Origin of the sequence: Paraburkholderia sediminicola (assembly GCF_046026855.1) — a bacterium.
Taxonomy (GTDB): Bacteria; Pseudomonadota; Gammaproteobacteria; order Burkholderiales; family Burkholderiaceae; genus Paraburkholderia; species Paraburkholderia sediminicola_A.
The window spans coordinates 1-57,671 of the sequence record NZ_JAQQET010000032.1 but is presented as its reverse complement, the minus strand read 5'-3'; the positions used below and the strand labels follow the sequence as shown (position 1 = coordinate 57,671).

Below are 57,671 nucleotides of genomic sequence, written 5' to 3'. Positions count from 1 at the left end.
CAGCGACTCCGGCATCCGGTCGCCGCGGCGGCTGTCGCTCGCGAGGGAAATCAGCGCGTCGACCATCTGGTCGCGTACAGCCTCGCTCCAGAGATGTGGGTCGGGAAGTGGATCCGGCTTAGGGGGGGTGGTAACGACGGGCGAGGAGTCGCCGAACATGTCGAGCTGCCAGGCAGCCACATGAGTGTTCATGAGATTGCTCCGGTGAGTCCGGCAATCTCAATACCCGTGACCGGGAATGGGATTCCCGGAAAGGGTTGAGGCGTCATCGCCGTGGTACGTCCACGGCGATGACGGGTTAGGCGGGACCCTAGTTGCGGGTTCCTGTCCTGAACGGAATGACAACAGCCGATTTGGCGTATTGCCGCTTCGGTGCCGGCTGCGCAGCGGCCGGTGCAACAGCGGGGTTAGCCGGTGTCACGGTCGCAACAACAGGGGCTGCGGGAACAACGGGCGTTGCGGCTTCCGCGCGCTTCGCTTCCGCTTCTGCAGCTTCAAGCGCCTTGGTCTTTTGCTGGATGGTCTTGCGAAGCCAGTGACCAGCAAGGAACCCCACGAAAATGAACACGACGAGTGACAATGTCGCGAGATAAACCACGAGGCACAGGGCCAGCAGTTTCCACGGCGTCCTTATCGCGTCCTTCAATAGCAGTTTCAGCATTTCTCTCTCCAGAAAAATTAATCGCACAGGGAATGTCCAGACAACGTCTGGAAGGTTTCGATGCTCAAACGAGCAGGGAAAACACCAGCGCGAAGCGCTTTCGTGCGGACCCATGGCAGGTGCTCACGAAAAGGCTCAACGAGGCGAACAGGGGGAATGAGACAGAGGCCGGTGCCCTGTCAGGGGACGGCATTGCGCGATAGCACGAGTCGATGCGTCAACAGACGCGGGGATAGGTCAAGGCTACCGCCGGCATATCACGGCGGCCAACCAAATGCTCACGAAACTCGTGCAGCTTTGGCAGACAGGATGCAGAGCCGCCTCATGAAAGATTGCTTAACCCGAAAGCTATATCGTTTTCCGCATCATTTCGCCTAAGGGCGCACAACACGTTGGACGCATCGCGCTGACTTGACTTTGTAATCGCCCTGGCACACTGGACTGAACATCACAGATGTGGAGTCCACCATGTACGGAATTGCTTTCCTTTTTGCGATCGGGTTTGCCATCTATCGCATCGGCCGCCGACGTCAGGCACCGCTGTCTACGGCCCTACCCCGTCCTGCCACGCGCGCCGAGCTTGCCGGCGATGCTGGCGAAGCGGCTGTCGATGCAGAACTCAGGCGGGTGCTCGCCTGGTTGTGCGCCGAGAACTTCTACCTGCACCGCGGCCCCGTCCTGTTGCACCACGCCCCCGGCACGAGCTACCCGACGGCTGAAGTCGATCACCTCGCCATTACGCCTTTCGGGCTGTTCGTCTTCGAAACGAAGAACTGGACCGGACACATCGAGCCGGGTCCCGATGAGACTTCCCTGGTGCGCGTCGCGGCCAACGGTGAGCGAGAGTTGCGCAAGTCGCCTCTGAAACAGAACCACTCGAAGATGGTGTTTCTGCGAAGCGTCATGCCGGGCATGTGGCCGATCCGCAGTTTTGGCGTCTTCGCCTCTGTCAATTGCACGCTGTCGCCAGCGCTTTCGCCGTCGCTCATGCGCATTGCGGATCTCGCTCACCAGTTGCGTTTATGCAAGACGCATTACGAGTGCCGTGACCAGCGGGAAGTGAACGTCAAAGCAGCCTGGCAGGCAGTGCTGTCCGTAGCCGAGGTGGACCGGGATTCCATCGAAAGACATCGCTCCCGTGTCCGAACTGACCCCGTTATTCGTATGAATATTCCCTAAAGTTACCGATTCAGATGCCGATGGAACGGCATCCTTTTCAGCATAAATTTCTGCATTAGGCGCGAAAGCTATACGTTTTTACGCGTCTTTCGCGCCTTTGAGAGGAAAATCCGGGCGTATTCTTACGATCAAAGGCGGGACAAAGCTCCGCGGTTGATGTTACTAAATGTGTATTTAGAAACCATTCGTAACGCGCGCGACCCGGCCAACGGGAAGTGGTTGCGCCTTTCATTGACCAAATCTGGATCCTAACCATGAGCAATAAAAAAGACCTCACCGCGAAGAGCAACACGCCGTCGGACGACGGCTTTGACCCGACCCGTCTCGAAGGCGCATCAGGCTCGCTTCCCGCCACCGAACCACCGACGCACGTCACACCGACCTTCGGCCACTTCATTCCGACCGAGAGCGAGATGAGCGCAGCGGCCCGCGCGCTGTTTACGGGGGAACTGCCCGACGCGGCTATGCGGACAATCATCCAGGAAAGCGAAGAGGTTGCGCACTCGACCCGCAAGATCCTCCAGGAACATATGCGAATCGGCGCGTGCTACGTCCACATCATGACGACGGTCAGCAACTCGCTGATCAGTAGCCAGGGCGACAGGAAGTCCGTTCGCGACAAGGCCGCTCACCTCGCCTATTCCTACATCCAGCAGGTTCACGGACATGCGAAGTCCTCCGTGAGCACCTACACGCGCATCTACGACAAATTCGCTAGCAACAGCGCCGCTGTGCAGGCGCTGACGCGCGCGGACATGGCGCTGCTGATCCGGCACGACACACCGGACGAACTGGTCGATCTCGTCATTGACGCGAGGACTGGCAACCCGGAAATATCGCCAAAACAGATGAAGGAGTTCGTCGAATCCTACAGAAAAGCTCAGCTGGAAGTCGCCGCTGCGACGAACCGCATTGAGGTAATGAACACGGAACTGGCTAACGCGGGACAGCAGCTCGATCAGGAACAGTCGGAAAACCGGCGACTGCGTGAAGAGGGTGAGCAACTGAAGAAATCCATCGAGCGCGATCGGCGATCGGCCGATGGGATGAAGAACGAACTTGCTAGCCACGGCGAATCCGTCAGCGCGCTTCAGCGCGAACTCTCCGATCGGGAGCGCGAACTCAAAACGCTTCATCAGCAACTCGCTGACGCGCAATCGAAAACGCGCACCGAGCAGGTCGAAGTGCCGAAGATACCCGGGAGCTTCGCGACGATGGAGGATGCCATCGAGGATCAGATCCGCCGCAAACGCGAGGCAACGAACACGCTGGACACAGCAATGGCACAACTCGCAGCTATCGAAACCGCGCTGGCCGAGAAAAATGCCGAGATTGAGGCCAGCCTGCGCGCGGAGAAGAAGGTCAACGAAGTGATCGACAGTTTTGGGACGTTCACGCAGGAGTTCCATACAGCACAGCTGCTCGTCACCGCCGAGGGACATCCTTCACGCTACCAGCCTCTCTTCCAGGGCCTCGCCGATCTCGTCGGCAAATTCCACACGGAGCTTGTCGCGGCCACACGGGCAGCCTGAGCGCGCGGCCGGGGTTGGCCGCGATCGAGAGAAACAGAGAACACACTAATGAACACAAAAGAAAAATATTTGGCCGTCGAGCGGTTACACGTGCCGGAATGGCAAACAGATCAGATCCAGAGCGCCAACTTCGACTTCGTCGAATACATGCGCTGGCTGCTGATGAGTGATGGCCGCTTCAACGAGATCTTCAAGGTCGAGCGCAAGGAGATCGAGCACTTGCGCTTGAACCAATCGTCGCTGCGCAGCTTGCTGAACACCCCATTCCTGATGGTGGCGCCGACCCTCACTACCGTCGAAGACTGGCGTTGCTTTGTCGAGAATACCGCGACGACCGTGGCCGTCGACCGGCTCCGCGACGCGTTGCCGCCGGTCCAGGGTATCGAACTGTTCGCAATCCGCAATCAGAACCAGCGCTTCATGACGCTCGCCAGCAACCTGATCCACACCAGCGTTCTGGCCGCGCCGCTGCTTGGGATCACGCCCGACGTCGCCGATTATCTCGGGTCGCTCCGCGGTAGTCAGATCCGTCTTGCGCTGGGCAGGATCGCCGGTCTGCCGCTGTTCCGCTGGCGCTTCACCAGCACCACCTTCTGGTACGAGTTCACCGCGGACAACCTGACCGACGAGGCGATCGCGCATCAGATCATGCTTACGTCGCCGGCCGACCTCGCGAAACCAAAAAAGGTGCCCGGGTTTGCAGAGTTGCGTCTGGACCGCTGGCAGAAGGAGACATTCGCCTCGGCGATGATGGCTCACGGTCTGCGCGCGTCGACGGCATCGGATGTCTTTACGCTGAATCAGAGCAAGATGCGCGCACGCTTCGTCGAGATTCACGGGAGAAGCTCGACATGCGGCAACCAGACCCGCTCGCTTACATGGTTCGTCGAGAGCTCGGCGCAGCGCCTTCACGCCACGATCTATATCTGGCTGTATCGCAAGGCAATCGCGCGTGGTGCCAATGCCCCCGAGGCACTGATCGCCACGCACGATATCTACGCGCGCCTGTTCAGCAGCATTCCCCTGATATCCGCCGACCGGGCCTACAACCTTACGAGCTCCATCGCAGCCGATACCCGCCTGACGACAGCCCCGTGCCGGTCATGCTCGACGCCATACATCGTATCCAACAGCGATGTGCGCGTCGAAATGCACCACAGCTTCACGTGCCCCGCGTGCGCGCAGGACCTCGGCCCGCGTCGCAGGCGCGTGCGAAAAAGCAAGGACGCCGCCCAATGAATACCGTCACCTCGCAAACCGAACGTGACCTGCCGGCCGGGCTCGTGATATTCACCTCCGATGGCCGCGCACAGTTTGGCTGGCAGAATCCTGAAACCGGCCAGTTCTTCGCAGAAGCGGACGGGTCATGCATCGTCAATGCCGTCGGCGCCGTTGCGTGGGCGAGCGACCGGATGCATTGAGGGCGCACCGATGGAAGATTTCGATTATGTGGTTCGCGAAAGCAACGCGGCCTGGCTCGATGGGCGGGGGGATGGCCGGTTCGAGAGATATGAGAGCTTCTATCAGGGTGTGCGCGCCCAACAAGAGGGCGATTTCGACCTCGAGAAAGCCAACGAGGAGTATGCGGAGACGGCCGGAAAATTGCCGTCCAGGCTATTTTCCATGGCCAACTCCCCGCTATTTGGGCAACTCGCAATTGCCATGCTTGCGATTCTCATTGCATCCCGGGCAGTGCCGGTACTCGCTCAGAAAGTGCCGTACGTAACTGCTGGACTGCTGGCCGCTGCATTCGTAGCATTGCGGGTTTTTCATCGACGCCGGCGAAAGCGCAGATAACTCCATGCATTTCAACGAGAGGAGCGACTGGAACCCGTCAATCGACGGGTTTTTTATTCCATACAAGTCGACACTCAAGAATTACGAATTATTTCCGATATATCTACAATGCCGACGCGCAGGAATTGGACATTTATGCGAAATCGAGCCGGGACACGGCGCAGCGACTTGACTTTGGCGCTGCGTCGGTAGGATGGAATTAAGGTCGAGCACAGGGCACGGCCACTAATAGAAATGCGAGGAATAAGAATGAAGAACCAGAAGATCGCCCTTACGCTTGTGTCGCTCGCTGCGACGATCATGCTTGCCGCATGCGGCGGTGGAGGCGGCGGTGGCAACGGGGGTAATACCACCGGCGCAGCGCCGTCGACACCAGCCAGCAGCCCCGCGACAGGTAACGTCGCAACCCCGCAGTATGTGGCATCAACAGCGCAGTTAGCGGTGTTCACGACTCTCAATCAACAACGGCAGCAATGCGGCTTCCCTGCCCTCACCGAGAACACTGTCTTGGATCAGGCCGCCCAAGCGCACGCTAAATACATGGGTCAAAACGGCGGGAACATCACGGACACAGAAGCTACCGGCAACCCGGGCTTCACTGGAACCACGTATAGCGATCGCGCGGTTCACTTCGGCTTTCCTAACTCCCAGATCGTCTACTCCGGTGGCGCAAGCGCCGGTTATTACACGAATGCAACGCTCACTGAAACCCAATATGGGCAGCAAATCGCGTACGAATGGCTCGGCGGCGTTTATCACATCGCTTTGGGCGTGTGGCCGATCACGCAAATAGGTATCGGCTGGAACGAGATGACCTTCAATGGTTTCCCGGAGATCCAGTCGTCAGCGACGATTGCAAACTTACAACCCATGACTGGCAATTTGCCGCTCACGTTTCCGTGCCAGGGCACGACGGGCGTCGCTTATATGACGGCAGGCGAAACGCCTACGCCCCCCAATACGACATCCGGCACGTTCGGAACTCCGATCGGAGTATCTGGAAATCCGACTGACAATGTCGTGTTGCAATCGGGCACAGTAACGGACAGTTCGGGCAACGTTATCAACCTGCAACTATTGAACGCCGCGACGGATCCAAACAAGTTGCTGCCTGCTTTCGAGGCGGTGGCCTATCCCGGAACTCCGCTGACGCCCAACACGACGTACTCGGTTTCCCTTACAGGAACCATTAACGGAACGGCCTTTTCGCGTAGTTTCAGCTTTACAACTGGCAGCATCGTTGGATAAGCACGTCGCAGGCTGTTCGTTGGTCCGAAACTGTCGCATCAAAGAATGAACGAGCCCGGTGAATCTGAGACCTCACCGGGTTTTTTCAATTTGCAGCCGGGACTAGATGCGTTCTAGTGACCACAAGTGCCGACGTTGTAGTTCACAATTTGACCCCAACTGAGAAATCCGCTGTCTGCGATTCGAACATTGCAAACCAAGAGGGTGTTCAAATGGGTAGTGCCGCACTTATCTACCCACGTGTCTGCAGTGCCCACAAAAAATAGGCCCTTAGTACCAGCAGGAAATTGGGTGTTTCGACTATCCGAAGTCTGGTAGCTGATTGTCCAACCGGCGGGAACGTTGGCCATGCAGCCTGCCGTTGGATCAGGCGGGGCGGCAGGCGTGCAGTTCAAGCCGACCCACGTTGAACCATTCCAAAACGGCCCGGTCTGCACATAACCCGACGGACAACCAGGCGCTGCCTGATAGTTGCACTGCGGCGCCAAATACCCGGAACCAATCCATTGGGCTGCTGCCGCTGTCGTCCACCCAGCGGAACCCGGGCATGTTGGGGCCACCTGCGGCGCGTTAGACAAAAACGTCCCGCATGTTGAATCCTGGTATCCGTAGGAACATGTGACAGGAGCGGCAAATGCACCGCGCCCAGCCAGCAGAATTCCACCCACCAATACGACTCTCAACCACTGTTTCCAGAATCTCATTCCTTCTCCATCAATACGCGCAATAGGTTGATGCGGAAACCTGGCCGGCGATGGGTGCGCCCGTTCCGTCAAGGATGTAGACGATCCAAGGTCCCGTGCCGGCGAACCCGTAATTGACCGTCGCAGTTGTGTTCACGTAGATGCTCCGTGGATTCACAAGGATTTGCGGAGTACCCCCGCTCGCGCAGACCGGCGCAGGAACGCCTTGCTGGCTCTGCACCGTGTAATACCCGTACCCCTGAATCCGGCCACCAATCGGCAGCCAGACGCCGTACTGACACGAGAGCACCTGGCCAGAGCCATCGCTATTGCCCGCGATGCCGGTTCCAGAGCAACCCGTTCCGGCGACCGCCACGTTCCCTACAGTCAACGTTCCAGTGACGACCGCGTTTCCGTGGACGGTCGCGGCGCCACTATCGATCGGTGCTGGCCCGGTGCCATTCTGGTTCTGCACGTACAACGTCGCCGGCGAGCGAACTGAGCTGCTCACCGCCACGTTCGAAGCAGCCACTGTCGGTGCCGCTATCGTCCCGGTCGCATCGATGTTGCCGACGTTATGCAGGTCCACGCCGTTTACGTTCTGACTGCCCGTCCATGTCAGACTACCGTCGCGGCGTATGTACACCGAGTTGCCATCCGATTCGAGAGCGTTGGTCGCGACTATGGCTGCCGCTGGAGTGCCAGGCAGGGGGTTCGGTGTGTTCCATGCGCCGTTCAATCCGTACACGGTCGAAGCGTTCTGAAAAGTCGAATATCCGAACGAATTTCCGCCCGCCTGCGCAATCTGCGACGCTCCGACAACGTCGGGCTGCCCTGCTTTCAACAACGGCTGCGAAGGGTAGAAAAGATAGGCGACATGGCAGTTGCCCGCGGACGCTGCGCAGGTCGCCGGAACCATGGTCATGGTGATCGTGTACGTCCCGCCCCAGAACGGCCCGTTGCGATGTTGCTGCTTCAGATTACCGTTCGTGAAAAGCTGATCAATCGTAGGCGGCGTCAAGGTCGCCGACCCGGACGCTGTGAACTGGGCGAGCAGCGCCGCATAGTTGTCCGTCACCCAGTGAGACAACGCTTCGTTGATGATCGCCTGGTTCTGGCCTTCGATCGTCATCAGCGCCGCACGCTTGTGCGCGACGTCTTCGCGGATGCCCTGAGCGAGCAACAACGCCGACGCTGCCAGAACGATCACCATTTCGATGATGCTGCCGCCCATGTCTATTGGTCCTTAGCTGCGCGTCGTGTACATCGCAATGCTCGCCGTCGCTCCAGCAGACGTGCACGCCGTCGCGCCGGTGCTGCTGCTGAACGCGGTCGTTGGTCCCGAGATCGTCGTGCCGTTGACCGTCACCTGCGTGTACGCGTTCGCGATTGCCGAGACGCTCAGCGCGCAGACCGTCGCCGGCACCGGGTACGTCACGATCATCGCGTCGTTGGTGTTGATCACCGTTCCTGCGGCCGCCGTGACAGCGCCGCCGAACATCCCGGTCACGCCGGCACCTGCGGCAGCGACGCGCGAACCCGCAGAATCGAACGCATGGTTCTGCGAAAGCGTTTTCAGCGTTTCACTGGAGAAATCTGTGTCGTTGGCGGTGGCATCAAGGATTCCCGTATGGAACAACTGGGCCTCGCTCTTGAACTGCGACGCGTGAACGCGATCCATCACGAACTTGCCGCCCGCGTACGCAAGCAGAGCAAGCAGTGCGGCCGCGGCCATCACTGCCGCTCCTTCAATCATCGATAGCTCGCCAGATTGCCTGCGGCGACGACCCAGTTGAAGCAGCGAAACTTTCTTGACGTCGTTGTTCTGAATTTGCATGACTACCTCAATGGGCGTTAAAAGTGGGTGAAGAGGGGACGGTAGATGTATCGAGGCTCGCAGCACCCGTCATCACATAGGAGCCGACACCGATGGCCAGGAAGGCAATGGCCGCAAGCCCCAACAGGACGTAGTGGGTGATCTTTGCGTTACGGCGCACGTTTTCGACGACACGCGATAACGAGTCCCGGCCGAGTTCCTTGATGGCCTGGACGAACTGGTCGCGCCCCGAAGCGTCGGTAATCGTGTCCACGATCGACTCAGAGAAGATCCCGGTGTCCAGCGCTCGCATCGGCTCGTCCGGTGTGGCAGTCAGGCGCCGGCTCATCCGGTTCAAATGCCATTTCAACCACGGGTCAGCAGTCCTGGTCAGACGGTCAAGCGCCGCCCGAAGCGTCATCCCTGAGTCGAAGAGACCCGACAGTGAAACGATCAGTAGCGCCGCACGCAGATCGCGCCGGTTTCGCCACATCAACGGCGCGGCATCGAGCCTGTTGCGCGTCTCGCCGGTCCATCTGTGCAGCGTCGAGAAATACGTGAAGACTGCGCCGATGACGACCGTGCCAGTCAGCCACCAGTATTCGTAGCAGAAGGTGTCGATCGCGTAGAGCACCTGGCCCCCGCCTGGCCATTGGTCCAGGGGCTTCACGTCGAGTACCTGCGGGTAGATCGCTCCGCCGAAAAGCATGCAGAACGTGTACAGATAAATGAGCAGGAACGCGGGATACGCCATTTGCGTCGACGTAGTCCCGGACAGGATGCGTTTCGCGTTCGCCGCCATCTCAGCCAGTTCAAGCCCCCGCACGGCCGCATCCTCCCGTGTGGACGACCCAGCCAGCTCGAGTAGTGCATACTCATCGGACGGGATGAACGGCTTGAGCGCCTGCGCGAAATCGTCGCCCGCCCGCATTCGCCGCGCGACACTCTGGAACACCGGCCAGACGAATGTCTTTCGTTTGCGGTTACGCTCTTCAAGTGTGGTGAGCCGCTCGAGCAACGTCTCCCGGTTTCGCAGGCCCTTGGCCACCACGTCCAGCCGGGTTTCGCGGTAGAAGTTCTCCCGGACCTTCCGGAACCGCCATGTCGCGACACGGGTCCGCTCGTGCGCCGGTAGCATCATGAAGACAGCGTGGATCATTCGACGGATCACGACGGCATCCTCCCGTCACGGTCGGGCATCACGCGGTACTGGGCGAACGAACGCATCGTCTGGTCGATGAACCTCGGATCGATGATGCCGGTCGACGCCTTGTATAACGCGTGTTCGTAGATCGTCTTGCCGCTCATGTCCGGGTCGCCAAATGCGGCAACCCGTTCCCGACGCCACACGTTCTCGGCGCCCCGCCAATCGCGCAGAGCCACCCGGTCCAGAAACTCTGGCGTCGGGCTGTAGAGTTCCATGGCAAGCGTTTGTCCCTTCGTTCCGCCTGCCACCTTCCCGGCTCGCGTGAACAGCCCCTTGAGACGGCAATGCTCGCAGCCGTCCTCGTTGCGACAGGCCATCTTCGACGTGTCGAGGCCAAACTTCACGCTCAGCGTCTCAAGCTGCACCGCCGGCATCACGTCGCGCGCGGGGACTTTACACCTGGGGCACAAAAGTGGAATGAGCTTCTGGTTGCCTACAGCGTTCACGAACTTTTCCGACGACACTTCATCCATCGGGAGCTGAAGGCGCCCCCCAGCCAGGCGCATGAAAGCACCGATCAGGCTGTCAGCATGCAGTGTGGTGCGCACGGGGTGCCCCGTCAGCGCAAGCTCCGCAACAAGTGCCGCAATCGCGTGGTCCCGGATCTCGTTGACCGTCAGATCGTCCGGGTCCATCCGCATGAGCGTGCGGATTACCTCAGCACTCTTGCGGCTGGCATCCTCGTCGGATTCGTCAGGGCGCCGCTGTATTGAGATTTCAGAAAGCCAGGGGTTGGGATATTCCGCAGGCTCGCTTACCGCATACTGTTTGCGCAGATCCCGTGACGACATCAGGTAAGACATCGAGCGCAGCAACGTCGACTTCGCCGATCCTGTCTCCCCCGTCAGGATCGTCACCCCGCCACTGACGTTGCCCAGCGAATCGACGATTTCGAGCTGACTCGCCTCGAGGCCCATCTCCGATGGCATACGCACCCGTACGTTACGGAAATTGCCGTCGAGCAGGCGCAGCGCGACATCGAAGCCGCCGACCAGCGGCGCGCTCTGCCAGCGAAGATTCAGCAGGTCCATCCGGGAGACCATCGGGATCATCGCGGACTGCGGAGTACTCGGCTGGAACGTCTCCCCCGAGTTTGTATTGCGCTGGACAAGATCCTGATAGGCAGCCGACAGCGCGCGCTTCACCAGCACCTTGGGCATCCGGCGGTAGGTGTAAAGATCGCCGTCGACACGGAAGCGCACCTCCACATCGTCATGGAAATCGCGGAATTCCCAGTGCGCGTCACTTGCGTTGAACTCGTGCGCGGCCTCGATCACGTCGCGAAACGTGCCGATGGCCCGGGACGCCTCCGGCACGACGCTGCCCGCCTCGCGCGCCTTCGCCGATGCGTAGATTGCCGCGATCACGTCGACAGTCGCCACCATCTCTTCCCGGATCGCAATATGCGCCCGCTCGAGGTCCTTGACGTACGTTGCGTACAACGCGCCTTCATGGAAGTCGCGGGTGGCGACCACAATCGCGACGCCCGCCTGCATGTCGACCGCTACGAAGTCGCGCCTCGCGGCAGAGGTGATGTGCAGCGTGGCATCCGCGCCGGGTTCACACAGAATCCGCTTGAACGGACCGAGACCTTCGACCGAGATCAGTTGCGGTAGTCCAACTGGCGTGTACAGCACGTCAGACTCAATCAGTGCCTTGACGTCATCGCGTGCCGTGGGCTGCTCTGTCCGCTGAGGCGGCGCCACCGGTGGCTCATTCTCCATAGCTGGAGCGGCCACTGCGGGCTCGTCATCTGCAGGCGCGTCAGGGAGGTTCACGGCCGACGCTTCCGCGCTGCTGCGGGCGGCTTCGGCATGCGTGGTGGCTTCCGCGCCCGACCAAAACTCCCGGGCACCCGACGACGACTTCGGAATGGCCTGCGACGACTCGCCTGCTTCTACCCCCTGGTTCGGCTCTACGTCTGTCACGTCACCATTACGCAAGCGCATACCGAGCGTCATCAGCTGTGGATTCGTGGCCTCGTTCGCCGTCTCAAATCGCGGCTCCGATCCGGGCAGGATCGTCGACGGGGCGGTTTCGGTGAATCCCGCGCGCCAGCCTCTGAAACGGCCAAGCAGACCGCGTGAGGCGGGTTCATCGGATTCCACGTTAGAAAACATGCTCATGTTCTTATCTCCCCGGGGGTACGTAGATCGGTGCTGCCATCGCGGCCGCTGGCGGTAGTGGGCCACCAAGGTCGTTGATAACCTGAAGCGTTGGGCTCATGGGGGAGCCCGGCGCCGCGCCACCCCGGATGGGTTCCGTCCAGACGCGCCTGCCGTCGGCCACCGTTACGAGAAACCCGTCGACTTTCCTCGCGGTCCAGCCGTTCATGAGCTTCGTGCCGAGATGCGCCGGATACACGCCACCGCCCGTTTCGTAAAGCACGTAGCCACCCGTGGCGTCGCTGTACGCCCCGACAAACGTCACCGGTTCCGCGCGCGATGCGGCCGCGCCTGCCCGACCTGGCGGCACAGGTGACGGTGTCGCGGTAGGCGGAGGGTTCTGCGGCAATGGAAGCGGCGTGACCAGATTTGCGGTAGTGCCGGGCTGTCCACCAGCACCGTCGCCGGTGCCCTTCAGTTGGCGCACCACCTTGTCTCGCGACAGCTGGTCAATATCATCCAGCGTGAGATGCGGAGCTTCCGCGCGCGCCACGGCTGAGGTAGCAGCGATGCAGATCGCCGCAACAACGACGACAACGCGTGTGAAGGCGTGGTTAGTCGAGAACATAATATTTACCCTTCGCTGTGAAATGGATGCCAACAGGCTCCTGGATCCGGTACTCGACTTTCAAGCTATCAATCGCCATGTTTGCGGGCAATCGCGCGAGCAGCACCGACTGCCACTTGAAGCCTTCGATCGTCCAGTCGCCCTGGCGCATCAGATGTGCGGGCCTTGGGCCCGTGCCCGACTGGTCCTGAAGAACCGGCTTCGCCGCCTGTAACGTGACGACGTAACCCTGCTTGTCGAGCTCGTACGCTTGTACCGATAGCCTCTGGGGAGGCGTTTGCAGAAGGTTGATCAGCGCCTGCTCGGAAGGCCACGATTTCTGGTCCGCGGAGGACACAGGCGTCACCTTCGGAACCGACGGACCACGCGTCCTTAGATGCAGGCCATCGAGGTCAAAGCTGACAGGCCGCATGGAAGGTGTCGCGTCACGGTCGAAGCCTGCGAATGTGCCGCCCTCGCGGCTATATGTGATCGCGCAGTTGCCCGCAATACCGCAGTCCGCATGGTCGAAGCGCCAACCCGACACGTTTGTCTCGTTGGTGACCAGCGTAGAAAGCAGTGCCGGCGCGAGCAGATTGGCACGCGGCTGCACGGAGGCGAACGTACGCCGAACGGCGTCTGCGTATCTCTCAGCGTAAGTGGGCTCGTGAGGAGGAGGCGGTGGTGGCGGCTGCATCGCATCGTAGACCTTGCTACCAACGGCAAAGATCGCGATCCCGATGATCGTCAGCGGCACCGCGGTCGGAATGGCGATTGGAAGCTTCGCGACACGTCCGGCCTTGCGATCATCGAGCAGTGCCGCGGCTGTGAAGCTCTCGTCAATCGCGCCCACAGATGGGCCTGCACCGAGAACAGCCAGAGCGACGTTCAGACGCTGGCACTCATTGACGATTGCTTCCCGCCGATCCCGTGCCGCCTCGATCTTCAGCACCTCGTCGCTGCGAACGACCCCGCGCACAACGAAGACGAGGTGAACGCGCTCGCCATCCTGCAGCAATACGAGCGCGGCTGGTCGCGATCGCACGCGTACATGTAGCGCGACGCGCGCCGCGCCGGAGTACAGCTTCACGCCACGGATCTCGCCTGATTCCGGTGCCGCGAACCCCGCGATCATTTCCTGCCCGACCTTGAACTCGACGTAATGCGTCGCGCCGAAATCTTCTGCGTAACGGCGGCGCTCACCCTTCGCACCCTTCACCGGATAGGCGCGCCAGTCCAGCCCGAACACCAGTCGGGCTTTCCTGTCTGTCGGCAGCGGACCAGTAATGTGCATGCCCGCGCTCACATCGACGGGACGACTGTCGCCGTCAGCATGATCACCTGGAAGGTGCGCGACTTGTTCCAGCTACCCGTGATACCGGCGATGCCTCCGTTCGTCGTGCTGTCGGCCTGATCAGTGATCGCACCGTAAAGCACGACTGTCTGTCCGTCAGCGAGTGCCACTGTCTGGTCGTCCTTGCTGCCAGTCGTGTGCGCCAGCTGGATCTGCTGCTGCGTTTGCCCCGAGCCGACGCTCGCGCTCGTGAACGGGCCGTTGAGTTTCGAGCTATCGCTCCAGTACGCGAGAATGATCTGGTTGTGGTCGTTCACGGACGGCAGGACGTTCACGAAATCGCCTGTCGTGACGGTTCCCGGCGTCAGACCGGGGACGCCACCGGACGAACCGGTCAGGCTGCCCGCGGAAGCCTGGGTCGAGCGGAGATAGTCATCGCTCTGGAATGACGCGACGGACACCGGCAGGCCGTTCAACGTGAGCTTGGTCAGCGTGTTGTCCTGCACCGTCCTGCCGTAGCTGTTCAGCGCGTTGATAACGGCATTAGTGCCCGAGAGCGGCGCGTTGGGACGCAATACTGACAAGCCGACCGAACCACCGCCAGACGATAGGGAAGTCGGCGACGTGAAGCTGATCGCGTATTTGGCGAGACCACCCTGGATGCTGTTAAAGACGACGTCAGCGTTCAGGCCTGCCTGAGTTCCGCGGTTGAGCGCGATCTGCAGGGTTCGCACACGGATCGCGACCTGGCGGGTCGAGATCGCGTTCTCCTTCGTCAGTAACCGGCCCATCCGGTCCGCAGCTTCCTTGGTGTCATACACCATCACGAGGCGGCTCTGCGGATTGACCGTGATGTTCCCCATCGGCGACTTCAGCTTGTTGAGTTCATCGCTGATCAGCGCCATCTGGTCGAACTCGCCATCGCGGCCGGTCGACGTCACGGCCGAGAATGACCCTGTGTTGCCGCCCGAACTGCCGCCGGTGCCATTGGACTGGTTGCCCGTGGACGTATCCATGCCCTTCGACATGGTGGACCTGATCGAGACCTTGCCGGGGATCGCTGCGATCTGGAACATGCGCGTCACGAAACGCGACACGTTGATCGTAGAGCCGTCGAACGACCAGTCAAGGCCGAGGTCCTCGCTCATGTTGCGCATGTAGTTACCGACGTTGCCGGTGAACGGTTGCGTATACACGGGTTCTTCATACGTCTTGCCGGTCGAAACGTTGGCGACTGAACCTTTGCCATCACCCGACGATCCACGTGGCACCAGCGAGTCGCGCGGAATGAAGACGTCAGGGCTCAGGTGGACCGGATAGCCGGTGGCGCTCGACACAAGCGTGGCGATGTTCCTGATTTTGAGGTTCGCCGGGAGCGTGACATTCTTTTCGCGGAACACAGCCGGCAGAGTCGCCTCGTATGCGACCGGCACGAGACGGTCACCGAGGAACGCGCTCGGCACGTCCTCAACGAGCGGCATCGATTCGGGGCCATTGCCCATCGCCTCAACCACTGCCCGGTGTGCCGCGTCGTATGAGCGGTTCACATCGTCCTGTGTGACAGCGCAGCCCGCCAACGCGAGTGCGGACACGCTCGCCGTGAGAACTTTGAGATGTGCGTAACGGATCATGTTCAGTCCTGGCAATTCGCCGCACGCGCGAGGACGCGGATGACGTTGTTGGTGTGGCGGCAGATTCGCGTCGGCGTGCGCATGTGGTTCGTCGCCTTCATGACCTGCGTGAGCACAGACGTGAAATCCCCGCTGAACTTCGCGTTGAATTCAAGCGGCAGGTCGTCGTCGATCTTCCAGGCGAGTTGCCAGCCCTGGGTCTGCAGCCACCGGTCGAGCGCGTTACGCAGGTTCACGTCCTGAGGCGTGACGCTCAATGTCAGGTCGCCCGCAGATGCCGAAGGCATTCCGGGTAACACGACCGGCGCAACCGCGAGCGACACCCCAGCCCTACCCGGCGGGGATTCACTTGCTAGCTCACCAACCAGTGGCGCGACGACCAGCGCGCCCTGCGGCGTAGGCGACGACGACAGAAGTTGCCAACCTTCACCAGCAGATGTCATCGGCTTCGGTTCGTGCGCGCTCGATGCACCGAATGAGCAGGTACCGAATCCGGAAATCGCGAGTGCGGCCAGAATCTGCATGACAATCCGCGAGCGGCGTTGGGTTTGAACGGTCAGGTTCGTGTACATGGTTTAGTTGCCTTGACGCTGCAGACGTCGGTAGATGGCGTTCGCGTAGATCATCTGTTTCTGCGTCGACACAGCGTTGTAGGCACCGACTGCTTTCCAGGTCGCGCCGAACTGCCTGACGTTTGATGCAAGAATCCAGGTCCCGACGTATGCGTTCACACACGCGTTGAAGAGGTGATCGCGGCGGATTCCGTAGCGCGCCAGTTTCGGGAGCCATGAACTGTTGATCTGCATAAGGCCAATGTCTTCAGTACCATTGCTGTTGATATGCACAGCATCAGGGCGCATTCCTGACTCATGCTGGGCGATTGCACTGACAAGCCGGGCACTGATGTGGCGATATGCAGCCGCGTCGTCAATGCAGTCAGCCCGGCATGCCCCGACGCAAAACCCGATCGGCAACGCGACGACAAACTGAAGCGCCCATCCTTTCATGGCTTCGCACTCCCCATTTCACCCAGCGCCGTTGTCGTCGTGAGCGAAACCGCGTTGGGGACCGCCGGCCGCTCGACGTACTTCACGTCGTGCCGGCGCGTCACGTTCACCGTGTTCCCGTCGGCCGTGACGATGAACTGCGCGGCAGTGCCCTTGAACCGGTAGAAACGCCCCTTCTGCTCACCCGTTCCCAGGTGACGCACGTCCGCTACCGTGACCTGGACGACAGAGTCAGCAAACTTGAAGTACGTCTCCCCATCCTTGTCGAACACCGCCTCAAGACGCGCCGGGCTCGCTGCGTCGAAGTCGTAGACGGTGGCTGCCGTGCGCTCCACCTCGACACTCGAAGCGCCGTTCGACGCGACGAAGTGCGGTGCCCGTTCGATCGTCATGACGTTGGCCGCGTCGTCCCAGTTCGGGCGAAGCGATCGACCGTCCACGCTCCTGAACGTGAGATCCTTCGACGGTTTCACTTCAAAGCGGATCTGCGTGTGCGTGTCGTCGCCATCCCGGATCGCCTGAGCGCCAAAATTCTGCGCGAGGAGCGATGGCTGAGCCGCAGTTGTCGCGACAGTCGCGACCGTCGCGACAGCCAGCGTCGCCGCGCCCTGCTCGCCTGCTGCGTAATTAAGAGCGGCAGACTTTGGCGCCTCGCGGCGCAGGCGGACATGACGCGCACCAAAATCGACATCGGCGTACAGTCCCGATTGCGCCATCAGCTGGTCCAGGGCCTGCAGCCAGTTTTCGCCCTGGCGAGTCGCAAAGCCCGCCTGGTTGTTGAGGTCCACATCCTTCTGCGCAGACCCGGTCCACCCTTGCGGCACGAGCGCCTTGACGAGATTGGCGACCGGCATCGTCGCCTTGAGGTCGCGCACCGGTTCGAGACCGCCGTGCGGACCGATCAGAATGAGCCGGTTGGTAAATCCATCGAAAGTAGCCGGCTGATCATCGCGCAGCGAAGCGAGTGCACCCGAGCCCCCGATGAAGTGGTTTGCACGGGTCCAGCGCGCAACTGCACTGCGACCCGCAACCTTGTAGCTGATCGTCTCCGGGGTGCCATCGACCACAACATAAGGCCCTTCACTATGGCCTCCGTCAGCGGTGATAACCTGCCCTGCCCGAGGCTGGATATAGGTCTTGCTGCCGTCGTTAAAGATCAGCGCAGGCCGTTCCGTAATACCACCCATGATCTCGTAGTCGAAATCGAACGGATCGGTGTTGGCGGCACGCACTGACTGCCCGGTCAGAAGGCAGATGCATGCGATGGCGAGAGGAGAGACGATGCGCATCAAAGGCCCGCTTCGATCTGGTTGAGGTGACGCACGAAGCGCAAGAGGTATCGCTGACCCGGCGCCGGGTTCGCGCTGTGGTAGTAAGCGATCGCCTTCGCGACCGAATGGGTCTTGCGATAGTTCTCGTTGAGAATGTCCTCGGCGACGCGGATATTGGTCGCCGGTGCCAGCGCGTCCCATGGCGACGCAAAGCGCTGCCTGTAATAGCCCCAGTTCACCTGCATGATGCCGACATCGAAGTCGCTACGACCGGCATTGATCAGACTCTGGATTGCCTGATACGCGTCCTCGCGCGTGCGGAAAAACAGGCCGCGACCCGCGACGTTCAGGGTCCAGGGCCACGCACGCCCGTTCAGGCCCGACTCGTTCAGTGCGATTCCTGCAAGTACTTTCGCGTCGACACTCGTGCGCATCAAATCGAACGGCGTTCGCGCGCTGGCGCACGCCCAGCCGCCTCTCCCTTCGGTCATCGCCGCCTGCGCTTCGTCGTCCAGTCGGGCGGGCTGTAGCCAGCCCTTTTCAACGAGGAGGCGTTCGAGCGCAACTGTGCGCGAATCGATCGACACGGTCATGCCCGTCTGCGAATTGCTCGTCACCACCTGCCCAACCAGTGGGGTCGCCCACGACGTGAACGCATCGAGGCCGCAGTAGAAAACCGGCTTGCCGTCGAGTGACGCGAGCTCGCGTGCGCCGTCGCCGGCGAGCACGTAGTTCACCGGGCTGATTACCGCAGCGATGGTGGCAGCCTGTGTCGAACTGGCCGTAACCGCAGCGACGGCCAGTGCGAGACTCGCGAGCAGGTGCTTAATCACGGTACGGCTCCAGATGGATCTCGCGATTCACCTTGATCATGAAACGCTTGCCCCAATCAGTTGTGATCGTCGGTGGAATGTTCTGGTAGCGATTCATGAGCGACTGCGTGGTCGTTGCGGCCACCTGCCCTGCCGTACTTCCGACCTGGGTTACGCCGAGCGGACCCGTCGTCGTTGACGAATCGCCGCCGTCGAACTTCCGGATGAGAATGGCTGTCAGGAACGACGTACCGTAAATCTTGAGGAAGTGGTTATTGACGTCGCCGGAGAATCCCGCCCACCCGTTCGTATCGGCACCCTGTGCGCCGTAGAGCGGTACCTGTTTGCCATTGGGCAAACGCAGTTCTGTGGCCGCGACCAGAATGCTTTCCTGACCGGGCTGGATATCGCTCGCATAAGGCGCTGTAATAGTCGAACCTTTGGGGATCATCAGGCAGTCGCCGCGAATGCTGTCGTACACGTCCTCGTCGACGATGAGCGCTGCTGTACCGGGACGATCCGAATTCAGCGCCTCGATCGTCAGCACCGGAATGTGATGCGGAGGCGAAAGCGTGCACCCGCGCGCCTGGCCAACGAAGCCTGCGCTGAGAAATCCCTCCCCCGATGCCGATTGCGCCTTTGCATCGTTGAGGAACTGGTTATCCCGGCTCTGCGACGACGGCTGTGCCGCCGGCGCGCCGAGTTTGCCCGCGAGCGCCGCAGCCTGCGCATTGGCTGCGCCCATCGCCGCCTGTTGCGCCGCCGCCTGCTGCAAAGCCATCTGTTGAGGTGTCATCAGCCCCGTTTGGGCGAGCACAGACGACTGCCCCTGATCCTTGAGTTTTACGCCGGGCCGGAAGATCGGCGCCGCGTAGATCGCGTCCTCCTTCGCGTCCGCCGATAGCTTCGACACCTTCTGATCGTTCACGAAGCCGTCCATGGTCAGGGATGGCTTCGACGGATCAGTCGCGGGTGGTGCGGACGCCGCACGTGCCTGGGCTGCTGCGCGGCGTGCAGCGGCCTGCTGGTCCGCAATGATCTTGTCGACGTCTTCGGTGTTGTGACTTCTATCGACGACTTCGGCCGCCTTGGACGCCTTGAGCAGGCGCGCTTCTTCGGCCGCATCATTGCTTGCCTTGACCTGGTAATAGAAGCCGATCGCACCGATCGCGACGGCGGCGATAGCGCCAACGCCGAGCAGTGCATTACGCGGCGATTTACCTTTGACGATCGCGGCTTGATCTGACGTCGGCTGTCCGTTCTGGTTTGCCATGGCTGCGCTCAGAAACCGAAGATGCCGCGGCGACCGCGAGTCACCTTCACTTGGTCGTTGCCGGCCCGCAAGACGATCTCACTTGCCATCTGCTGGACAACCAGGTACGGCCCACGACGGATGAAGTTCGGGCTCACGTTATCGCCATGATCCTTCACGACCGGCACGGCGAAAGGTGCGTCCGGTGGCAAACGCAGCCACACAAAACGGCCGTCATCGAAAACAGTCTCCGGCTTGAACGGTGCCGAGCCGGACACGGTGTAGTCGAAATTGAGTTTGTCCGGTGACACACCGATCGGGCCCGAATCGGTCGTGGACCGCCCTGCTCCGTCGTCGCCGGCGAGCGAACCTGATCCGCCGTCACGCTCCTGGCGAGCGCGCACTTTCGCCATCAACGACTGCGGATAACGGAATCGGACCGTCTGATAGAAGAGTCCACCGAGCGGCGACGAAACGAGCGTCATGTCGTACTCGCGCTGGTTCGTGGTGAGGTGCATCGTGTTCACGAGGCCCGGTTTCGTCGGCTTGACGAAGACATGGTTGGCGCCGTCCGTGTCCACGACCCACTGGATCGAATCGCCAAGCGCCGGGTCCGCGACAAGCGACTCGCCTGGCGCGAGCTCGATCGTCGTCGTCTTCAGCGGCGCAGTCATCACCTTGAAGATCTGGTCGCGGCTGTATGGGAACACGGCCATGCGCGCGTCCCCCGGCATCGTCAGCGGATCGGTTCCGCTGTTGTACGGATTGACCGGGCTCATCGGATCGCCGAGCAGATTCGCGATTTCCTGCGACGAGGCCGAGGGCAGCGCGCCGGGTTTCGCCGCGAACGTCGGCAGGCAGGTCAGCACGCATGCGATCGTGCCGACCAGCGAAGTCAGTCGATGGTGTGGGCGCGTCATGACGTTTTCTGCAGATTGGTGAACGGATAGAAGATGCCGTACGGGTTGGCCGTCAAGGCGTCCTCGGCGGCAGGCGGCACGATCTGGTAGCGCCAGGTCAGCGCGTACTTCTGGACGACCGGCTTCGAGGTCGGGCTGTCGGTCGTACTCGTGGTGAATTCAACGATCGCCGTTGAGTCTTCGAGCAAAGACACATTCGTCACCTTTACTTCACGCACCAGCTTCGGGTTGGTGGTGATCGCCTGGAACGGCGCATCCTCTTTCAGCCAGGCACCGAACTGGTTGCGTGCGTTGCCCACCATCTGAGCCTTGACCGCATTGATGTTGCGGGCCATGCGGGAGTTCTCGAGGCTGTCGGTCAATACCGGCTCGATCGTGAACCAGCGCTCGACCGAATCTTTCATCGAGGTTCGCAGCGCCTGGTCTTCCGGCTTATACGCAGCGAGCTGCGTCAGGACCGGGTGACCGGCGACGTCAGACGAGACGCCGTAGGCCTTCACTACAGACGGCGGCGGCTGCCGGGTCCAGACAGCGCCACCCGCAATGAACGCGAGTACGAAACACAACATCTTCCAGTGGTTCGCCTCGACGCGCAGCCGCGTGCCGCGGTCGAAAATGACCAACTCCGGGTCCTCTTCCGAGTACACGCCGGGAGCGGTTGCAAGCGCGATCTGTTTTTTGCTTCTGAAGAAACGCATGACGGACTATCCAATTGGGCCGACTCAATTGGAGCAGTGCCGACGACAAGGCCGTCATGCAAAAGAGATGTGATTTTCGAGCGCTTTCCCGAGATGTATTAAGTTGGATTCCCTTGCGGCCGGTGCGCGTAATCAGTTGGACGCCCTTAGCCGAAATGATCCACAAACTTACCCAGCTTTTCAGCTAATGTGCCGTTCGGCTATTTGATAAAACGTATCATCGCCTGCCTAAAGGCTTGCACACTTTGCACAGCACTGCCCGACGCCGAAGCCACCGATTCTTCAGCGAATCACCAATAGGTACGCGTGGAATCGGATTGAGAACAGATCGTCGAGTGCGTGCAACTGATTACGCGCTGCATTGCTCTTACTGTAACAATACGTGGAGCCACGCACTTCTTTTGCGCTTATACAGCAACAAACAAGTGAAGGCGTTGCGCCCGCATCCAGACACCTGGTTGGCGCAGTCGGATAACTGGTGCGGTGCGCTTGACTTGACGTCCGCGCACGGTAGGTTCGTCTACAACATCCGGCCCGACGCCTTCGAAAGTGAAACAGGACAATGGACTCAAATAGCGAACTCGAGCGCCACACAGCGATGATTAAGCATGCGAGGTTGCGAGCAGACTCCGCATCCACTGTCACGCTCAGGCGATTCTACAAACATCTCTTGCAGGTTATGGCACTCACAGACTTCGCTTGCTGCTGACCTGGGAATTTCCGCGGCTTAGGTGTCTAGAGCCCGTGCGGCCGCAAGGTTACCGGCCGAGGTCATTCAGACTCTTGAAAGCGGGGGTGGTAGTGGCATTACTGTGCGCAAGGCCCGGACTATTGAGCTACTTATCATAGTACTCGGGGTTGCTGTGGTGCGGGAGAACGCTCGATTGCTGCGTCAGAGTTCGCAGCTAGACCGTGGACGCTTTTGTGTCGGCCGTAATCGGTGCGCGCAAAGACGGTGGAACATCGCTAATACGATTGGTAGCAGACGAACGGGCCATGCACATTCGTATCGAATCGCCAGAAATTCGGCAGCTGTTCCCGCACATCGCTCAGCTTGAAGGGTTCCTTAGCACCGCCGTCCGGGCTCTGCTGGCAACGAGGTAGTTTCACGGTTTCGCACAAGGCAACCCTTCACTTCGGGGAGGAACGTACGCGCCGAGGATAAAGGCGCCCGTTGAGAATCCTAGTACGGCGTCCGCTACTGTTCAATGTACACGCATATCACCGTAATGGGCGCTTCGCTCTACATCTTGATGTCAAATGCTGACGGTAGTTTATTTTGCGAATCACGCGACTCTTAAGACCCTTGGGTTGTTCAACTTCCGCATCGGCATGCCTGGCGCAACTACCTACACAATACGACTGCAGTTGAACTACAGCCCTCCCTTTGGTTTTCACCCGGTCAGGGGCGCGCTCGGGCCACCTTAGGTTTGTTGCGCAGATACACGAAATGGTAGAACGCGAAGGAAAGGTCCGGATGGGTGAGCACGTCTGCTTCGCCAATGGTCGCTATGTTGAACTTGAGACGCTTGATTGCCAGCTTGCCAGAGGGAGATGCTATGTAGGCGCGCATGAAATCTTTCCTCGCGCGTGTGTCAGCTTGGTCGAAGGCTTCGCGACCAGTACGGACCTCGTCGGCCAGTCTCTGCTTGGCTTCTTCCTCACGAGCTACACTGTTCGCTTCAACGGCGATTCTCGTGTTGGCTCTGGCATTCACCTTTGCCTGGTCTTCCGTAGCTTTCTGGGCCAATACCGTTTTCATCCGGCGCTCAGCCTCTGAAAGCTTGTAGCCTTCAGTGATGGCCTTCATCAAATAGCCCGCAGGACTTTTTGTCACCTTCGCGTCATCAATCTTCGCGCGCGTATATTCGATTGCATCAAGGATGCGTTCATCCGACCAGATGGCGCGGTTTTGTGAGATAACATTAAACTGTTTTTCGGTGAAACCAAATTCGGTTTTCAACGTAGTGTAGGTTTCCTTCAACCCAATCAAGCTTGCGCGGACGGTGTCGGCCCCTTCCTTCCTGGAAAGTCTGAAGCGTATCCGGTCAATCTTTTTGGACTTCGGGCTCTCGGTACGTGTCTCGTAGCTCAGTTCAATGTCAGAGACCTCGTTGATCTGCCTTACCGCAGGCTCGAGGCTGTCCCGCTTGAAATACTTGAATACTGTAGCGCTAGAGCCCGCTTTGCCTGGCCAGTTTCTGATCAAGTCAATTTCGAACCAATCCGTGATGCCAGCCGTCACGTATGCAATGACGTGGTCATAAATTGCACGTGCGTAAGTGAGGGTGAAGGCCGACGTGATACGAAGGCTCAACCAGTGCGACTTCTCGGGGTCCTTGATATGGCGGATGAGTGGTTGCGGGACTTCAAATGTTATGCGTCCCTTGTCGATACCCACAATACCGAGCAACTGGACGGACACCCATTTTTCGTTTTCAGAGGAGGTGCTACCCTGCGGGGCCGCTGATACTTGGATGAGTGCCTTTTGTGCTTCGGATACAACAGATCTAAGATGCTTGTAGTTGTAGCTGTCGTAACGCATAAGCCACCTGAAGTAGCTTAACTCGACGTCGTAGTATTTCGGCGTGGTTGGCTCCTGCGCCACGATGAAGTGCGCTGCATCCAACAGGCGACGTGCTGTGACTCCGACATCCGTCACATCAACGAATACGTTATTTCGTTGATAGCCGATTTCCTTGGTTGACTTGTGGATCGGCGTATCAGTGGCCAACATCTCCTCAAACAATTCGAGCGACATTTGGCGCGATGTAGCGCGTGTCGATACGTCAGTTGACATCGTGGCCCTCTTTTCTTGGTTGTTAGCCGCGGAAAACTGTAACACGCGTAGGTGAGGTGTCAAAACAAAAAGTCTCACCATCAAGCAAGGCAGTTCAACAATTAGACTCACCCACCTTGGCAATCAAGTGCATCAACAATTTGGCTCACCATAGGTTATGCGAATGATCGGTATCTAATCTTGGCTGTGTTGGTTTAGTTTTTTTAGAATCTTAGAAACAACAAACTCACTAACATACAGAGGCAATCAGAGTCTATCTAAAACAATGACTTAAGACTGCTAAGGTGAGTGATTTTGTGCCAGAGGTGAGGCGTTTTGTAGGGCTACGTGAATGAAATTCCTCTATGAGAGTGAATTGTTTACCCGCACAGGGTGAGACCTCCTGTTGCCGCCGGTATCATGGTGAGATGAATTGTTGAGACCTTCGGTGATACGGACAACGCCTTACCTGGCGGGGTTCCTCTGAGCGACCTGTGAAGACGGTTTGGGGTTTTGTCGGCGCAGGTGAGCAAATTTTTTATGGCCGGCGCCACGTTCGGTTGAATCCAAGGAAAACGGTTTACTGGTCCATAGTTAGGATGTATCGAGGCGGCTCCCACTTTGCCAACACGACGGTGAGGACTGAGGCGGGCTGCCGAATCGAGCTCCCATATCCGCAAGGTGAGAGATTTTGTTGAATAGCCACCGATGTCGCTAACTCCCGGTGATCGAAGATGTGGGGCGAGTCGCGAGGCGAATGATGGTGAGGAATATTGTGGGGGCGCCTTGTTGTACGAAACGGTTCTCATGGACTCCAAGACCAATTGTGTCCTATATATGTTTGGAATCAGACGCGCTGACCTCGCTTCGTTCTGCATGCAACAAAACTTCTCACCCACCTTCTGGACGGGGCATCCTCCCAGCTCAACAATTTCCCTCACCATGAACTATCTAAGCGGATTGATAAAACACGCTTAATCGATGGAAGCTCATCTCACATTGCGAAATGCACAAATGCATTTGGTTCAAAAAAAGCCACTCAATGCCGCTTTCTAAGAACCAAGGTTAAGTTAGTGGGTACTGTTTTGTATTTTTCTAGTATTCTACGCTTTGTCTCGATTTCAGATTAAACCTTAAAAACCATGTCTAAAGCAGAATTTCCGGCAATTACGCGAAGAGTGACCCTAAGTGAACTTGCGGGTTTCGCGGAGACGCTTAACACGCTCACGGAAGACTTGCGTAACAGTATCCTGACGCCGAAACCGCGAAAATCGGCTCCATCATTCACTACGGCCGAGGTCGCGGAGCTTTGTGGACTGGACCGCACGAAGATTCACTACCAAGCTACAAGGGAGGGAAGCACGTTGCCGGCAGGTGAGGCATCGGGTACTGGTCGTAGCCGCCATTTCACACTTGCCGAAACGCGGACTTACGTGCAACAGCTGTCCGAAATATACCAGTCGCCGCTGGTCACGGGGTCGCGCGACGCGGATGGGAAGGTCATCCTCGTGGCGAACTTCAAAGGCGGTTCGACCAAAACAACGACGTCTATGTGTCTTGCGCAGGGATTGTCGCTCCGCGGCCGGAGGGTGCTCGCCATTGACCTGGATCCGCAGGCATCACTTTCCGAACTTTGCGGGCTGTATGCAGAGAAGGAGGTTGATGAGGACTCGACGGTCTTGCCGTTTATCTACGACCAGACCATCGAAGGCGGACTGTCATCATTCGTTAAGCAGACTTACTGGGACGGTTTGGACGTCATCGCAGCACACCCTTCACTGTTCAGTGCCGAGTTCTATATCCCATCAATGCTCAAGACGAAACCCAGCTTTCAATTCTGGGCAATCCTGCGGGAAGGTCTCGCGCCGCTTCGCAGCCAGTACGACTACATCATCCTCGATACGGCGCCTTCACTGTCCTACCTGACGCTCAATGCGCTGATGGCTGCGGATTCGATGGTTATGCCGCTGGTTCCAGAAAGCCTCGACTTCATCAGTTCAGTGTCGTTCTGGGGGCTGTTCTCTGACATCGCGCGTAATTTCATGGAGAAGGAGGCCAACAAGGCCTACGACTTCATCTCTGTCATCCTTTCAAAGGTCGATAACAGCCCGACTTCGTCGGCATCGGTGGTTCGTCCTTGGACTCAACGCGCATATGGCGATTGGTTGTCGCCGACCGAAATTCCGGCGAGCTCGGCTATGAGTAGCGGCGCGCTTGCATTGTCGACGGTGTTTGACCTGAGTAAGAAGGACGCTAGCTCGAAAACTGTCGAGCGGGTTCGTCATCCACTTAGGGAATACTGCAAGTGGATTGATGACATGTATGTCGAACAGTGGAGGCTCGGCAAATGAATATCCGTGCTCGAATGGCCGAGCAGACCGCCAATCTGCGGGCTGCTTCAGATATCCCGAAGGACGAAGTTGCCGCCGCGAGGCCAACAAACGATAAACCGAAGACCGGGCCGGGAATGGCGGCCGCATTGGCTGCGGCCAATATTAAGATTCAGGAGTTGGAGACACGTGGCGCGCAATCCGTGGTGCCAGTGTCAGAGATAGTGCCGAACCCGTGGCAACCGCGGAGGGTTTTCAACGACGCGAAACTATCAGAACTCGCAGAGTCGATTCGCGAAGTCGGGCTGCTACAACCAATTGTTGTCCGGCGAGCGGAGTCTGCTTATCAAATTGTTGCGGGCGAGCGGCGTTGGCGCGCACACAAACTGGTGGGACTTGAGGAAATCAAAGTCCTCGTTATTGATTGCACGGACCAGGATATGGCCGTGCTGGCGCTAGTAGAAAACATCGGCCGTGATGACCTGGCTGACTATGAGATTTCCATCGCCATTCGGCGTACCGAAAAAGAATTTCCGAATCGCACACGTTTGGCCGAAGCCGTCGGCATGAGTCGGCGAGGGCTATACAGATATCTCGCATTCGACAGCTTGCCCGCGTTTATCACGAACGACCTCGATATCAATCCGACGCTAATTGGTGGCAATGCCGCCGATGCGATTGCGAATGTCATCAAGAAGCATGGGGAGAATGCTGTTGCTGCTGCCCGCGAGCTTTGGCAGGATGTCGTATCGGGAAACTTGGATCAAGGTAAGTATGCGCCGGCGATCGCTGCCTTGCTCGGCCGCCGCGCGTCAAGCACAACGGCTCGCGAGCGTTCAATTGAGAAGTTCTTTGCGGGAAATACTCACGCAGGCAGCATTACCAAGGACGTGAACAGTTTCACCGTAAAAATCAAAACGGGCGTCCTTTCAGATGTACAGGAGACCCGGATTCGCCAGGTCATCAGCGAGCTGTTTAACGGCGACCCTCTTAAGTGAGGGCATCACCAATGGATTTGGAGCCCGCCTCGATGCGGGCTTTTTTTGCCTGCCAGAATCGGTGTGTATACGGATGCGCATTCAGATGCGCTTCAACGCTTGGCTCCCCGAATTGTCGGCCACACTTCACGGAGCGGGGAGCGCGTGGCGGTCGCACGAGAGCGTGGTACTAGGAGCCCTGCTTGTGTGGCAAACTGCGTCGACTGACCGGTCGCAGGTACAGAGCCAATGCGAAGTTACCGCCCCCAACGGTCGGCCGATGAAAGAGTGTGCTACTAGGCACACTTTTCGGCGGAGCTTGCAGGGCCGACCTGGGATCGGCTGATCAGCCGCAGATTGACCGCATCCACACAAAATTACTCGTCCCACTCCCCCCCAGCGGTGAGCCGATGAGAGAGTGTGCTACTAGGCACACTCTTCGGAGGAGGACTGCTCGCAGTGCGACCCAAGTCGGCTGTCTAGCGCAAAGCCGCCCTAGGCCAGATATAAACCTAATGTCCGGTCGCACCGTCATTCACATCTAGTGCTTTGAGGGATCGGAATCGCTCGAATTCAGGTGTCATGCGTCGGCTTTTGTCAACATGTCGACTAAAGTTGTCTGAACACGTTCGCGGTGCTGTGCGCGCTGGATTCACTTCGTTTGAAACTCTCTCAATCGCGCCTACAGACTAAATGTGTGCGGGAATGAGTGCTGGAATACCTGTTTAGCGGGATCCGGTCGTTTTCACCGGGGTGGTCCATCCAAGTGAGCTCCGGGTTGTCACTTAATCACTCAGAAACGCGATGCCGCGCATCGAATGCCCGTCTCGGACTTCTACAGCATACTTTCTGTTCGATCCCCCATTATCAATGAGGCAGCAACCGCCAACGACTCGCGGTGAACGCGGCACGGAGCGTTTGTGTCGCATAACGTTGGGATTTGAGCGTCACGCTATCGGTTGCAAAAGATCGCGAGCGCGCTGAGGTGCGTTCAGCCGGCGGAACGACGAGAGATTGACAGGACAGTTCGAGTAAGGCCCTGTACGATTCAGTCGTGGACAAGGGAAGAATTCGTCGACTTGCCCCGGACCTTGAAGGGCAAAAGAAGAAAACGCTCCCGATATCTTGTGTAGACACGCAACATCTTTGGCTGTTCACCGTCGCTGTATGGGATACGCGCGTACCGCTGCAAAACCGCATCTCAGCGGTATAAGCGAAAACGCAGAGAACAACCCACGCTAGAGGCTCTAGAACGCGTGCTGCAGTTTGCCATGTGCTCAACGTGTACCAGCGGGTCAGCGAGATTGACGTGGTCGACTGCCTCAGCCCCGATCTTTTCCTCGAACTGCTGAAGACACGCACCGATGCATCCGGCCCCATCCAACACAAATACATGGCACAGCGCCGCGAAGTACCGCTGAGTTGGTTGTAAAAGGCCGCCAGTTCGGCGAGTGTTCAGATTCCCTCTGCCCCAACTGCATGGAGATCGGACGCCGGAACTACACACCGACGGCGGGGATTCCCCTTAGGGCGAGCCGTGGCCGACGCTGCAACTCGGCCCGCCATTTTCAGGCAGGCCACTGTCGCCGGACGCCTTCGCGAAGCCTTCAGATGGTCGGTGACAATGGACCCAGCCATGCCTAATCGCAATTCGACTAGGGCGGCTTGCGAGCGTGTGGCTTGAATCAATTCATCCCGGCGGAGGATAGTTGCTGTCGCTGTCGTCGGTGAAGTAAGGCCGCGCGATGGTCTGCGCCGGAACTCGCAGCGCGAGCCGGCGCAACGATGCGGGGGCGTTTTGGGTCTAGAGCCGCAATCGAGAAATGGATTGAGTATGGTTCATCAAGGCCACCACCCGTTACTGGGACGTGGTCGAGCCGGCTGACGCGTGCAAACGGCCTTCGTGGCGTTCGGAACAGCGTGACGACGGTCATCTCAATCGTCCACGACATAAGATACTGACCTCCCCGAAGGGGGCAAACAGGTGCTGGCAGCAATCAGCTGCTCAGAGGAGTATCTTTGCAGCCACCATTGCGTCGCGGCAATGATCGTCCCCTGAGTGTGGTTCCTTGACCGTCAGTCGGATAGGATTGTTGTCCTTTCTGTCGAATTAGCGACTTACCCGCCAGCGGTCAATGCGCTTCGCCCCGTCTGAAGAGCATGAGGTTCTGTCCCTGTCGTAACTCAGTAAAGCTGTGAAGGCGGATGACATCCGCCGCTCGCGGATTCCTGAAAGCTCTTCTGACGAAGGTCCCACTAGGCGAGTGCTCGCCGGGGCTCCTATCTAGAACGAGTGTCATAGAGATCCGACCTTGGGCTTCTGGGTACTCCTCAGGTTGGCATTTGCATTTTCTTTAATCCTTCGATGACAGCAACAGCCATGCGTCATGATCTATGAATGGTCCTCGCGTGACTTGTGACGAAAACTTCTCTGTCATCGGCTAGCCCGATCGCGGCTGCGGGTCCAAGTCCAGTGGACCGAAAAGAAATTATGATGTGACCCTATTTAATAATGCTGGTTGAGCAAGGACTGACTCGTCACATTGAGACTTCTACTCACACTTGGAAGAAATGAACACGTTGCCTCTCGATTATCGAATGGGAATGTCTGAAATCATTCGGAATGACAGTGTCGGTCGAATCGAGCTTGCGTGAAACATCGACAATCAAGCTGGAGAACTCGGGAAAGCCAACGCTGATCGGGGAAGGCGGGCACTTTGTGACCCCATTTGTCTTAATGTTTCACGGCGAAGATAGCTGCGGTGATATGAGGTCAGGCAGAAACCGTTGACTTCGGAAGGAGATACGCCAAACCGAGTGATGCGTATCAAATGCTACGTGTTTCGTAGTAAATGTACGGGTATATAAAAAAAATATCTCTTTGACCGCCTGCCGCGAAACGATCTGTGTTTTGCGAGCAACCCATCCGGCCAGCAAAGACAGTAAGCAGTTTGATCTGCCGCCGGCTCGAGTGCATCGTTGTACGCCTCGCAGTCACTGTACCCGTTCTAGTTGGCACGGCGCTACACCGCAAACGAGCAGCACCGTGCCCCGTGAGTTCAGGAGATCGCCCCGCGAATCCTCAACACTAGTCGTAGTCGATTGCATCGGTTGGAGCCGACGGGTTGATCGGGATCGCCAATGACCTCAAGCAGTTTGGCAAAGAACGGGCCTTCGAGGTGGTGCGGCTTGTGTTTACTCTGCGCATGATAGCTGCTCATCCTAGGATAGTTGAGAGTAAGCAGCCGCCGCGCATGCTCGATCGCGCGGGTCTAGCGGATCCGCAACGTTTCGTAGATCAACGCCCCCAGGACTCTGTAATGCGGACATTGGACCGCGAGCTTGTAGAGCGCCTCGGGCACCGGCGTGGCGGTCCGACTGCTGCCGGTGACTTGAGGATAAAGCGACGGACCAATCGGACGCACTATCTCAAAAAACATGCTCCCTCTCGCGAAAACGACAGGGTTAAAAGACCTCACCAGTACCGATGGAAAGCGTCGTCGGAGCACTGGCGCACCCATTGCTTCAGGCACACTGTGCGTCGATGATGATGTTCTGTGGGCCACCTGATCATCATTTGTTTGCCGCGGACAAATACTCTATTGCATCGAGTGTCGTCATTCAAATTCCGGTGCGCCGTGCCGCTATATTCAGCGACCTCATATTCGACAAGCTCCACTAGTTCGTCGAGCGTCACATAAAGACGCAGGTTGGCCTTCGCCTCAGCGAGCGCGCGGCGAACACAGTCCGGATAAGCGCCCGCACGGCCCGGCACGCACGAGTACAAATGGCTGGAAATCGTAGCGAAGAGACGTTCGTCGCATGACCGTTCATCGGAGCCGTGAATCGGCCCCGCATCGGCGAGACAGCCTATCGCCTTCAAGGTATCATTCGCGAGGCGGCTTCGCGTCGCAGGGGAGAATCCATTCTCAGCTAACGAACGCGAGCTCCGACAACTGTTACGACTCAAAGCCGTCTGAGGGGGTGTTGCTGAGCTTGAAAGGGTGAGCGTGATGCGGTACCAGCGCTTTCTCGATCATGTTCACGTCGTACCGACTTTATTCGCGGGCCACCACGAGGTGATAGGCGAGCACCGTGCGCGTCCACACATTGAAAATCACCAGCATCCACACACGCCTCCATTTCAACCTCGTGTTTTAAAACCTGTCTGGTCGTGCACGACGACATCTCTGCAGACATTTAACGGGTGAACATCAAACTCCTATTAGATAGGGAGATGTTGTCGCGGGACTTCCTACGTCGTCGTCTCTGTACGGCAACCCCTGGAGGTTCGGGGCACCCGCACGAACGTGCAGTAGCGCCGAAATTGCGCAGCATTTCTGTATTCAGTTGCCGCGCTCACTACATACCGGCACTGGACGGGACCTAAGCGAACATACTCGACGACCCTCACGTAGCCGACCAGTGCTGAGAACCCGAACGGCCGTCCAGATGTGGTGATAAGGCGTGTTCAGCCGACCATACATCTGGAGGTGGTCGACACCAGTGGACTGCTCGACCTATGCTTGAGCGATTCGCCGCGAGCGGCAGCGTTCAAGCGTCTGCATCGGCGCGCGGTGTCTCATGATCGAATTCGGTAAATGCAACTGTTGATCACGCCGTGAGATCAATTGCGTGAAACTCCGGTTTCCATCGGTGAGAAACTCTATAGTGTTCACTATCGGTTAAAACTTCGCGCAAGTACGTCCGGTTGGAAAATATTCTGGTTCGAGTATATCGAAGGATGGGTCACCTTCTCGGAGTGCACGCGCTAAAGAGCGTCCAACGGCAAAGTTCGGTGAGGGTGCTAGGTCGCGACGAGTGCATGGTCCGCTCGCGGGCACAAATTGGACGTTCGACCAGCGATTGACGCCCCGTCCAACCGTGTGCAACACACCGCCCTTGCGAGCGTCGTCGATCAGAAACGGGATCTGCACGCTGCGCGGATTAAGACCTGTACCGCTGCCGTAGATGTTGCTTGGACAGATCACCACAGCGCGCACACCTTCCTCGGACGCGGCGAGTACCCGCAGTTCAATGTCACGACGGGGTTGCTTGACGGGCTCGACGACCATCGGCGTGTCTTCGTCGAAGATCGCTTCCGAAACGCTATTGCCCAGCGCGTCATCGCCGATCACACTCGATCCGCTCGTGCGCAGCAGTGACTTGCCGGAGTCGCGCAGACCCTCGATAACGGCTTCGATCGCCGACCGGTGGTCGCTGTCGGCAGCGTGAATTACGCCGTCCGATTGCTGGGCTTCGCGCGTCAGCAGACTGCTGTCTTCGAGGCTGCCGATCACAGGCTCGATGCCTAGCGCCTTCAATGATTCGGCTTTGCTTGCGTCGCGGATCAATCCGCGAACGCTATGGCCTGCGGCGAGCAGGCGGCGGGCGACAGTGCCGCCAACGAAACCGCTTGCCCCGGTTACAAAAATGTTCACGATCTGTTCCTTTAGAAGACTTGATTAGATAGCTTAGTTAGCGGTCGAAGCCGGCAGCAGGGTGGTCTGGTGCGCGACAAGCCGCCATGTTTTCCGCTCGCGTCGCCAGACCACCATGAAGAGCGAACGGAGACTCCGTTCGGTTCCCCGTACGGTCGCTTCCATTTTCACGACGCCGCTTGCGATAAACGATTCATCACCCAAGGGTATTACTGTCTCAATGCGGCTATTGGCGCTTCGGTAGATCACCGCTCCCGCCCGGACGGCGTCGAGGTAGGCCGTCTTGTCGTCCTTCAGTCCGCTTGAATGCACGAATTGCAGATCGTCGGAGATAAGATCGGTTAGCGCGTCAACATCGGCATTCAGCAGTAGCTGCCATCGTGTGTCTTCGAGCTTGCGCGCGAGATCGAAGAAATCTGATCCGGTTGTCATCATGAGTTCCTGTTCGGGCATTGGTTTTACCAATGCATTTTCAGTACAACGGGAAAAGAGGTCGTTGTTTCCAGCGAGGCAAGGAGTCCGCGTCCTCTCCATGTTGCAAAAGTAACTGCTTCTCACGCTTGAATTAAGTAGGGTAGAGTTCCCGATAGAGTGGACAATGTGTCCGCACAATGGATGTCGCGAGACTATGGATAGCGTTGCACTTAATGTTTTTGTTCAGGCTGCCGAGACACGTAGTTTTGTTGCTGCCGGCCGCAACCTTGGTATTTCCGCTTCCGGCGTGGGTAAAAGCGTGACGCGTCTCGAGCAGAGTCTCGGTGTCCGGTTGTTTCATCGAAGCACACGCAGCGTCACGTTGACCGCCGAGGGCGAGATTTTTGTCGAGCGCGCACGCCGCATTCTGCGCGGAGTTCGATGCGGCGCAAGCCGAGTTGTCTGAGGCATCGGCAGTTCCCAAAGGGCGGTTGCGCATCGGCTTGGCGACGATTGGCGCCCCCTTTCTGCCCGTGCTTGTCGAGTTTCAGCGGCGTTATCCCGAGATCGAACTTGATCTCGACTTTGACAACCGCAAAGTCGACGTGATCGAGGAGGGCTACGACGCGGTCGTGCGTAGCGGCGACGTCGCTGACTCCCGATTGACCTCGCGGCGATTGGGCTCTTTCCGGATGCTGCTGGTCGGCGCGCCGGACTACTTCGAGCGCCGCGGCAAGCCGGCCCGCCCCGAGCAACTCGCCGAAGATGCCTGCATTCAGTTCCGCATGCCAAACACCGGCAAACTGCAGGTCTGGCAACTGCGGTACGATGCCGACGAATCCGAGGCGCGATTTGCCGCTGCAGTGACATGCAATACAAACGAGGCACGCCTGTGCTTCGCCTTGGAAGGTCTCGGCATTGCATACATATCAGACTTCACGGTGCGCGATGCCCTCAACGACGGCAGACTGATAACGGTTCTGGACGAGTACACGACCGACCACAACACCTTCCAACTGTTGTGGCCGTCCGGTAGACATATCACGCCTAAGCTGCGGGCATTCATCGATTTCATTAGTGAACACGTACCGCCGGAAAAGACGCGTCTATAGCCGGTGACCCCGTACGTGCCGTGTGGGTTGCCCGACATGCGTGTTTCCCGGCGTAGATCGTCCAGCGATCTACCAGATCGAATCGCCGCGGATCACTGCATCGACCGCCGTCAATAAAAATGGTCTGCCCGGTCATATGGCCGTTCTTTTCGCTGATGAGCCATGCAAGGAATTCGGCCGCTGCCACAGGTTCATACGGGCGGCCGAGTGGCATGGGGGCGGCGCTCACGGCGCCAACGGCTATCTCATCAACCAGTTCGTTGATTCTCGGGCGAATAGGCGCACAGATGGCTACGGCGGCACGCTGATCTATGTGGGCAAAGTACACTTTGGGGCGAGCCGAGGCCGCCCTGCGCAATGGCTAAGCTGGTGAGTGCGTTCATTACGAAGTCGATTGACCGAATCTTGTTGGGCGCACTCGGCAAATCCAGTGGTTGGTGTTCGATCATGACGCCGTGACGGCGCCGCGCGACTAACCCTGCCTGATGTGCGCCAGCTCAACCAGACGCACTGTCAACGCTTCATTCTCCTAGTCCGCCGTCGCTCATAGTGCAACACGCTGCGAGAAAGCCTAACAAGCTGACAGGCGCGGCGCTCAGAGATGTAGGCCGTCTCCCGTATCGCCGCCGCTGCTTCGCGTTTGGCTTGTGGGCTAAGGGTTCTCCTTTGGCGACAACTTTCAACGCATCCATGTCGAGCGGGGCTTCGACCGGTAGCCACTTCAGCCGCGCATTCTCGGCCTCAAGTCCCTTCCGTCGGCTCGCTTCCGACGTTTCCATGCCGCCGAACTTCGTGTGCCGGGAACAACGCGTCACTGGGGCCGTGCTTCGTGTGCAGTTCCTTGACTGGCTTATCGATCTCGATGGATTTTCCACGCGACGACGGACATCTCTTGATTTGGAAGTGAATGCTCTCTAATTTATGTAAATGGTCAAATTAATTCACCGAGCCACGGAAGTCCGTGGGCCGGGACGTCCCCGGGAGTTCGTGCTCGAAGATGTGTTGGACAAGGCTATCGGCGTGTTCAGCGAGTTCGGGTATCACGCCACCTCGCTGGGCAGGCTCACCACGGCGATCGGTATCACTGAAGGCAGCTTGTACAAGGCGTTCAGCGACAAGCGGGCCGTTTTTCTTGCGGCATTTGAGCGTTATGTTGAGCTGCGCAACAATCGCCTGGTCGAAGAACTGGCGCGCGCAGACAGTGGAAGGGAGCGGGTGAGAGCAATTCTCAACGTTTACGCGGGGTACAGCCATGGCAGTCTGGGGCGGCGTGGCTGTCTTGTGGTCGGCAGTGCGGTGGATTTGTCGAGCTCGGATCAGGACATGGCAAAGCGCGTACGTATCGTCCTGGATGGACACGAGGGGCGCCTTGTGGATGCGATCCGACAGGGCCAAGTAGATGGTTCCATCTCTATGGGAATAGAGGCCGAGTCCGCTGGACGTCTCTTGCTTTGTGTGGTGCAGGGCATGCGGGTGTTGGGAAAGACAGGCCGGTCGCACGACGAAATGCTGGAAATCGCTGAAAGTGCGTTGCGGCTGCTCGATTGATCATTTTGGCTAATTTGGGAGTAAATGCTCCCTATTGTGGGTCCGAAAACCATGAGCAAGACTTTTATTGCAACATCGTCACATCAGAGGCTATCACGCGGGATTGTCCTAATTCTCGCCGCAGCAAGTGCCTTCATCACCGTGAACATGTATTACGCGCAACCCCTGGTGGGTGTGATCGGATCGTCGCTTGCGCTGTCGGCAGCAACGGCTGGTCTTGCCGTGACGCTAACCCAACTCGGATACGCTCTGGGCTTGCTGTTGATCGTTCCGCTCGGTGATCTCTTCGAGAATCGCCGCCTGATCCTACTGCTCGTAAGCTGCTGTGTGATTTCGCTGCTCGTTGCCGGTGTGTCGCGGCACGCAACGCCGTTTCTCGCTGCTTCACTGGCTATTGGATTGTCGTCAGTCGCGATGCGGATTCTCTTTCCGTATGCGTCGCTTCTGCCCGCTGAAACCGAGCGGGGCCGCGTCATCGGGTTCATGACCAGCGGCCAGATGCTCGGCATCATGCTCGCACGCCCGGTCGCGAGCGTCGTAGCACACGCGGCCTCGTGGCACACGATATTTGTGCTTTCCGCAGGCTGCCTATTTGTCACTGGAAGTGTGTTTTGGCGCGTATTACCCCGTTGGGTTCCGGAGGTATCCCTCGGCTACTGCCGTATGCTCGGGTCGATGGTTGGTCTCGCGATCACAACGCGCGTGCTGCAACGTCGCGCGTTCTATCACGCTGGGCTATTTGCTTCGTTTTCCCTGTCCTGGACAGTTGTGCCGTTGCTTCTTGCGGGGCCCCACTACCGTTTGTCCCAGATCGGAATCGCGTGGTTCTCACTGGTCGGTGCAGCTGGCGTAGTTGCGGCTCCGATCGCAGGTAACGTGGCGGACCGCGGCTGGACACGTCAGGGGACAACCATTGCGATCGCGCTCGTCGGCATCAGTTACCCGTTGACATGGTGGGGTTCACGCAACACGGCGGACGGACTCCTGTGTTTCGCCGCCGCCGGTGTGCTGCTTGGAGTGGGTGTGACCCTCAACGTCGTGCTCGGACAGCGCGCGATCTTCGAGTTGGGAGCCGAGCATCGAAGCAAGCTGAATGGCCTTTTCATGACGGCATTCTATTTGAGCGGTGCGGCGGGATCTGCCATCGGCACGTGGGCTTATGCGCGAGGTGGTTGGTCACTCGCTTCGGCATTCGGGGTAGCGATGCCGTTGATCGCTGCGATCGGTTTGGTGGGTGAGTTTCGTATATCGCATGGCGGCCACGCCGAGATCGATGCAGCATCAGGATCATCCCGTGAGAGAAGATCGATTCACTAATGCAAATACTGAGGTAAGGAGTTTCCATGAAGGACGAGATTGTCCGGATGTCCCTGGCGGAAATAGCTCCACCTTTTGCGTTTCCCGCATTCTGGACCGAATTTCGCCACAGTACCGCCACCGTCAACGGTATTCGTCTGCATTTCGTCGAGGGCGGCCACGGCGCGCCGATTCTGTTGCTACCCGGATGGCCACAAAGCTGGTACGCGTGGCGATATGTGATGCCGATGCTCACGCGGGCCGGGCGACGCGTGATCGCTATTGATCCTAGAGGCATGGGTGATTCGGATCGGCCGGCGTTCGGCTACGATATGGGGACCATTGCGGCGGATGTCCACGGATTGGTTGAGGCATTGGGCCTGTGCTCGGACGGTCCGATCGATGTCGTGGGACATGACATCGGCACGTGGATTGGTTATGCCTATGCGGCCGAATGGCCGGAAGACGTGAAGCGACTTGTTGTGTTCGACGCGGCGCTACCGGGCATTTCACCGCCGCCTGATGCAGGGATCATATCGGAGGAAGCGAACGTGAAAACCTGGCACTTCACTTTCAATCGATTGGCAGACTTGCCCGAAATTCTGCTCCGCGGACGTGAACGCGAATTCCTGACGTGGCTGTTCCGCGTCAAAGCGGAGCGGCCCTGGGTTATCACGTCCACGGATCTCGATGAGTATGTGCGAGTGAATTCGGCGCCCGGAGCGTTGCGGGCTTCGCTGTCGTACTATCGGCACGCGCTCAGTCCTCAAGGTCTGGAGCACAGCAGGCAGCGCGCCGAACGGAAGCTCGGCATGCCGGTACTAGCGTTTCGCGCGGAGTCCGGCGTGGGGAAGATGCTGTTTGACACGATGAGTCTCATGGCGGATGACGTTCGCGGTGGCGTGTTCGATGCGTGCGGGCACTATATGCCGGAGGAGGCGCCGCGGGATGTTGCCGATCAGATTCTGGCGTTTACTAATAGCTGATTGGTCGCAGTGATGTAGGGCCAGAACTCGATCGGAAGCGTAGTCTTGCCTGTGATGGCGTGGTTAGCGATGTTCTCGAAACAAGGCCAAACATTGAAAAGCTCGTCGTTGTCGTGTGTCGTAGCGTTCCTCATTCACCGTCAGTCGCGGTGGGTAATAGCCCGGCTTGTTGGAGTTGGCGCAGCTTGGAGTAGAAGGTTGTGCGAGAGATGCCTAGTTGCTTGGAGGCGGTTGAGATATTGCCGTCGTGCTCGTGCAGAGTCCGCCGCACGGCCAGGAGCATCTGTTCGTTAAGGTTGCCGGAGACGGCGTCGGCGACGGGCGGAGAGGGTTGCTGCGACCGAGGTAGCGGTGGACGGGGTACGGTACGGTTCAGTGGCGCTCGTACCGGCTGCACCCAGAGGTGGCTGCCGTCGGCTTGGACAATGCGTCGGGCGGGACGCCCAAGTTGCAGTAATCCCCGCTGCTGGGCCTGCGACGCGTGAACGAAGAGTTGCCGTAGATCGACCCTTGGAAGGGGGCCGATTGACGGCAGCGCGAGTAGCCGCCGCGCCTCGAGGCTGGCGGCACATACTTGGCCGTCGTCATTCACTGCCAGGACACCAGCCAGTGGCGTCGGCAACCAGCGTGGATCATGCTGGACGCGTAGGAGGTGACAGTGGCGCATCGCGGAGGCGAAGAGGCGCTGCTGCGCGGATAGCACAGCGAGTCGGAAATGCTCGCGCAGTACGTAAGCATTACGTTGTCCCTTGCCCGTGATGTCGAGCGCGCCGATTACCTCGCCGTCAAGACCGAACAGGGGCATGGCGAGGCAGAAGATGCATGCAAATGCTTCGAGGTAGTGCTGGTTGCCGGTGACAATGACTTCCGCGCTGTCGTGCATGGCGCAGCCTGGAGCGGTCGTGCCCACGTGCGACTCATGAATGCGTCGGCCTGCGGCGATGGGCTGAAGTATGCTGTCGCGGCTTGAGGGGTTGTGGCGCGCGTGAACGATCACTCCTTCGGGGTTAACGCAGAAAATGGTCCAGTCGGTGCCTCCGAAGGCGCTCCACAGCGGTTCGATTTCCTGTTCCACGCACTGGCGCAGGCGCCGGTCGGCCGGAGTGTACTGCAAGCAGGACAGGGTCTGGTCATATTGCGGTGCCTGCCAAGGGCGCAGTCCACTGTCGCGTGAGCGCTGCCAAGATTGGGCCACGAGCGGTGGCAGCAACGCCGCAGGCAGCTCTCCGCCATCGAAAAAGCGAGTACGGGCCGTCTGCAGGGACCGCTGAATGGTTGTCGACGAATTGGCTTCTTGTTTCATCGGTGGGGAAGCAACGTGAGAGTTCGATGTATGACGCACTGAGCGGGCTTGAGTGTAATGCCCTCGGTGCAACCTTCTGCTACGTCGTTGAATCGGTTGACCAGATCGATTGCACCGCTGCCCATGTTTCTTGGAGATCGATCCCCGTCGGACATCCGCGCGAAATAATGCTTCGTCGCTCATCGTGCATTCCTCTTTGCGTGTTTTCGCACCAGATACCGGTGGAGCTCACTGTTGCGGATATATGCACTTTCCGCAACACACAAACGCTGGTTCAAGAACTTGGCATTGCGCTCCATGTACAGTACAACGACCGACAGAACAACACTAGTCGTGATGAAGCATTCGAGCTTGTCTCGATGTGTATGACGAGAACCGAATGTGCGAGCAGGATTTAACGATACCCCGAAACGGCGACCTACGAAATGTTGCCGTGTCCGGTGCCACTGATACCGTGTCAGCGACGAACCGATCGATCAGGTGTCGCAGCAATTCCCGGACCTTGACAGCAATCGCAGACTCCTCAGGCGCTGTCAAGGCGCCTTTGCGTCGCTTCTTTCGATTTCAGGAGGTCGCGTCTTTTATCAGCCAGCCGCCGTCGATCTTGACGTCGGAGCCGGTCATGTATCGAGATTCGTCCGACGCCAGATAGAGAATGAGGCTCGCGATGTCGCTCGGCGTGCCGCGCTCGCCAAAAGGTACCTCACCAACCATCGAGGCCTCCACTTGCTCTTCGCTGATCTCACCCACGTCCGCGAGCTCTTTGATGATGTTATCAGTCATTCGGGTCTTGATTAGACCTGGATGAATCGAGTTGACACGCACCTTGGCGCCATTTCGCGCACCGACTAATGCCATGGTCTTGGCGAGATGTTGAACACCCGCTTTGCTTACGCCGTATGGCGCTGCGGACATCGCTGCCATGTAGGATACGATCGAGGATAGAAGAATGATCGATCCAGACTTTTTGGCAAGCATGGCAGGCATGACCGCTTTGCACCCGTAAAACGTCCCGGTCAGATTGATGGCGATCACACGTTCCCAAAGATCGGGGGACGTATCGAGTACGTCGACCTTGAGATCACCCTCAATACCGGCGCATTGCACCAGTATGTCAATTCCGCCATACCTTTTCACGACATCGTCAACCAGCGTTTCCCACGCAGCATGGTCTGTTACATTCAATCGATAGAAGGCACCGCCTACTTCATCTGCCAATGTCTTCCCCCCAACCTCATCGAGGTCAGTTATGACTACAGTTGCGCCTTCGCGAGCAAGCAGTCGTGCTGTCTCGCTCCCGATGCCACCAGTACCGCCCGTGATTATGGCTACCTTGTTCTGTGCACGCATAGGATTTTCCTTTTTGAGTTTACGGAAACCAACTTAATTAAGAGGCCGACGATATACAGGAAAACAACCAAATTGACCTAATGTGGATGGAAGATTCAGCTATGAGACTAAGTCTCATAGCATCCTGATGATGTCGATATAGCTGCTGCACTTAGCTCAGATGATGCCGTTCCGCCAGTTTGTACACCGGCGTGGACAACCCTTCGAGGCGTCCTTTGAGTTGCAACGCCAGATACAGCGAGTAGTGCCGCGACTGGTGTAGGTTGCCACCATGGAACCACAGGTTTTGCTGCTGAGTTGGCTTCCACATATTGCGTAGTTCGCCTTCCCATGGCCCCGGATCCTTGGTGGTTCCTGATCCGTAGCCCCAACACTTTCCGACCTTATCGGCCACTTCTTGAGAGATCAACTGTGCTGCCCAAGCTGTCATCGAACTGAAGCCGGTGGCATAGATGATTAGGTCAGCCGGCAGTTTGGTGCCGTCGTCCAGGACCACGCCATCGTCTTCGATGTGATCCACGCCTGAACCGCTGTGCAGTTTGATTTTGCCGTCGGCGATCAGGTCCGAAGCGCCGACATCGATGTAGTAGCCGGAAGCGCGACGCAGATACTTCAGGAACACGCCTGATTCGTCTTCACCGAAATCGAGCAGGAAGCCTGCTTGCTCCAAACGATCGTAGAAGTGCTTGTCGCGCCGCCGGACTTCGTTGAAGGCCTCGCGATGGATCTCGGGCAGCACTCGGTACGGGATTGAGGCGAACGTCAGGTCGGCCTTTTCAGTGCTGACACCCGCCTCTACAGCACTCTCCGAGTACAGCGGTTGCATTACCACGTTCATCAGCGTCTCCGAGCGAACGATGGAGGTGGCAGAGCGCTGAACCATGGTCACATCAGTTCCGTTCTCATATAGATCGGCACAAATGTCGTGGGCTGAGTTATTGCTGCCGATCACCACCGCACGCTTGCCGCGCCAGGCGTCGCCCCCCGGATGCTGGCTGGAATGGTGCTGCTGGCCAGAGAAATTTTCGGAGCCAGGATACTTAGGCACGTTGGGCATGCCAGCGTTGCCCGTGGCCAGGACCAGGTGGGTCGGATGCAGCGTATGGTGCCGACCTTCGCGGCTCACTTCGACGTCCCAGCGTTGCTTGACCTCATCGAAACCGGCCTTGATGCCGCGAGTCGAATACCAAGTATTGAGTTCCATTACCTTGGCATACATCTCCAGCCAATCGCCGATCTGATCCTTCGGAGTGAACACCGGCCAATGTTCGGGAAAAGGGATATAGGGCATATGGTCGTACCAGACCGGGTCGTGCAGACACAGCGACTTGTAACGGCTGCGCCACTGGTCACCTGCGCGCGCGGTCTGGTCGACGATCAGGGCTGGCACGTCCATGCGCTTGAGCCGTGCACCCAGCGCCAGCCCGCTCTGACCACCACCGACGATCAACACGTAAGGCTGCTCGGTGATGCCCAGCGCTGCCTGTTCGTCTTGGCTGCGCTCCAGCCAGCTACGTTTGTCTACGAAGTCGTGACCGTGCTGTGCACCCAGTGGGCGGGTACGGCCGCGCTTTTCCTCGAAGCCTTTGAGCTCTTGCGCTGCGGTCAGTAGCGTCCAGCCCTTGCCATCCCGGAGTCGAATATGTCCCTTGCCGCGGAACTGCGTAGTCTCGAAGCTTAACCAACCTTCGATTAACCCATTGTTCTCAGTGGCATTGCCTTCCAGTTTCCATTCTCGCGGCTGCGCATGCTCCAATGTGCTCCGAAGCAAGTCGGTAATCTCGCTGTGCCCTTCGGACGTGGTCAGATTCCAACCGAAGGCTAGAATGTCTCGCCAGAAACCTGTCTCGTGAAACAAACTCGTGGCCGTTGCGATGTCACGCGTGGTAAGCGCGCGATCGAAGGCCGTCAGCCACTCAGCCAGGGTCTGAGTGTGGATGTCTTGTGATCGTGAGCATGTGGCAAGCTCGAAATTCATTGCAGCTCCTCTCGGGAAGTCATGGCAGAAAATACTGAAACTGCGAATCCAATCGTCGACGCTAGACGTGGCGTCGTAACACGGGGACGCTCTTGGCGAACCCGAAATTTATGCCAGTGACGTGTGTACGAGTCACCTATCGTGGTGTGGGTTCATAGCGGATAAGCCGGCGCTTCACCTTTGACAGTCACCCATTGCCACCGGGTAAACTCCTCCCAGTTGGCCGGGCCACCGATACTGGTACCGTTGCCAGATGCCCCGACTCCACCGAACGGGTTGATCACGTCGTCGTTGACGGTTTGGTCGTTAATGTGCAGCAGTCCTGTCCGTAGCCGATCACCCAGTTGGAGTGCGCGCCCCACGTCGTTGGAGACGATTGCCGCAGATAGTCCGTAGTCTGTATCGTTGGCCAAGGCAATCGCATCCTCGTCGTGCTCGAACGGAACGATCACTGCTACCGGCGCGAAAATCTCTTCGTGAAATGCAGGGTTATCGGGTTTTACGCCGCTAAGCACAGTCGGTTCGAAGAACAACCCGTTGTAGCTACCGCCTGTCTCGACTGTGGCGCCGGCGGCCTTTGCCGCAGCCACAATCCGTGCGGCGTGGTCGCGTTGGGAAACGTCGATTAGCGGACCGAGCGCGACATTGCCCTTGGCTGGATCGCCGACCGTCAGACCTCTGGCCTTGGCGACGAGTTTCTCGAGGAAACGCTCATAGATTCCGCGTTGCACCAGTACGCGACCGGTGGACATGCAGATCTGCCCTTGGTGGAGGTATACGCCCCAAGCGGTATTGGCGATCGCAAGATCCAGTTTGGCATCGTCAAGTACGATCAACGAATTCTTGCCGCCCAATTCCAGCGATACCTTCTTGAGGTGTTTGCCAGCCGCCTCGCCGACCTTACGTCCCGCCGAAGTGGACCCGGTGAATTGGATCATCGCGATGTTGGGATCGCAGGTCAGCGCGGCGCCCGCAGCCTCGTCGCCAGGCAACACGTGCAGCAGACCGGCGGGCAGCCCAGCCTGCTCGAACAGCCGAGCGATCACGAATCCGCCTGACACCGCAGTGCGCGGATCGGGCTTGAGTACTACCGCATTACCCAGCGCTAGCGCCGGTGCCACGGCTCGAATTGCAAGGTACAGCGGGAAGTTGAAGGGCGCAATTACGCCAACCACGCCGAGCGGGCGTCGCCGAGCCAACGACAGACGGCCCGATGCGGAGGGTAATACCTCGCCGATGCTGTGCGAGGGTAGCGCCGAAGCCTCATGTAATGCCTTGGCACTAATCGACGCCTCGAAGGTGGCTTTGAGCTGGACAGAACCACTCTCACGCATAATCCACCCGACGATCTCATCGGCATGTCGTTCGGCCAACTGCGCAACGTTGCGCAGTACTTGCGCCCGTTGTTCATATGGTGTTGCTGCCCAGGTTTGCTGGGCTTGCGCAGCAAAGAGAGCCGATCTTGCCACCATCTCGGCGTCGGCGAGACCGATGCGTCCGATGTGCTCACCCGTGGCAGGTTCCACCACGTCTGCCACCACTTTGGAGTCCTGCCATTGACCCGTGAACAGTTTGCCAGTCCAAATGTCTGGAGCGAGGAGAGGTGAAGATGACGGTAGATTCATATAGTTTCCTAATATTTTTTCGATTCCGCGTAACATTGCACAGCCTTGCCGTAGCGGTTGCATGCCATTGAGTTGTGTGGACATGGTCTTGGCATCGTAGGAATCTGATTGCCCTAATCGCTATAGGGAGTTTCCATTCCCCCGCGTGACACGCATTCAGATGGGGTTCGCGTCCAAGAGGTGTTCATTTTCTGAACGAGCTGCGTCTGCATGTACGGCTAGAAAAATGCGTGCCGTGGTCGATAAGTTTTGGTAAATGCGGAGAATGGATTCGAAGAAAGTAGCTGCCACGTACGACTGCCTTCGTACATCCGAACGGCAGTGCCTGCGGCGGATCGCTCGATGGGGGTGGCTGATATAGGAGGTATATCGCAGGCCGGTAGACAGGAACCGCTTCTGGTAATGTCCTGCTGCATTGCAGTTGGGGCGCGAGGCGGGGACATCAGCGATGCGGACGATGAAGCTGGATTCTGGGTTCGCTCAGCTATCGAATTGGAAGGGGCGGAATGTCCGCAGTCGATTCCTGTCTTGCGATGCATGATTTGATCGGGCTGCATATGGAAAATGGTGCGATAACGTCGCATGTGATAACTGTCGAAACGACGGCGCCGTGTTTGCTCATTGGTGAACGAATGGATGAGCTTTTTGACAAACTGATGCATCAGCCCGATGCGACAATTCGCTTCTTCGGGATATGGTCGCCGCCTCTAATGGAGATTTGGCCGATCAAGCGGTCCGGAGATCAAATGCTACGTAAGCGCTCCTCTTGTTCACGAGGAATCGCTTTGCCAGTCGACGCACAAATACAATCAGGTGGTTGCCGGCGGCGTCCTTCTGCTCGTGGCTATGAAGTTGATGATCGCATTAGTCAGGTTTGCGGCTGCATTGCGATGTGGCGAGTGTCCCCCATGTGCCAGTGTCAACAATTGCGAGGCTGGCACTAAGCGAGCTATGATTTCGATCTGAGCCATCGAGCCTTAATGGTCGTCGCGGGCCTGTATGGCGAGCAGTGGGCAGCGTATGGCGGATAGTTTGCCAACGATATTCCACCCCCGAAACGCGGGATCGAGCCAAATATTGCTCCGTCCATAAAATGCCGAGTCAACGTCATCGCGATAGCTGGTTAGCTCCGCCCGTAGGTTCGCGGTTTCAAATGGGATTCTCGTCTGGGAGATGCTTTCGACGGAGGTATCTTCCACAAACACGTGCGGCGCAATGCCGATTGCACCGGCAAGAGCGTGTGGGAGGGCGCTCGCGTATAGCAGAGTGATCGACCCACCGTCGCTGTGGCCGATGAGCCACATTCTCTCGCGTTCGATAGGGGGATGCCCGGGACATCGAGAAGCGCGGGCAGCACACACGTGCTTGCGTAGACATGAAATTGACAGGCCATTTGACGTGATGTGGACGTTGTGTTGAACGCCCATAGCCAGGGCGTTAATAGACCAGGTCGCGCACGCCGAGCAGATCGCACATCGTCTGTGGCAGTCACAACGCAATCGAAATGAGTCCTTCCTGCAAGAAGATAGCGATCGGCGCGTCAATCGCGTGAGTATTGAGCCAGCGGTATTCGATACGCAGTGGTCCGCGGGGAGGTGTGCCGGGTAGTACAGCAGATTCGTCATCAGCTCGCGAACAGTGATTGATGTGGACGTTGTCGCAGGATTGCGCATTGGTGTCCTTTATGGTTGTTCGCGCAGTTTGAAGCGCTGAATCTTGCCGGTAGCGGTCTCGGGCAGGTCATCGGCCTGGTCCCACAGACCTCACGACGGAAAATTGAACGCGTTGATGAAGAGCGCGACGCCGTGTGTCGGCGTACGCACGTGCTGCACGTTGAACGATTGATCCTTGCTCAACGGGACCGAACTGCCGTCGCGTAGCGCGTGGACATCGCTGAGCGATGTGCCGAGTTTCGCGTAATACGATAGCGTGAAAATGCCGCCGTCGATATCGACCGCTGAATCGATAGTATTTGGCTGATAGCTACCCCCTAAGTGATGCGTGCTTCTATGATGATGCTGAAGCATTTAGTTTTGGGGGGGCTTGCGTGAGTGGCATATTTAGTAACAACGATGGTCACTGATAGACCTGGCTGAATGCCTATTTTATGTGCCGAAATGAGATAAAATTTGCCGAAAGATGACTGGGCGATCCGAGGATCGGGCGAGTGTGTGGGGCAATGACTATTCCGGGCTGTAGATGAACGAAGGCGGGCACGAATACCAAGCTGGAGTTTCGTGCCTGCGGTTCGTTGGGATTCTGCTTAGATCGTGCGCCCGCCATCGACGGGAATCTCTATGCCAGTCAGAAAGGCAGCGCCGTCTGAAGCGAGGAAGACTGCGACCTGCGCGACATCGTCAGGCTCTGAGAGCCGTCCGAGCGGGATCGTGGCAATGAACCTAGCCCGGTTGTCGGGCGTGTCGGGTGCGCCAAGGAAGTTCTCCAGCATGGCGGTCGCACCGATCACAGGACAAATAGCATTGACACGTATGCCATCTGCAGCAAGTTCTACTGCCATGGCCTTCGACAGCAGGTTGACCGCGCCCTTCGATGCGTTGTACCAAGTTGTCCCGGGGCGTGGCCTGATACCTGCAGTAGATCCGATATTCAGGAGCACGCCGGAACGTCGTTCGCGCATGAGCGGGATAACTGCTTGGGCCATGTAGTAAATGGACTTCACGTTGACGGCGAAAATGCGATCGAACGTCTCCTCGTCGACTTCGAGCATCGGACGGCTCTTATAAGCAAGTCCGGCATTATTGACGACGATATCGGGTACACCAAAAATCTCCACGCAATGCCGGACGGCCGCAGCCACGTCGGCAGCGTTGGCGACATCGCAGCGGATCGCATTCGCACGATCGCCAAGTGTTGCCGCCAAGTCTGATGCAGCTTCTGCATTAATGTCAGCGAGTAGGACGCATGCGCCTTGTTCAACGTAACGCCTTGCAATTTGTGCACCGAAACCACTCGCAGCACCCGTCACAATAGCGATCTTGCCGTCTAGTAGTGTCATGCCTGTCTCCGATTGTTAAAACGATTGAAGAAACTCGCTCGATCCAGCGCATCGATGTGCACGTGACGTTAGCGAGATCGATGCTCGTATGATCGTCACAATCAGACAATCTGTCAATTTATCGGTGCGAAGTGACACGAGCTGCCTGGCGACCACCGCGGAGCACGGCTCTTCGAAGGTCGGTATCGATTTCGCGGACGGTGCCTTACATCGGCGCTTTAAAGCTCGCCAGCGGCTTCTACCTGACTACTCGTCCACTATCGGCGACATCGATGGCGGAGGAGGGGAATCACTGAATTGCAATACTATTGACGGATTGTATTACGGGAATATAATTGGTGATGGCGAAACGGTGGCGTGCCTATGTGCCCACCGTCCCGACTGATCCCGACCACTCAAAGGAGACAGGTCCCGCGGCGTTTGTCTTTACGGCATTGCGTGCGTGCGACTATTACGATGAAACAACCCCAACGAATCGGATTCGTAGGCCTCGGCATGATGGGCGCGCCAATGGTGCGGTGCCTCGCGCGCACGGGCTTCGATGTGTTTGTCGCGGACGCCGACGTGGCACGCGTCGCGTTGCTCGCGAGCGAGCAACGCATTACGGCGCTCAGTGTCGCGAGTGCCGAGCAGGTTGCATCGCTCGATGTACTTATTACTATGTTGCCGAACTCCGCCATCGTCGAGCGTGTCTTGCTGGGCGAGGGCGGCAAGCAGAATGATGGTTGGGCGGGCCGCTTGACCCGTGGTGCAGTGGTGATAGATATGAGCTCGTCCGAGCCCGCACGCTCACGGGACCTTGCCGCAATGCTAGCCCAGGCAGGGCTCGGTTACCTCGACGCCCCCGTTTCCGGGGGTGTCAAACGTGCGATCGAAGGTAAGTTGGCGATTCTTGTCGGTGGTGCAATCGAAACGCTTGAACGTTGTCGTACCCTGTTCAATGCCATGGGCAGCAGCGTGTTGCATATTGGAGCAGCGGGTACAGGCCACGCGGCCAAAGCGCTGAATAACTATGTGTCTGCGGCTGGGCTCGCCGCGACCGTCGAGGCGTTGCACGTCGCGCAGCGTTTCGGTATTGATCCGTCGATCATGACCGACGTTTTGAATGCATCATCCGGTCGCAGCAATACCTCGGAGAACAAGGTGAAACAGTTCATGCTGAACGGCACGTTTGCCTCCGGCTTTGCGCTGCAACTAATGAACAAGGATCTGAAGATCGCGCATGCATTGGCGGATTCGGTTGACTATCCGATGCGGTTAGGGGATATCTGCGTCTCACTCTGGAATGATGCGGCCACTGTTTCGACACCTACGACCGATCACACCGAAATGTATCGCCTGCTTGGAAGGAACTCGTGACTCATGGCTGATGTGGCATACCCTGCTTCAAATCACACCGCGCAGTTCTACATCGATGGCCAGTGGGTCGAGGCTGTTGAACCGACCTGGTTGGAAATGGTAGACCCGGCTACTGAACGTACCATTGGGCGGCTCGCACTTGGCAATTCAGATGACGTCGCCTTCGCCGTCGCAGCCGCGCGCCGTGCGTTCCCGGCATGGGCGGGAACGTCAGTTGTCGAACGCATTACCTTGCTTAAGCGCATTGTCTCGCTTTATGAGGCTCGCGTTGAAATGTTCGCCGAAGCCATGCGACTAGAGATGGGCGCCCCGATCACCTTCGCGCGCCATGGACAAGCCGCGCGCGGCCCCGCGCATCTGAAAACTCTGATCGATGTACTCGAGGAGTTTCAGTTCGAGACGACGCGCGGTGGCACACGGGTCGTTCTGGAGCCGATTGGTGTATGCGGGCTTATTACGCCGTGGAACTGGCCGGTCAACCAGATTGTCGTGAAAATCGCGCCGGCGTTGGCGGCGGGTTGCACGATGGTACTCAAGCCGAGTGAGTACTCTCCGCTCAGCGCGCTGTTGTTCGCTCAAGTGCTGCATGATGCAGGGGTACCGCCCGGTGTGTTCAATCTTGTGAACGGCGATGGTCCCGGCGTGGGTGCTGCTATTGCGAGTCATCCCGATATCGACATGGTGTCCTTCACGGGCTCGACGCACGCGGGTGTGCTCGTCGCGAAACTAGCTGCTGATTCGGTAAAGCGTGTTGCGCAGGAATTGGGCGGCAAGTCGGCCAACATCCTGCTCGACGATGTCGATCTCACGGGCGCCGTCACGCGTGGAGTGGCCGGCTGCTTTACGAACTCGGGGCAATCGTGCTCGATACCCACGCGCATGCTCGTGCCGCGCGCCTTGATGGACGAAGCGGCACACCTCGCGCAGCGTGCCGCCGCCACTTACCGTGTTGGCCCGACTGATGATCCCGCGACGCAGCTTGGCCCGCTCGTGAACCGTAACCAGTTCGAGCGGGTGCAGGCACTGATTCGGCACGGTATCGATGAAGGTGGACGTCTCGTGGTGGGTGGAGTGGGGCGGCCCGCTGGCATCGAAGCAGGTTTCTATGTGAAGCCTACCGTGTTTGCCGACGTCACGCCTGATATGACCATTGCGCGCGAGGAAATCTTCGGCCCGGTGCTTGCGATGATGCCGTATGACAGTGAGGAAGAGGCGATTGCCATTGCTAACGGCACCGACTATGGTCTGGCGGCTTACGTGCAGTCGCAGGACATCGAGCGCGCGCGTCGTGTGGGGCGCGCCATGCGTGCGGGAGGTGTGCATTTGAATTATCCAGCACCGGATTTCCATGCGCCGTTCGGCGGCTACAGACGTTCCGGCAATGGCCGGGAGTGGGGCGAGGCGGGGTTGCGCGAGTACCTCGAAACGAAAGCGATGGTCGGCTATGAGTCGCATTGACGTCATGATGAGCATTGCCGTGCCATGAGCTCGCGCATTCATCAAAAAATTTCCATTTTTTAATTGTATGACAATGTGATTGTATTTTAGAATGGCGAAATAACGGGTGCGGATTGGGTCGGCGCCCGTGTTTGCATCACTGAGTGAGGAAGAAGGGCATGGAACATAACGAAAGATTCGAAAAGGGTTTTGCCAATCGCAAGATGGTTTTGGGCGACACGCACGTCGAAAAATCGTGGGCGAATGCCGACGATTTCAACCGGCCCATGCAGCAGTTTGTGACTGAGGCGTGTTGGGGCGATATCTGGGGCGATGAGACACTGCAGTTCAAGACACGCAGTCTCCTCAATCTCGGCATGCTGACAGCGATGAGCCAGCACCACGAACTCGCCGTGCATGTTCGCGGTGCACTGCGAAACGGAGTGACAAAAGAGGAGATCCGCGCGGTGCTGATGCACGCGGCGATCTATTGTGGCGTTCCTCTCGCGCTCGCGGCATTTCGCGTTGCCTCCGACGTAATGCGTGCCTGGGAAGCAGAGATCGCAGCCAGTTGAAGAGTGCAACCGGACAAGTAAAAGGAGACACCCATCATGAAAATTCGCGCAGCCGTGCTCGACCAATCGGGATTGCCTGCACCGTACGCCCAGTCACGCCCGCTTTCAGTGCAGACAGTCGATCTCGCGCCGCCTGGTCCCGGCGAGGTACTGATCCGCATCGCGGCAGCGGGCATTTGCCATTCCGATCTGTCGATCGTCGACGGCGTACGGCCTCGCCCGCTGCCGATGGTGATTGGTCATGAGGCGGCTGGTATCGTCGAAGAGGTCGGTGCAAATGTCGGACATCTGAAGAAAGGCGATCACGTCATTTCGGTGTTTGTCGCCGCGTGCGGTCATTGCAATCCTTGCGCAAGTGGCCGCCCTGCGCTCTGCGAACCAGGCGCGGTTGCAGGTGCGGCGGGCGGGCTGCTTGCCGGCGGAAGGCGTCTTTCACGCGATGGCGTGCCGCTCAATCATCATTCGGGAGTTTCCGCGTTTGCGGAATATGCGACTGTGTCGTGTCATTCGCTCGTCAAGGTCGATCGCGATATCTCGCTCGAAGATGCAGCGCTTTTTGGTTGCGCGGTTCTGACGGGCGTCGGTTCGGCGGTCAACGCCGCGCGTATTCAGCCTGGCTCAACGGTTGCGGTGATTGGCCTCGGTGGCGTGGGGCTGGCCGCGCTGCTCGGTGCGGTGGCCGCGGGTGCAGCGCGTATCGTTGCGATCGATGTCAATACAGACAAGCTTGCGCTCGCCGAAGCGCTCGGCGCTACGGACGTGTTCGATGCGAAGTCATCCGACGTGGCCGAAGCTGTGCGTGAAGCGACGCGCGGTGGTGTGGACGTGGTGCTCGAGACCGCGGGTGCAGGCTCTGCGCTCGAACTTGGCTATGCGATTGCGTGCCGCGGCGGAGAATTGGTGACGGCGGGCCTGCCGCCGCCTATGACGCGTTTCGCGATTCCTGCAGTCTCGCTGGTCGCTGAGGAGAAGTCGATTCGCGGCAGCTACATGGGTAGCAGCGTGCCATCGCGTGATGTTCCGCGCTACCTCGACCTCTATCGACGCGGGCTGCTGCCCGTGGACCGCCTCGTCACACACCGTCTCACGCTCGAGGAGATCAACGTCGGAATGGATCGTCTACGCGAAGGGAAGGCCGTGCGGCAGATCGTAACGATGTAATGAAGACCGATGCGACGGCGCAGCGAGCCGTCGTCGTTCGGCACCCGCGCATTTGCTTGGCGAGCGTATCGCGGCTTGGCGCCGACAGAACAAATAAGGAGACGCAGCATGGAAACAGGTTTAAAGGTGTCGTGCGCGGCCGACGGTACGCCTGCGACGGCCAGTATCGGCAACTCGACGCTGCGAGTGATTGCCGCGGCCTCGATTGGTACGGTATTTGAATGGTATGACTTCACACTGTATGGAGCGCTTGCAACGGTGATTGCCAGCCGTTTCTTCGCAGGTGTCGATTCCGTCACCGGTTTCATATTTGCATTGCTTACGTTTGGGGTTGGTTTCATCATGCGTCCGGTCGGTGCGGTCGTGTTTGGTCGCATCGGAGACAAGATTGGACGCAAGCGTACGTTTCTGGTGACGATCGTCATCATGGGGCTTTCGACGGTTGGCGTTGGCTGCCTGCCTGGCTATGCATCGATCGGCATCGCGGCGCCGGTGATCCTCATCATGCTGCGGATGCTGCAGGGCCTCGCGCTGGGCGGCGAATACGGCGGTGCGGCAACGTACGTGGCCGAGCATTCGCCGGCGCGTCGGCGGGGTATCAATACGTCGTGGATCTCGGCGACGGGAACGATTGGTCTGTTGATGTCGTTCGTCGTCGTGCTCGCGGCCCGCGCGCTCACGGGCGAGCACTTTGAGACTTGGGGCTGGCGCCTACCGTTCATCTTTTCGGTGCTGCTGTTGTTAATCTCGGTGCTGATCCGCATGCATATGGAAGAATCACCAGCGTTTCAGGCGCTAAAGAGCGAGAATCGCTTGTCGCGCGCTCCGCTTACGGAAACGTTCCTCGACTGGGCCAACGTGAAACGGCTACTCGTCGCACTGTTCGCGATTTGCGGCGGCATGACCTGCGTGTATTACACGGCAGTATTGCTGCCGACCTTCTTCCTCACGCACACGCTCAAGGTAGAGGCGACCGAAGCAAACGTGGTGGTGACGCTTGCAACATTGGTTTGCACGCCGCTCTTTCTCGTGGCGGGTTGGTTATGCGATCGTTTCGGCCGCAAACCCGTGCTGTTGACCAGTTTCCTGCTCACGGCATTGACGCTGTTCCCGATATTCCATGCGATGACACGCTACGCGAATCCGGCGCTGGCCGAGGCTCAAGCCAGTGTGCCGGTATGGGTCGAGGCCGATGGGCACACCTGCTCGTTCATGTTCAATCCAACCGGTTCGCGCAAGTTCACAAGTTCCTGCGACATCGCGCGCGAAGCGCTGACCGAAGCCGGTGTGAGCTATGAGACGCGCGATGCCGCACCGGGCCAGCAGGCAACCGTTCACATCGGTGCGCATAGCTTGCCGGCATACGATACGACCGGCCTGACGAACGATGACGCAAAGGCGCGGTCGGTGATGTTTGGCGCATCGTTGCGTGGTCTGCTCGACCAGGCTGGTTTCCCACGTTCCGCGTCACCCGCGCGTTTCAACAGGCCGATGGTGTTTGCGCTGCTGGTTCTGCTACTCGCGCTCATGACGCTCGCGTTGGTTCCAACAGCCCCCGCGCTTGTGGAAATGTTCCCGACACGCATTCGCTACACATCGATGTCATTTCCGTACCACTTCGCGAGCGGCTGGATCGGAGGACTGTTGCCGACGTTTTCCTTCGCACTTTCCGCGCAACGGGGCAATATCTACTTCGGCCTGTGGTATCCAGTCGCGTGGATAGCGCTCTCGTTCGTTATCGCAGTATTTTTTCTGAAGGAGACGAAGGATGTCGATCTCTCCGCGGATTACTGACGTCTCCGCACCGACAAGCCGAAAACGCGATGCCAGCTTGGCGACAAGCGGTTAATGCGGGCATCGCTGAGTGAGGAGGTTCCAAAGCCTGCACGCAAACGTAGCGAGACCGAAAGGGGCGCTCGCCCCTTTTTTATATCGCGCTCCTTCGAACCCACTCGCGCGTTCCAAGTCGACCTTGTGAGCATTGTTTCAGTCAGGCGCATCAAGTCATCCCTACTGCTAGATTCCTCGGCGCCGACCAATAGGACGAACGTCGTGTATCGGAGATGTCTGAAGGCACAATCGTACCCACACGCGTGGCCCTTCCTACAACCGTGTCGCAAAAATCCGTGAGCGGCGCCCAGCGACGAATGAGCGAATGGCGTTCTCACATGGGTTATTCGAGATGGACCAACCGCTGTTCTCGACAGCGGATCAATTTCGGCCACTGCCCGCGCCGATGGCGATACTTTTCCGAGTCGGTTTTCTGCCACGGCGCCAGGCGACTGCGCAGGTGCCAGCGTACGGATGCGCCTTGAGTGCGCGGGTGTCGTATCAACGTCGCAATCGCTGTTGACGCTCAACTGTCCATTTCATAGCGCGGATCTCTGCAACGAACAGCTTTCCCGTCAGCGTGTCGCAAGCAACTCGGGGGGAGTGTGCGGTTTTCGGCACGTTCTTTTCTGCGTTGATGAAGTACCGTCTCAGGTGCGCCCGATATCCGAGGTGCAAGAGGTCCCGACGCCGATCAAACAACAGTACCCCGGGACGCTCGACCGGGCGACCATCAACAAGCAACTTGCTACGCTCAAGAAAGCGATCTTTGAACTAACGCTAGGCGGTGAAATGAACCACTACTTCGGCTACGAAACGGGTGAAGCCAAGCCGGCTGGCAGCGCCCATCACCGCAACGGACCGGGCCGTAGACGCCTTATGGCCGACGGTGACACGTTCGACGTCGAGATTCCGCACGACCGTGAAGGTACCTTCGATCCGATGCGGATCGCTAAGGGCGAGCGATGCTTTACTGGTTTCGACGACAAGATCATCGCGATGCACGCGCGTGGCATGAGCGTGGCATGAGCGTGTGGAAGATTTAGAGCTTCCTGCTGGAAGTGTGCAGCATCGAAGTGTCGCGGGACTCTATCAGCCAGGGGGATCGACGAAGTCCAAGAGTGGCCGCAGTGCCGCTCAAGCCGAAGTATCCGGTCGTGTTTATCGATGCGGCGCGAGTGAAGATCTGAGGCGATGGCTTCCGCCGCGACGGGTGTACGAATTGGCTCAAGGGCGACTGCTGAGGCAATCGGGATCGAGGGAACGCCTCCGGCTGCGAATATGGGGGCTTGAGATTTGGGAAGATCGGTTAATTGACGGATTGACAAGAAATGTCAGATTAACATATTGTCTGCAAATCTGCTTATGTGTCGGTCGTGTTGAACGATCGAATCGAGCGGACGCCATGCATTGAGATGTCGGCGATACGAAGGCTCGCAAATGCAGAGCGTAGACGGAGCCCCGTGAGCGCGGGGCGAGAGATGACCAATAAGAGCACAGGCGGAGACAAAGATGAATCGAGTGGCACGAGCGGGCGGGTTTTCCGTACCGGAAACGACGCGTAGCGGCATGTTGAAGGTTGTCGCAGCAGCGTCTCTAGGAACCGTCTTCGAATGGTACGACTTCTACCTGTACGGATCGCTAGCGGCCGTTATTGCGAAGAAATTCTTTAGCGGCGCAGATCCATCCGCAGCGTTTCTGTTTGCACTGTTAGCCTTTGCCGCAGGCTTTCTGGTTCGGCCGTTCGGGGCGTTGGTGTTTGGGCGATTGGGCGACTTGGTTGGTCGAAAGCATACTTTTCTCGTCACAATCCTGATCATGGGTGGCTCTACGTTGTGCGTTGGTCTGCTGCCGGGCTATGCAACGATTGGTATCGCTGCGCCAATCATTCTCGTTGTTCTTCGAATGCTTCAAGGGCTCGCACTAGGCGGAGAGTACGGCGGTGCTGCAACCTACATTGCGGAGCATTCCCCGCGCAGCCGTCGTGGCCGCAATACCTCATGGCTGCAGACAACCGGTTCAGTGGGCCTGTTGCTTTCGCTCGTGGTTATTCTTACGGTTCGCGCGCTTACGGGCGATAAATTTGACGATTGGGGTTGGCGTATCCCGTTTTTGTTTTCCTTGATTCTCTTGGCAATATCGACCTACATTCGTTTGTCGATGAAGGAGTCACCCGCATTTTCAAAAGCTAAGCAAGAGGGCAACCTGTCGAAGGCCCCCGTGAAGGAGGCGTTCGGGAGGTGGGCAAACCTGAAGATCGTTTTGATCGCGTTGTTTGGGATCTGCGTCGGAACACCGGTCGTCGTCTATACGGCGATTTTCTATCCTATCTTCTTCCTGACAGAGACCCTCAAGGTCGACCCACAAACCGTCAACGGCGTCATGCTTTCGGCGTTGCTTGTTTCACCATTGTTTTTTTGGTCCTTTGGCACACTGTCAGACTACATTGGTAGAAAGCCGGTTATTCTGTGCGGCTATATTTTGGCTGCAACCACATTCTTCCCGATCTTCAAGGGCATCACACACTTCGCAAATCCCGCGTTGGCACACGCACAGCGCGTTTCGCCGATCACGGTACATACCGATACGACCCGTTGTTCATTTCAGTTCAACCCGACAGGTACACGGACATTCACGACGCCCTGCGATATTGCCCGCAGAACGCTATCGATCAGCTCGGCCAGTTACGCAACTGAAGCGCTTCCTGTGGGTTCCCCGACGTGGATCAGCATTGGCAACGAACGATTCGAAGTCTACGATGCGACGACTTTCTCGGGAGATGAGCTCAAGCGCGTTGACGGGGAATTCAAGCACTCCATCCGAGCGGGGTTGGACGCTGCGGGTTACCCGCACACGGCCGATCCGAAGAGTTTCAATTGGCTTGCCGTTTTTGGTCTTTTGCTTTTACTGATGGTGTATCAGGGTATGGTGTATGGGCCGGGGGCCGCAGTGTTAGTCGAAATGTTCCCAACCAGAATACGGTACACGGGCTTGTCGGTACCGTATCACGTCGCTAATGGTTGGATTGGTGGTCTGTTGCCGACGTGCGCCTTTGCTTTGGTGGCTCAGACCGGGAACATTTACTTCGGGCTGTGGTATCCCGTTTGCTGGATTGTGGTCGCTGCGGTAGCGCTGATTCTCTTCTATCGAGAGTCGAGGCTTAACGACATCAATGTCTGAGCGGTCCGTGGGCATGCCGTGCGCACATCAAACGACAGTGTCCAACGTTCCCCTTTCGTTGCTCATGTGCGGCTTTTCTATTAGCGCTTGTGCGGCGAATGTTGCAAAGTTGATGCGGTCGTGTCGATACATGGCCGCTGCCCAAGGACGAATATTCTCCACGATTGCGTTTCTCAAACGGCTGGGATTCGTGACATTCGGGTCAAAGAAACTCCTATGGTTGGCCGCGGGTGTGAGCGTCATGCGCAAAACGG

42 protein-coding genes and 7 pseudogenes (1 of these 49 running past the window's edge) are annotated in these 57,671 nt (G+C 58.3%); 20 read left to right on the top strand and 29 right to left on the bottom strand.

Translation table 11 applies throughout. The annotated features are described in order from the left end of the window. Together PQR40_RS29220 and PQR40_RS29215 are read right to left on the bottom strand one after the other, a co-directional pair. A protein-coding gene (locus PQR40_RS29220) for a hypothetical protein (protein WP_408485273.1) crosses the window boundary here: on the bottom strand, nucleotides 1-192 show its 5' portion. It extends 237 nt beyond the left edge of the window; only the first 192 of its 429 coding nucleotides appear in the window; its start codon is at nucleotides 190-192; its stop codon lies beyond the left edge, outside the window. Between the two features lie 118 nt (nucleotides 193-310). After that, a complete protein-coding gene (locus PQR40_RS29215) occupies nucleotides 311-661 on the bottom strand; it encodes a hypothetical protein (RefSeq protein WP_408510401.1) in 351 nt (116 codons plus the stop codon). A gap of 468 nt (nucleotides 662-1,129) precedes the next feature. Here PQR40_RS29215 and PQR40_RS29210 point away from each other — a divergent pair, with 468 nt between their 5' ends. The 6 genes from PQR40_RS29210 to PQR40_RS29185 all read left to right on the top strand — a co-directional run bounded on the left by PQR40_RS29210 (nucleotide 1,130) and on the right by PQR40_RS29185 (nucleotide 6,417). Beyond that, nucleotides 1,130-1,840: a nuclease-related domain-containing protein gene (locus PQR40_RS29210; RefSeq protein ID WP_408510400.1), complete on the top strand. Its 711-nt coding sequence runs from the start codon at nucleotides 1,130-1,132 to the stop codon at nucleotides 1,838-1,840. Nucleotides 1,841-2,055: 215 nt separating this feature from the next. Then, nucleotides 2,056-3,372, top strand: a complete 1,317-nt coding sequence (locus PQR40_RS29205; protein ID WP_408510399.1) for a hypothetical protein — start codon at nucleotides 2,056-2,058, stop codon at nucleotides 3,370-3,372. Nucleotides 3,373-3,420: 48 nt separating this feature from the next. Next, nucleotides 3,421-4,611: a FlhC family transcriptional regulator gene (locus PQR40_RS29200; RefSeq protein WP_408510398.1), complete on the top strand. Its 1,191-nt coding sequence runs from the start codon at nucleotides 3,421-3,423 to the stop codon at nucleotides 4,609-4,611. Next, entirely contained in the window at nucleotides 4,608-4,793 is a 186-nt protein-coding gene (locus PQR40_RS29195; protein ID WP_408510397.1) for a hypothetical protein, read from the top strand. Before PQR40_RS29200 ends, PQR40_RS29195 begins: the two co-directional genes overlap by 4 nt. Before the next feature lie 10 nt (nucleotides 4,794-4,803). After that, nucleotides 4,804-5,169 (top strand): hypothetical protein, encoded by a 366-nt coding sequence (locus PQR40_RS29190; RefSeq protein ID WP_408510396.1) that lies wholly within the window; start codon nucleotides 4,804-4,806, stop codon nucleotides 5,167-5,169. A gap of 249 nt (nucleotides 5,170-5,418) precedes the next feature. Then, nucleotides 5,419-6,417, top strand: coding sequence for a CAP domain-containing protein (locus PQR40_RS29185; protein WP_408510395.1), 999 nt, complete (start codon nucleotides 5,419-5,421; stop codon nucleotides 6,415-6,417). A 714-nt stretch (nucleotides 6,418-7,131) separates the two neighbouring features. Here PQR40_RS29185 and PQR40_RS29180 read toward each other — a convergent pair. The 15 genes from PQR40_RS29180 to PQR40_RS29110 form a co-directional block, all read right to left on the bottom strand. After that, nucleotides 7,132-8,334: a hypothetical protein gene (locus PQR40_RS29180; RefSeq protein WP_408510394.1), complete on the bottom strand. Its 1,203-nt coding sequence runs from the start codon at nucleotides 8,332-8,334 to the stop codon at nucleotides 7,132-7,134. A gap of 12 nt (nucleotides 8,335-8,346) precedes the next feature. Continuing rightward, on the bottom strand, nucleotides 8,347-8,937 hold the full coding sequence (locus PQR40_RS29175; RefSeq protein WP_408510393.1) for a hypothetical protein: 591 nt from the start codon (nucleotides 8,935-8,937) through the stop codon (nucleotides 8,347-8,349). 7 nt (nucleotides 8,938-8,944) lie between these two features. Then, nucleotides 8,945-10,075 carry a type II secretion system protein gene (locus PQR40_RS29170; RefSeq protein ID WP_408510452.1) on the bottom strand — a complete coding sequence of 377 codons (1,131 nt, stop codon included), beginning with the start codon at nucleotides 10,073-10,075 and terminating at the stop codon, nucleotides 8,945-8,947. Nucleotides 10,076-10,083: 8 nt separating this feature from the next. Next, nucleotides 10,084-12,249 (bottom strand): ATPase, T2SS/T4P/T4SS family, encoded by a 2,166-nt coding sequence (locus PQR40_RS29165; protein WP_408510451.1) that lies wholly within the window; start codon nucleotides 12,247-12,249, stop codon nucleotides 10,084-10,086. Between the two features lie 4 nt (nucleotides 12,250-12,253). Further along, nucleotides 12,254-12,856 (bottom strand): hypothetical protein, encoded by a 603-nt coding sequence (locus tag PQR40_RS29160; RefSeq protein ID WP_408510392.1) that lies wholly within the window; start codon nucleotides 12,854-12,856, stop codon nucleotides 12,254-12,256. Next, entirely contained in the window at nucleotides 12,843-14,129 is a 1,287-nt protein-coding gene (locus PQR40_RS29155) for a type IV pilus inner membrane component PilO (RefSeq protein WP_408510391.1), read from the bottom strand. The genes PQR40_RS29160 and PQR40_RS29155 overlap by 14 nt, the downstream gene beginning before the upstream one ends. Before the next feature lie 8 nt (nucleotides 14,130-14,137). Further along, nucleotides 14,138-15,760, bottom strand: coding sequence for a type II secretory pathway protein (locus tag PQR40_RS29150; protein ID WP_408510390.1), 1,623 nt, complete (start codon nucleotides 15,758-15,760; stop codon nucleotides 14,138-14,140). A gap of 2 nt (nucleotides 15,761-15,762) precedes the next feature. Then, nucleotides 15,763-16,332 carry a toxin co-regulated pilus biosynthesis Q family protein gene (locus tag PQR40_RS29145; RefSeq protein ID WP_408510389.1) on the bottom strand — a complete coding sequence of 190 codons (570 nt, stop codon included), beginning with the start codon at nucleotides 16,330-16,332 and terminating at the stop codon, nucleotides 15,763-15,765. Nucleotides 16,333-16,335: 3 nt separating this feature from the next. Beyond that, the gene (locus PQR40_RS29140) at nucleotides 16,336-16,767 is read right to left on the bottom strand and encodes a lytic transglycosylase domain-containing protein (RefSeq protein WP_408510388.1); all 432 of its coding nucleotides are present in this window, start codon (nucleotides 16,765-16,767) and stop codon (nucleotides 16,336-16,338) included. After that, nucleotides 16,764-18,056: a TrbG/VirB9 family P-type conjugative transfer protein gene (locus PQR40_RS29135; protein ID WP_408510387.1), complete on the bottom strand. Its 1,293-nt coding sequence runs from the start codon at nucleotides 18,054-18,056 to the stop codon at nucleotides 16,764-16,766. The genes PQR40_RS29140 and PQR40_RS29135 overlap by 4 nt, the downstream gene beginning before the upstream one ends. Continuing rightward, nucleotides 18,056-18,859, bottom strand: coding sequence for a transglycosylase SLT domain-containing protein (locus PQR40_RS29130; RefSeq protein ID WP_408510450.1), 804 nt, complete (start codon nucleotides 18,857-18,859; stop codon nucleotides 18,056-18,058). The genes PQR40_RS29135 and PQR40_RS29130 overlap by 1 nt, the downstream gene beginning before the upstream one ends. 4 nt (nucleotides 18,860-18,863) lie before the next feature. Next, nucleotides 18,864-20,123, bottom strand: coding sequence for a TraB/TrbI/VirB10 family type IV secretion system protein (locus PQR40_RS29125; protein ID WP_408510386.1), 1,260 nt, complete (start codon nucleotides 20,121-20,123; stop codon nucleotides 18,864-18,866). Nucleotides 20,124-20,131: 8 nt separating this feature from the next. Further along, nucleotides 20,132-21,022: a TrbG/VirB9 family P-type conjugative transfer protein gene (locus PQR40_RS29120; RefSeq protein WP_408510385.1), complete on the bottom strand. Its 891-nt coding sequence runs from the start codon at nucleotides 21,020-21,022 to the stop codon at nucleotides 20,132-20,134. Beyond that, nucleotides 21,019-21,720, bottom strand: a complete 702-nt coding sequence (locus PQR40_RS29115) for a VirB8 family type IV secretion system protein (protein ID WP_408510384.1) — start codon at nucleotides 21,718-21,720, stop codon at nucleotides 21,019-21,021. Before PQR40_RS29115 ends, PQR40_RS29120 begins: the two co-directional genes overlap by 4 nt. Nucleotides 21,721-23,122: 1,402 nt before the next feature. After that, nucleotides 23,123-24,520: a replication initiation protein gene (locus PQR40_RS29110; protein ID WP_408510383.1), complete on the bottom strand. Its 1,398-nt coding sequence runs from the start codon at nucleotides 24,518-24,520 to the stop codon at nucleotides 23,123-23,125. A 1,121-nt stretch (nucleotides 24,521-25,641) separates the two neighbouring features. Between PQR40_RS29110 and PQR40_RS29105 the strand changes: the two genes are divergently transcribed. Both PQR40_RS29105 and PQR40_RS29100 read left to right on the top strand, forming a co-directional pair. Continuing rightward, complete coding sequence (locus PQR40_RS29105) at nucleotides 25,642-26,850, top strand: ParA family protein (protein ID WP_408510382.1); 1,209 nt, start codon at nucleotides 25,642-25,644, stop codon at nucleotides 26,848-26,850. Further along, complete coding sequence (locus PQR40_RS29100) at nucleotides 26,847-27,827, top strand: ParB/RepB/Spo0J family partition protein (protein ID WP_408510381.1); 981 nt, start codon at nucleotides 26,847-26,849, stop codon at nucleotides 27,825-27,827. Before PQR40_RS29105 ends, PQR40_RS29100 begins: the two co-directional genes overlap by 4 nt. Nucleotides 27,828-32,491: 4,664 nt before the next feature. Here PQR40_RS29100 and PQR40_RS29095 read toward each other — a convergent pair. Together PQR40_RS29095 and PQR40_RS29090 are read right to left on the bottom strand one after the other, a co-directional pair. Then, complete coding sequence (locus tag PQR40_RS29095; RefSeq protein WP_408510380.1) at nucleotides 32,492-33,247, bottom strand: NAD-dependent epimerase/dehydratase family protein; 756 nt, start codon at nucleotides 33,245-33,247, stop codon at nucleotides 32,492-32,494. 33 nt (nucleotides 33,248-33,280) lie between these two features. After that, entirely contained in the window at nucleotides 33,281-33,700 is a 420-nt protein-coding gene (locus tag PQR40_RS29090; RefSeq protein ID WP_408510379.1) for a nuclear transport factor 2 family protein, read from the bottom strand. Between the two features lie 175 nt (nucleotides 33,701-33,875). Between PQR40_RS29090 and PQR40_RS29085 the strand changes: the two are divergent. Next, nucleotides 33,876-34,773, top strand: a pseudogene (locus PQR40_RS29085) (LysR substrate-binding domain-containing protein). Between the two features lie 220 nt (nucleotides 34,774-34,993). Continuing rightward, nucleotides 34,994-35,080 (top strand): annotated as a pseudogene (locus PQR40_RS29080) (oxidoreductase); the annotation flags it as partial. A 58-nt stretch (nucleotides 35,081-35,138) separates the two neighbouring features. Here PQR40_RS29080 and PQR40_RS29075 read toward each other — a convergent pair. Next, nucleotides 35,139-35,682 (bottom strand): annotated as a pseudogene (locus tag PQR40_RS29075) (IS3-like element IS407 family transposase); the annotation flags it as partial. A 90-nt stretch (nucleotides 35,683-35,772) separates the two neighbouring features. Between PQR40_RS29075 and PQR40_RS29070 the strand changes: the two are divergent. Genes PQR40_RS29070 through PQR40_RS29060 form a run of 3 tightly spaced genes read left to right on the top strand, consistent with a single transcriptional unit; the run spans nucleotide 35,773 to nucleotide 38,603 of the window. Beyond that, entirely contained in the window at nucleotides 35,773-36,321 is a 549-nt protein-coding gene (locus PQR40_RS29070; RefSeq protein ID WP_408510449.1) for a TetR/AcrR family transcriptional regulator, read from the top strand. A gap of 51 nt (nucleotides 36,322-36,372) precedes the next feature. Then, on the top strand, nucleotides 36,373-37,638 hold the full coding sequence (locus tag PQR40_RS29065) for an MFS transporter (protein ID WP_408510378.1): 1,266 nt from the start codon (nucleotides 36,373-36,375) through the stop codon (nucleotides 37,636-37,638). Between the two features lie 26 nt (nucleotides 37,639-37,664). Further along, entirely contained in the window at nucleotides 37,665-38,603 is a 939-nt protein-coding gene (locus PQR40_RS29060) for an alpha/beta fold hydrolase (protein ID WP_408510377.1), read from the top strand. A gap of 130 nt (nucleotides 38,604-38,733) precedes the next feature. Here the strand turns inward: PQR40_RS29060 and PQR40_RS29055 are convergent, their stop codons facing one another. The 7 genes and pseudogenes from PQR40_RS29055 to PQR40_RS29025 form a co-directional block, all read right to left on the bottom strand. Then, nucleotides 38,734-39,906, bottom strand: coding sequence for a helix-turn-helix domain-containing protein (locus tag PQR40_RS29055; RefSeq protein ID WP_408510376.1), 1,173 nt, complete (start codon nucleotides 39,904-39,906; stop codon nucleotides 38,734-38,736). A gap of 564 nt (nucleotides 39,907-40,470) precedes the next feature. Continuing rightward, nucleotides 40,471-41,256 (bottom strand): SDR family NAD(P)-dependent oxidoreductase, encoded by a 786-nt coding sequence (locus PQR40_RS29050; protein WP_408510375.1) that lies wholly within the window; start codon nucleotides 41,254-41,256, stop codon nucleotides 40,471-40,473. Nucleotides 41,257-41,407: 151 nt separating this feature from the next. After that, entirely contained in the window at nucleotides 41,408-43,234 is a 1,827-nt protein-coding gene (locus PQR40_RS29045) for an NAD(P)-binding domain-containing protein (protein ID WP_408510374.1), read from the bottom strand. 152 nt (nucleotides 43,235-43,386) lie between these two features. Continuing rightward, on the bottom strand, nucleotides 43,387-44,859 hold the full coding sequence (locus tag PQR40_RS29040; RefSeq protein WP_408510373.1) for a vanillin dehydrogenase: 1,473 nt from the start codon (nucleotides 44,857-44,859) through the stop codon (nucleotides 43,387-43,389). 809 nt (nucleotides 44,860-45,668) lie between these two features. Further along, nucleotides 45,669-46,506, bottom strand: a pseudogene (locus tag PQR40_RS29035) (alpha/beta fold hydrolase). Between the two features lie 119 nt (nucleotides 46,507-46,625). Then, nucleotides 46,626-46,823: pseudogene (locus PQR40_RS29030) on the bottom strand (3,4-dehydroadipyl-CoA semialdehyde dehydrogenase); the annotation flags it as partial. A 299-nt stretch (nucleotides 46,824-47,122) separates the two neighbouring features. Next, nucleotides 47,123-47,875 (bottom strand): glucose 1-dehydrogenase, encoded by a 753-nt coding sequence (locus tag PQR40_RS29025; protein ID WP_408510372.1) that lies wholly within the window; start codon nucleotides 47,873-47,875, stop codon nucleotides 47,123-47,125. A gap of 456 nt (nucleotides 47,876-48,331) precedes the next feature. On the opposite strand from PQR40_RS29025, the gene PQR40_RS29020 reads away from it, so the two are divergent. The 5 genes from PQR40_RS29020 (at nucleotide 48,332) to PQR40_RS29000 (ending at nucleotide 54,201) form a co-directional block, all read left to right on the top strand. After that, nucleotides 48,332-49,234 carry an NAD(P)-dependent oxidoreductase gene (locus PQR40_RS29020; protein ID WP_408510371.1) on the top strand — a complete coding sequence of 301 codons (903 nt, stop codon included), beginning with the start codon at nucleotides 48,332-48,334 and terminating at the stop codon, nucleotides 49,232-49,234. A 3-nt stretch (nucleotides 49,235-49,237) separates the two neighbouring features. Then, nucleotides 49,238-50,692 (top strand): aldehyde dehydrogenase family protein, encoded by a 1,455-nt coding sequence (locus PQR40_RS29015; RefSeq protein ID WP_408510370.1) that lies wholly within the window; start codon nucleotides 49,238-49,240, stop codon nucleotides 50,690-50,692. Nucleotides 50,693-50,850: 158 nt separating this feature from the next. Then, a complete protein-coding gene (locus PQR40_RS29010; protein ID WP_408510369.1) occupies nucleotides 50,851-51,246 on the top strand; it encodes a carboxymuconolactone decarboxylase family protein in 396 nt (131 codons plus the stop codon). 36 nt (nucleotides 51,247-51,282) lie between these two features. Beyond that, nucleotides 51,283-52,407 carry a zinc-binding dehydrogenase gene (locus PQR40_RS29005; RefSeq protein ID WP_408510368.1) on the top strand — a complete coding sequence of 375 codons (1,125 nt, stop codon included), beginning with the start codon at nucleotides 51,283-51,285 and terminating at the stop codon, nucleotides 52,405-52,407. Nucleotides 52,408-52,416: 9 nt separating this feature from the next. Continuing rightward, on the top strand, nucleotides 52,417-54,201 hold the full coding sequence (locus PQR40_RS29000) for an MFS transporter (RefSeq protein ID WP_408510367.1): 1,785 nt from the start codon (nucleotides 52,417-52,419) through the stop codon (nucleotides 54,199-54,201). A 309-nt stretch (nucleotides 54,202-54,510) separates the two neighbouring features. On the opposite strand, the pseudogene PQR40_RS28995 reads toward PQR40_RS29000, so the two are convergent. Then, nucleotides 54,511-54,600 (bottom strand): annotated as a pseudogene (locus PQR40_RS28995) (hypothetical protein); the annotation flags it as partial. A 291-nt stretch (nucleotides 54,601-54,891) separates the two neighbouring features. Between PQR40_RS28995 and PQR40_RS28990 the strand changes: the two are divergent. After that, nucleotides 54,892-55,263, top strand: a pseudogene (locus PQR40_RS28990) (transposase); the annotation flags it as partial. Nucleotides 55,264-55,806: 543 nt separating this feature from the next. Further along, nucleotides 55,807-57,417, top strand: coding sequence for an MFS transporter (locus PQR40_RS28985; RefSeq protein ID WP_459252663.1), 1,611 nt, complete (start codon nucleotides 55,807-55,809; stop codon nucleotides 57,415-57,417). Between the two features lie 27 nt (nucleotides 57,418-57,444). Here the strand turns inward: PQR40_RS28985 and PQR40_RS28980 are convergent. After that, the coding region (locus tag PQR40_RS28980; protein WP_408510365.1) for a hypothetical protein at nucleotides 57,445-57,671 on the bottom strand (227 nt) is incomplete at its 5' end.

Coding starts and splice junctions, on each gene's coding strand:
- PQR40_RS29155 (WP_408510391.1), bottom strand. CDS start 14,129: ATGCACATTACTGGTCCGCTGCCGACAGACAGGAAAGCCCGACTGGTG.
- PQR40_RS29185 (WP_408510395.1), top strand. CDS start 5,419: ATGAAGAACCAGAAGATCGCCCTTACGCTTGTGTCGCTCGCTGCGACG.
- PQR40_RS29125 (WP_408510386.1), bottom strand. CDS start 20,123: ATGGCAAACCAGAACGGACAGCCGACGTCAGATCAAGCCGCGATCGTC.
- PQR40_RS28985 (WP_459252663.1), top strand. CDS start 55,807: ATGTTGAAGGTTGTCGCAGCAGCGTCTCTAGGAACCGTCTTCGAATGG.
- PQR40_RS29045 (WP_408510374.1), bottom strand. CDS start 43,234: ATGAATTTCGAGCTTGCCACATGCTCACGATCACAAGACATCCACACT.
- PQR40_RS29025 (WP_408510372.1), bottom strand. CDS start 47,875: ATGACACTACTAGACGGCAAGATCGCTATTGTGACGGGTGCTGCGAGT.
- PQR40_RS29090 (WP_408510379.1), bottom strand. CDS start 33,700: ATGCCCGAACAGGAACTCATGATGACAACCGGATCAGATTTCTTCGAT.
- PQR40_RS29210 (WP_408510400.1), top strand. CDS start 1,130: ATGTACGGAATTGCTTTCCTTTTTGCGATCGGGTTTGCCATCTATCGC.
- PQR40_RS29055 (WP_408510376.1), bottom strand. CDS start 39,906: ATGAAACAAGAAGCCAATTCGTCGACAACCATTCAGCGGTCCCTGCAG.
- PQR40_RS29120 (WP_408510385.1), bottom strand. CDS start 21,022: ATGACGCGCCCACACCATCGACTGACTTCGCTGGTCGGCACGATCGCA.
- PQR40_RS29065 (WP_408510378.1), top strand. CDS start 36,373: ATGAGCAAGACTTTTATTGCAACATCGTCACATCAGAGGCTATCACGC.
- PQR40_RS29170 (WP_408510452.1), bottom strand. CDS start 10,075: ATGATCCACGCTGTCTTCATGATGCTACCGGCGCACGAGCGGACCCGT.
- PQR40_RS29200 (WP_408510398.1), top strand. CDS start 3,421: ATGAACACAAAAGAAAAATATTTGGCCGTCGAGCGGTTACACGTGCCG.
- PQR40_RS29160 (WP_408510392.1), bottom strand. CDS start 12,856: ATGTTCTCGACTAACCACGCCTTCACACGCGTTGTCGTCGTTGTTGCG.
- PQR40_RS29005 (WP_408510368.1), top strand. CDS start 51,283: ATGAAAATTCGCGCAGCCGTGCTCGACCAATCGGGATTGCCTGCACCG.
- PQR40_RS29150 (WP_408510390.1), bottom strand. CDS start 15,760: ATGATCCGTTACGCACATCTCAAAGTTCTCACGGCGAGCGTGTCCGCA.
- PQR40_RS29135 (WP_408510387.1), bottom strand. CDS start 18,056: ATGCGCATCGTCTCTCCTCTCGCCATCGCATGCATCTGCCTTCTGACC.
- PQR40_RS29015 (WP_408510370.1), top strand. CDS start 49,238: ATGGCTGATGTGGCATACCCTGCTTCAAATCACACCGCGCAGTTCTAC.
- PQR40_RS29050 (WP_408510375.1), bottom strand. CDS start 41,256: ATGCGTGCACAGAACAAGGTAGCCATAATCACGGGCGGTACTGGTGGC.
- PQR40_RS29040 (WP_408510373.1), bottom strand. CDS start 44,859: ATGAATCTACCGTCATCTTCACCTCTCCTCGCTCCAGACATTTGGACT.
- PQR40_RS29140 (WP_408510388.1), bottom strand. CDS start 16,767: ATGAAAGGATGGGCGCTTCAGTTTGTCGTCGCGTTGCCGATCGGGTTT.
- PQR40_RS29190 (WP_408510396.1), top strand. CDS start 4,804: ATGGAAGATTTCGATTATGTGGTTCGCGAAAGCAACGCGGCCTGGCTC.
- PQR40_RS29000 (WP_408510367.1), top strand. CDS start 52,417: ATGCGACGGCGCAGCGAGCCGTCGTCGTTCGGCACCCGCGCATTTGCT.
- PQR40_RS29110 (WP_408510383.1), bottom strand. CDS start 24,520: ATGTCAACTGACGTATCGACACGCGCTACATCGCGCCAAATGTCGCTC.
- PQR40_RS29215 (WP_408510401.1), bottom strand. CDS start 661: ATGCTGAAACTGCTATTGAAGGACGCGATAAGGACGCCGTGGAAACTG.
- PQR40_RS29195 (WP_408510397.1), top strand. CDS start 4,608: ATGAATACCGTCACCTCGCAAACCGAACGTGACCTGCCGGCCGGGCTC.
- PQR40_RS29100 (WP_408510381.1), top strand. CDS start 26,847: ATGAATATCCGTGCTCGAATGGCCGAGCAGACCGCCAATCTGCGGGCT.
- PQR40_RS29020 (WP_408510371.1), top strand. CDS start 48,332: ATGAAACAACCCCAACGAATCGGATTCGTAGGCCTCGGCATGATGGGC.
- PQR40_RS29180 (WP_408510394.1), bottom strand. CDS start 8,334: ATGGGCGGCAGCATCATCGAAATGGTGATCGTTCTGGCAGCGTCGGCG.
- PQR40_RS29175 (WP_408510393.1), bottom strand. CDS start 8,937: ATGCAAATTCAGAACAACGACGTCAAGAAAGTTTCGCTGCTTCAACTG.
- PQR40_RS29115 (WP_408510384.1), bottom strand. CDS start 21,720: ATGCGTTTCTTCAGAAGCAAAAAACAGATCGCGCTTGCAACCGCTCCC.
- PQR40_RS29060 (WP_408510377.1), top strand. CDS start 37,665: ATGAAGGACGAGATTGTCCGGATGTCCCTGGCGGAAATAGCTCCACCT.
- PQR40_RS29145 (WP_408510389.1), bottom strand. CDS start 16,332: ATGTACACGAACCTGACCGTTCAAACCCAACGCCGCTCGCGGATTGTC.
- PQR40_RS29165 (WP_408510451.1), bottom strand. CDS start 12,249: ATGAGCATGTTTTCTAACGTGGAATCCGATGAACCCGCCTCACGCGGT.
- PQR40_RS29010 (WP_408510369.1), top strand. CDS start 50,851: ATGGAACATAACGAAAGATTCGAAAAGGGTTTTGCCAATCGCAAGATG.
- PQR40_RS29105 (WP_408510382.1), top strand. CDS start 25,642: ATGTCTAAAGCAGAATTTCCGGCAATTACGCGAAGAGTGACCCTAAGT.